39 protein-coding genes and 1 pseudogene are annotated in these 42,304 nt (G+C 66.0%); 14 read left to right on the forward strand and 26 right to left on the reverse strand.

Translation table 11 applies throughout. The annotated features are described in order from the left end of the window. The first annotated feature begins 92 nt into the window (after positions 1-92). The 3 genes from IRZ12_RS00665 (at position 93) to IRZ12_RS00675 (ending at position 5,067) form a co-directional block, all read left to right on the forward strand. Positions 93-956: a MoxR family ATPase gene (locus IRZ12_RS00665; protein WP_296463016.1), complete on the forward strand. Its 864-nt coding sequence runs from the start codon at positions 93-95 to the stop codon at positions 954-956. Between the two features lie 82 nt (positions 957-1,038). Further along, positions 1,039-2,211, forward strand: coding sequence for a hypothetical protein (locus tag IRZ12_RS00670; protein WP_296463020.1), 1,173 nt, complete (start codon positions 1,039-1,041; stop codon positions 2,209-2,211). 78 nt (positions 2,212-2,289) lie between these two features. Continuing rightward, a complete protein-coding gene (locus IRZ12_RS00675) occupies positions 2,290-5,067 on the forward strand; it encodes a pitrilysin family protein (protein WP_296463022.1) in 2,778 nt (925 codons plus the stop codon). 45 nt (positions 5,068-5,112) lie between these two features. Here the strand turns inward: IRZ12_RS00675 and IRZ12_RS00680 are convergent, their stop codons facing one another. Then, entirely contained in the window at positions 5,113-6,033 is a 921-nt protein-coding gene (locus IRZ12_RS00680; protein WP_296463024.1) for a LysR family transcriptional regulator, read from the reverse strand. Between the two features lie 149 nt (positions 6,034-6,182). Between IRZ12_RS00680 and IRZ12_RS00685 the strand changes: the two genes are divergently transcribed. Continuing rightward, positions 6,183-6,977: a class II aldolase/adducin family protein gene (locus IRZ12_RS00685; RefSeq protein ID WP_296463027.1), complete on the forward strand. Its 795-nt coding sequence runs from the start codon at positions 6,183-6,185 to the stop codon at positions 6,975-6,977. Positions 6,978-7,040: 63 nt separating this feature from the next. Then, positions 7,041-8,012, forward strand: a complete 972-nt coding sequence (locus tag IRZ12_RS00690) for a tripartite tricarboxylate transporter substrate binding protein (RefSeq protein ID WP_296463029.1) — start codon at positions 7,041-7,043, stop codon at positions 8,010-8,012. 28 nt (positions 8,013-8,040) lie between these two features. On the opposite strand, the gene dnaJ is transcribed toward IRZ12_RS00690, so the two are convergent. The 6 genes from dnaJ to hrcA form a co-directional block, all read right to left on the reverse strand. Continuing rightward, positions 8,041-9,159, reverse strand: coding sequence for a molecular chaperone DnaJ (gene dnaJ, locus IRZ12_RS00695; RefSeq protein ID WP_296463031.1), 1,119 nt, complete (start codon positions 9,157-9,159; stop codon positions 8,041-8,043). Positions 9,160-9,389: 230 nt separating this feature from the next. Then, positions 9,390-11,324, reverse strand: a complete 1,935-nt coding sequence (dnaK, locus tag IRZ12_RS00700; RefSeq protein WP_296463033.1) for a molecular chaperone DnaK — start codon at positions 11,322-11,324, stop codon at positions 9,390-9,392. A gap of 112 nt (positions 11,325-11,436) precedes the next feature. Further along, the gene (gene grpE / locus IRZ12_RS00705) at positions 11,437-12,015 is read right to left on the reverse strand and encodes a nucleotide exchange factor GrpE (RefSeq protein ID WP_296463038.1); all 579 of its coding nucleotides are present in this window, start codon (positions 12,013-12,015) and stop codon (positions 11,437-11,439) included. 164 nt (positions 12,016-12,179) lie between these two features. Then, a complete protein-coding gene (locus IRZ12_RS00710) occupies positions 12,180-12,566 on the reverse strand; it encodes an RNA-binding S4 domain-containing protein (RefSeq protein ID WP_367181567.1) in 387 nt (128 codons plus the stop codon). Next, a complete protein-coding gene (gene hemH / locus IRZ12_RS00715) occupies positions 12,544-13,635 on the reverse strand; it encodes a ferrochelatase (protein ID WP_296463046.1) in 1,092 nt (363 codons plus the stop codon). Before hemH ends, IRZ12_RS00710 begins: the two co-directional genes overlap by 23 nt. Before the next feature lie 33 nt (positions 13,636-13,668). Beyond that, a complete protein-coding gene (hrcA, locus tag IRZ12_RS00720) occupies positions 13,669-14,673 on the reverse strand; it encodes a heat-inducible transcriptional repressor HrcA (RefSeq protein ID WP_296463049.1) in 1,005 nt (334 codons plus the stop codon). 102 nt (positions 14,674-14,775) lie between these two features. Here hrcA and IRZ12_RS00725 point away from each other — a divergent pair, with 102 nt between their 5' ends. Both IRZ12_RS00725 and recN read left to right on the forward strand, forming a co-directional pair. Then, a complete protein-coding gene (locus IRZ12_RS00725) occupies positions 14,776-15,672 on the forward strand; it encodes an NAD kinase (protein ID WP_296463053.1) in 897 nt (298 codons plus the stop codon). A 32-nt stretch (positions 15,673-15,704) separates the two neighbouring features. Continuing rightward, the gene (gene recN, locus IRZ12_RS00730) at positions 15,705-17,348 is read left to right on the forward strand and encodes a DNA repair protein RecN (protein WP_296463056.1); all 1,644 of its coding nucleotides are present in this window, start codon (positions 15,705-15,707) and stop codon (positions 17,346-17,348) included. 32 nt (positions 17,349-17,380) lie between these two features. On the opposite strand, the gene fur is transcribed toward recN, so the two are convergent. Beyond that, positions 17,381-17,800: a ferric iron uptake transcriptional regulator gene (gene fur / locus IRZ12_RS00735; RefSeq protein ID WP_296463063.1), complete on the reverse strand. Its 420-nt coding sequence runs from the start codon at positions 17,798-17,800 to the stop codon at positions 17,381-17,383. A 332-nt stretch (positions 17,801-18,132) separates the two neighbouring features. Here fur and IRZ12_RS00740 point away from each other — a divergent pair, with 332 nt between their 5' ends. Both IRZ12_RS00740 and dapB read left to right on the forward strand, forming a co-directional pair. Further along, positions 18,133-18,699 carry an outer membrane protein assembly factor BamE gene (locus IRZ12_RS00740; protein ID WP_296463109.1) on the forward strand — a complete coding sequence of 189 codons (567 nt, stop codon included), beginning with the start codon at positions 18,133-18,135 and terminating at the stop codon, positions 18,697-18,699. Between the two features lie 12 nt (positions 18,700-18,711). Continuing rightward, positions 18,712-19,512, forward strand: coding sequence for a 4-hydroxy-tetrahydrodipicolinate reductase (dapB, locus tag IRZ12_RS00745; protein WP_296463066.1), 801 nt, complete (start codon positions 18,712-18,714; stop codon positions 19,510-19,512). A gap of 63 nt (positions 19,513-19,575) precedes the next feature. On the opposite strand, the pseudogene IRZ12_RS00750 reads toward dapB, so the two are convergent. Continuing rightward, positions 19,576-20,169 (reverse strand): annotated as a pseudogene (locus IRZ12_RS00750) (CheB methylesterase domain-containing protein); the annotation flags it as partial. Between the two features lie 85 nt (positions 20,170-20,254). Further along, positions 20,255-21,085, reverse strand: a complete 831-nt coding sequence (locus IRZ12_RS00755) for a protein-glutamate O-methyltransferase CheR (RefSeq protein ID WP_296463068.1) — start codon at positions 21,083-21,085, stop codon at positions 20,255-20,257. Between the two features lie 218 nt (positions 21,086-21,303). Between IRZ12_RS00755 and IRZ12_RS00760 the strand changes: the two genes are divergently transcribed. After that, positions 21,304-22,863, forward strand: a complete 1,560-nt coding sequence (locus IRZ12_RS00760; RefSeq protein WP_296463070.1) for a response regulator — start codon at positions 21,304-21,306, stop codon at positions 22,861-22,863. Further along, positions 22,860-23,492 (forward strand): response regulator transcription factor, encoded by a 633-nt coding sequence (locus IRZ12_RS00765; RefSeq protein ID WP_296463072.1) that lies wholly within the window; start codon positions 22,860-22,862, stop codon positions 23,490-23,492. Before IRZ12_RS00760 ends, IRZ12_RS00765 begins: the two co-directional genes overlap by 4 nt. Positions 23,493-23,616: 124 nt before the next feature. On the opposite strand, the gene IRZ12_RS00770 is transcribed toward IRZ12_RS00765, so the two are convergent. The 12 genes from IRZ12_RS00770 to flgB form a co-directional block, all read right to left on the reverse strand. Further along, positions 23,617-24,519 carry a response regulator gene (locus tag IRZ12_RS00770; RefSeq protein WP_296463074.1) on the reverse strand — a complete coding sequence of 301 codons (903 nt, stop codon included), beginning with the start codon at positions 24,517-24,519 and terminating at the stop codon, positions 23,617-23,619. A gap of 74 nt (positions 24,520-24,593) precedes the next feature. Beyond that, positions 24,594-25,805 carry a flagellar hook-associated protein FlgL gene (gene flgL, locus IRZ12_RS00775; RefSeq protein ID WP_296463076.1) on the reverse strand — a complete coding sequence of 404 codons (1,212 nt, stop codon included), beginning with the start codon at positions 25,803-25,805 and terminating at the stop codon, positions 24,594-24,596. 57 nt (positions 25,806-25,862) lie between these two features. After that, positions 25,863-27,764: a flagellar hook-associated protein FlgK gene (gene flgK / locus IRZ12_RS00780; protein WP_296463078.1), complete on the reverse strand. Its 1,902-nt coding sequence runs from the start codon at positions 27,762-27,764 to the stop codon at positions 25,863-25,865. Positions 27,765-27,890: 126 nt separating this feature from the next. Then, the gene (flgJ, locus tag IRZ12_RS00785) at positions 27,891-28,955 is read right to left on the reverse strand and encodes a flagellar assembly peptidoglycan hydrolase FlgJ (protein ID WP_296463080.1); all 1,065 of its coding nucleotides are present in this window, start codon (positions 28,953-28,955) and stop codon (positions 27,891-27,893) included. Then, positions 28,955-30,085: a flagellar basal body P-ring protein FlgI gene (locus IRZ12_RS00790; RefSeq protein WP_296463111.1), complete on the reverse strand. Its 1,131-nt coding sequence runs from the start codon at positions 30,083-30,085 to the stop codon at positions 28,955-28,957. The genes flgJ and IRZ12_RS00790 overlap by 1 nt, the downstream gene beginning before the upstream one ends. An 11-nt stretch (positions 30,086-30,096) precedes the next feature. Then, positions 30,097-30,804, reverse strand: a complete 708-nt coding sequence (locus tag IRZ12_RS00795; protein ID WP_296463082.1) for a flagellar basal body L-ring protein FlgH — start codon at positions 30,802-30,804, stop codon at positions 30,097-30,099. Positions 30,805-30,815: 11 nt separating this feature from the next. Then, positions 30,816-31,598 (reverse strand): flagellar basal-body rod protein FlgG, encoded by a 783-nt coding sequence (gene flgG / locus IRZ12_RS00800; RefSeq protein WP_296463084.1) that lies wholly within the window; start codon positions 31,596-31,598, stop codon positions 30,816-30,818. Positions 31,599-31,679: 81 nt separating this feature from the next. Then, the gene (flgF, locus tag IRZ12_RS00805; protein WP_296463086.1) at positions 31,680-32,423 is read right to left on the reverse strand and encodes a flagellar basal-body rod protein FlgF; all 744 of its coding nucleotides are present in this window, start codon (positions 32,421-32,423) and stop codon (positions 31,680-31,682) included. Positions 32,424-32,439: 16 nt separating this feature from the next. Next, positions 32,440-33,699, reverse strand: a complete 1,260-nt coding sequence (gene flgE, locus IRZ12_RS00810) for a flagellar hook protein FlgE (RefSeq protein ID WP_296463087.1) — start codon at positions 33,697-33,699, stop codon at positions 32,440-32,442. 59 nt (positions 33,700-33,758) lie between these two features. Next, entirely contained in the window at positions 33,759-34,415 is a 657-nt protein-coding gene (locus IRZ12_RS00815) for a flagellar hook assembly protein FlgD (protein ID WP_296463089.1), read from the reverse strand. Positions 34,416-34,424: 9 nt separating this feature from the next. Next, on the reverse strand, positions 34,425-34,835 hold the full coding sequence (gene flgC, locus IRZ12_RS00820; protein WP_296463091.1) for a flagellar basal body rod protein FlgC: 411 nt from the start codon (positions 34,833-34,835) through the stop codon (positions 34,425-34,427). A 22-nt stretch (positions 34,836-34,857) separates the two neighbouring features. Further along, positions 34,858-35,277, reverse strand: a complete 420-nt coding sequence (gene flgB / locus IRZ12_RS00825; RefSeq protein ID WP_296463093.1) for a flagellar basal body rod protein FlgB — start codon at positions 35,275-35,277, stop codon at positions 34,858-34,860. 185 nt (positions 35,278-35,462) lie between these two features. Here flgB and flgA point away from each other — a divergent pair, with 185 nt between their 5' ends. The 3 genes from flgA to IRZ12_RS00840 all read left to right on the forward strand — a co-directional run bounded on the left by flgA (position 35,463) and on the right by IRZ12_RS00840 (position 36,957). Beyond that, the gene (gene flgA, locus IRZ12_RS00830) at positions 35,463-36,170 is read left to right on the forward strand and encodes a flagellar basal body P-ring formation chaperone FlgA (RefSeq protein WP_296463095.1); all 708 of its coding nucleotides are present in this window, start codon (positions 35,463-35,465) and stop codon (positions 36,168-36,170) included. A 143-nt stretch (positions 36,171-36,313) separates the two neighbouring features. After that, positions 36,314-36,604 (forward strand): flagellar biosynthesis anti-sigma factor FlgM, encoded by a 291-nt coding sequence (gene flgM / locus IRZ12_RS00835; RefSeq protein WP_296463098.1) that lies wholly within the window; start codon positions 36,314-36,316, stop codon positions 36,602-36,604. Further along, positions 36,601-36,957, forward strand: coding sequence for a hypothetical protein (locus IRZ12_RS00840; protein WP_296463099.1), 357 nt, complete (start codon positions 36,601-36,603; stop codon positions 36,955-36,957). Before flgM ends, IRZ12_RS00840 begins: the two co-directional genes overlap by 4 nt. A 12-nt stretch (positions 36,958-36,969) precedes the next feature. Here the strand turns inward: IRZ12_RS00840 and IRZ12_RS00845 are convergent, their stop codons facing one another. The 4 genes from IRZ12_RS00845 to flhB form a co-directional block, all read right to left on the reverse strand. Then, positions 36,970-37,692, reverse strand: coding sequence for an RNA polymerase sigma factor FliA (locus IRZ12_RS00845; RefSeq protein WP_296463101.1), 723 nt, complete (start codon positions 37,690-37,692; stop codon positions 36,970-36,972). A 49-nt stretch (positions 37,693-37,741) separates the two neighbouring features. After that, positions 37,742-39,340 carry a flagellar biosynthesis protein FlhF gene (gene flhF, locus IRZ12_RS00850; protein ID WP_296463103.1) on the reverse strand — a complete coding sequence of 533 codons (1,599 nt, stop codon included), beginning with the start codon at positions 39,338-39,340 and terminating at the stop codon, positions 37,742-37,744. A 37-nt stretch (positions 39,341-39,377) separates the two neighbouring features. Further along, positions 39,378-41,465, reverse strand: a complete 2,088-nt coding sequence (flhA, locus tag IRZ12_RS00855; RefSeq protein WP_296463105.1) for a flagellar biosynthesis protein FlhA — start codon at positions 41,463-41,465, stop codon at positions 39,378-39,380. Continuing rightward, positions 41,462-42,304: flagellar type III secretion system protein FlhB (gene flhB / locus IRZ12_RS00860; RefSeq protein WP_296463107.1), on the reverse strand; the 843-nt coding region annotated here is incomplete at its 5' end. The genes flhA and flhB, both read right to left, overlap by 4 nt.

Genomic DNA, 42,304 nt, shown 5'->3' on the forward strand with positions numbered 1-42,304 from the left:
CTGTAGCTCCGTGTCGTGGGCTCGGAGTTGTGTATAAGTGACAGTCCCTATACTGGGTGCTTCGCCCCCGTGGCCCCCATGCCAGTTCGACCATGTCCCAGACCGCTCAGCCTTCTCCCGCCCGCTTCGCGGGCACGGACACCTACGTCGCCACCGACGACCTGACGCTTGCCGTCAACGCCGCCCTGACGCTGGAACGACCTCTCCTGATCAAGGGAGAGCCCGGTACCGGCAAGACCATGCTGGCCGAGGAAGTGGCCAAGGCGCTGGACAGGCCACTGCTGCAATGGCACATCAAGTCCACCACCAAGGCGCACCAGGGGCTTTATGAATACGACGCGGTCTCGCGCCTGCGCGATTCGCAGCTGGGCGACGAAAAAGTGCGCGACATCCGCAACTACATCGTGCGCGGCGTGCTGTGGCAGGCATTTGCTTCGCCCGAACCCGTCGTGCTGCTGATCGACGAAATCGACAAGGCCGACATCGAGTTCCCGAACGACCTGCTGCGCGAACTCGACCGCATGGAATTCCACGTCTACGAGACGCGGGAAACGGTGCGCGCCATACACCGGCCGCTGGTCATCATCACCTCCAACAATGAGAAGGACCTGCCCGACGCGTTTCTGCGGCGCTGCTTCTTCCATTACATCCGGTTCCCGGACAAGGCGACCATGGAGCGGATCGTCAAGGTCCACTACCCGGACCTGAAGAAGGAATTGCTCTCCGCGGCGCTCGACAGCTTTTTCCAACTGCGGGAAACGCCGGGGCTGAAGAAGAAGCCCTCCACTTCCGAACTGCTGGATTGGCTCAAGGTGCTGCTGGCCGAGGATATTCCGCCTGAAGCGCTGCGCAGCGGCGACCGTAATGCCGCCATCCCGCCGCTGCATGGCGCACTGCTGAAGAACGAGCAGGACGTGCACCTGTTTGAACGGCTCGTGCTGATGGCGCGACGGTAACCGCTCCCGCCGGGCGGCGCACCGCCCGGGAGAAGCCCCCGCGCCTCGGACGGCAAGTCTCTCGCCTGGCACACGGACCATCATGCTGATCGACTTCTTCTACCATCTGCGCAAATTCCAGCTGCCGGTGTCCATCAAGGAATACCTGACGCTGCTCGAAGCGCTGTCGCGCCGAGTGATCTCGCCCTCGGTGGATGAGTTCTACCTGCTGGCCCGGATGACGCTCATCAAGGACGAGAGCCTGTTCGACCGCTATGACCGGGCATTCGCCAGCTATTACAAGGACGTCGAAGCGGCCTTTCCGCCGGGCAAGGAGATTCCGGCGGAATGGCTGGTCCAGCGCCTCATGCGGGAGCTCTCGCCGGAAGAAAAGGCCGCCATCGAAAAGCTGGGGTGGGACAAGCTGATGGAATTGTTCCGCCAACGGCTGGAAGAGCAACAAGACCGGCACGAAGGCGGCAACAAGTGGATAGGAACCGGCGGTACTTCCCCCTTCGGCAGTGGCGGGTATCACCCGGAGGGCCTGCGCATCGGCAACGAAAGCGCCGGCAACCGCAGCGCCGTCAAGGCTTGGGAAATGCGCGACTTCCGCGATTACGACGACCAGGTGGAACTGGGCACGCGCAACATCAAGGTGGCGCTGCGCCGACTGCGGCGCTTTGCCCGCGAGGGCGCCGATTACGAGCTGGACCTGGACGACACGATACGCAGCACCGCCCGCAATGCGGGGCACCTGGACCTGCGCATGGTCCCGGAACGCCACAATACCGTGAAGGTACTGATGATGCTGGACGTGGGCGGCACCATGGACGTCCACGTCCAGCGCATCGAAGAACTGTTTTCGGCTGCCCGCAGCGAATTCAAGAACCTGGAAGTCTATTACTTCCACAACTGCCTGTACGACTGGGTGTGGAAAAGCAACCGCCGGCGCCATGCCGAACGCACCCATACGTGGGATCTCCTGCGCAAGTACAACCCTGACTGGCGGCTGATCTTCGTCGGCGACGCCACCATGAGCCCCTATGAAATCCTGCAGCCGGGAGGCTCGGTCGAGTATCACAACGACGAGGCCGGTGCGGTCTGGCTGCAGCGCATGGTCGCCGCCTTCCCTCGCTTTGCCTGGTTGAACCCTGAGCCCGAGGGGCTATGGCCCTACCGGCAGTCCGTGGATATCATCCGCAGGCTGATGCAGGGACGCATGTATCCGGTCACGCTGAGCGGCCTGGAGCAGGCCATGCGCCTGCTCTCCAAGTAATCCCGGTTCCGGGGCGCGCGGCGGGAACATCGTCGCGGTTCGTCACTCCAACCATTTCCTGAACGGTCGACTCAACCTATGCCATCATCGCTTACCGCTTTCCGATCCGGCGGCCTGGGCCGGTCCCTCGCCTGCGTCGCGCTGTCCTTGAGCGCGTTGCTGCCGCCGGCAGTCACCGCCGCCCACGCCGACGCAGACTCCCTGCCGGCCGGCGTCCAAAAGGTCACCTCGGTCGAAGGTATCAGCGAGTTCCGCCTCTCCAACGGGTTGCGGGTCCTGCTCGCCCCCGACCAGTCCAAGCCGACCACCACGGTCAACATGACGTATCTAGTCGGGTCGCGCCACGAAAACTACGGCGAAACGGGCATGGCCCACCTACTCGAACACATGCTGTTCAAGGGCACGCCCTCCATGCGCAACGCGCTGGCCGAGTTTTCGCGGCGCGGACTGCAGGCCAACGGCAGCACCTGGACCGACCGCACGAACTATTTCGCCAGCTTCGCCGCCAATGAGGACAACCTCGAGTGGTACCTGAAATGGCAGGCGGACGCCATGGTCAACTCCCTCATCGCGCGCGAGGACCTCGACTCCGAGATGACGGTCGTGCGCAACGAGATGGAAAGCGGCGAGAACAATCCTTTCCGCGTCCTGATGAGCAAGATGCTGGCATCGGCCTATCAGTGGCACAACTATGGCAAGACGACGATAGGCGCACGTTCGGACGTGGAAAACGTCGACATCGGCCGGTTGCAGGCCTTCTACCGCACCTACTACCAGCCTGACAACGCGGTGTTGATCGTCTCGGGCCGGTTCGACGTCGCCAAGACCCTGGCCGTCATCGCCGACACGTTTGGCAAGATTCCCAAGCCCGAGCGCACCCTACCCCGCCTCTACACTGAAGAGCCGGTGCAGGACGGCGAACGCAGCGTCACGCTGCGCCGGGCGGGCGGCTCGCCCATGGTCGCGGCCATGTACCACACGCCGCAAGGCGGCGCGCCCGATTACGCTGCCATGGACCTGCTGGCCGGCATCCTGGGCGACGCGCCCTCCGGCCGCCTGTACAAGGCGCTGGTCGAAACCAAGCTGGCGGCATCGACCTTTGGCTTCACCTTCGGCATGCACGACCCAGGCGTCATCATGCTGGGCGCGCAGCTGCCGCCGGGCGCCGACATCGACGCCGCCCGCTCGAAGATGCTCGAGACAATCGAGACCATCAAGTCGCAGCCCATCACGGAAGAAGAACTGGAGCGGGCCCGGACCCGCTGGCTCAAGGACTGGGACATGGCTTACAGCGACCCGCAGAAGGTGGGCGTGTCGCTGTCCGAGAGCATCGCCCAGGGCGACTGGCGGCTGTTCTTCCTGACCCGCGACCGGGTCCGCGCGGTCAAGCTGGCCGACGTGCAGCGCGTGGCCGAGAGTTACCTACTCCAGTCCAACCGCACGCTCGGCACCTACATCCCGACCGACAACCCGCAACGCGCGCCGGCGCCTAAGCCGCTGGACCTGCAGGCCGAGCTCAAGGACTACAAAGGCGACACCGATTTCGTCCAGGCCGAAGCCTTTGATGCGACGCCGGCCAACATCGACGCACGCACGCAGCTCAAGACCCTAGAGCTGCCCAACGGGCCGGTCAAGCTGGCGCTGCTGCCCAAATCCACGCGCGGCCGCCTCGTGCATGCACGGCTGGCGCTACGGTTTGGCGACGCGGAATCCCTGCGCGGCCAACGCGAAATCGCCCGCGCCGTGGGCGCCTTGCTCGACAACGGCACGGCCACGATGACTCGCCAGCAAATCCAGGACCGCTTCGACGCCCTGCGCGCGGACGTCGGGTTTGCCGCGGGCGGCACGGGCGTGGTGGTCGACATTTCCACCACGCGCGACAACCTGCCCGCCACGCTGGAGCTGGTGCTGGACATCCTGCGCAACGCCAACTTCCCGGAAGACCAGCTGGACGAATACCGGCGGCGCGGACTGGCGGCGGTGGAAAGCGCGCGCCAGGAACCCACGGCCGTCGCGCAACAGGCGCTCGCGCGCCACAACAATCCCTGGCCGGCAGATGACCTGCGCTACACGCCCAGCTTCGACGAACAGGAGGCCGCCTACAAAGCGCTGACCCGCGACGCGTTGGTCCGCTTCCACGAGCGCTTCTACGGAGCGGGGCACATTCGCCTGGCCGCGGTCGGGGATTTCGACCCCGAGGTCGTGGAACAGGCACTGACCCGGGGCTTGGCGGGCTGGAAACGGGCGCCCGCCTACACCCGCGTGCCGCATCCTTTCCATGCACCGCCGGCCGAGCGCTTCGACATTTCGCTGCCGGACAAGGCCAACGCCTTCTATATGTCCACGCTTCCGATCCCGCTCCAGGACACTGACCCGGACTACCCCGCCGTGATCCTGGCCAATTACCTGCTAGGCAGCTCGGAAACCTCCCGCCTGTGGATGCGCGTGCGGGAGCGGGAAGGCCTGTCCTACAACGTGCGCAGCCAAGTGTCGGCCTCGTCGTACGAGCCTTCCGGCAGTTGGACCATGTACGCCATCTACGCGCCGAGCAACCGGGCGCGCCTGGAGGCGGCCGTCAAGGAGGAAGTCGAACGCGTGCTGCGCGAGGGTTTCAGCGAGGAGGAAGTCCGGGATGGCATCGCGTCGCTGATGAACCTGCGGCATTTGGCGCGGGCTCAGGACCGGCGCCTGGTGGCGGCCTGGTCCGACTACCTGGAACTCGGCCGCACCTTCGCTTTCGCCGCCGAATCGGACCGCAAGCTGCAGGCGCTCACGGCGGCGGACGTCAACGCCGCGCTGCGCAAGTATTTCAAGCCTGAAGCCTTCAGCACGGCAGTGGCGGGCACGTTCAAATAGCAGGAAGCGCCGGGCCGGGGCCCGCATCCCGGCCCCGGCGCCGCGCTACAGGAGCTTCATGCCCGCGAACTCCTCGCGCACCGTGCCGAGGAAAGCCTCTGCCGCGGGTGACAAGCTGCGGTCGCGCTTGTACACGGCTGAGAAATCGATGGGTACGCGCGGGCCCACCAGCCGGCAACGGGTCAAATTCCCATAGGGCATGCGGGACGCCAGCGCGGACGCCCACATCGAAACCCCCAGGCCACTAGCGGTCATCCAGAATGCCGAGGAAAGAAAGTTGACCTCGTGCACCACGTTCAAGGTCACGCCGGCTTCGGCCGCCGCGGCCTCCATCTGGCGGCGAATGCCGTACGCCAGCCCGGGGCGTACCGCGATCACCGGCTGTGCCGAGAGCTCGCGCCACCGGACCTGGCGCCGGCGGGCGAACGGATGGTCCGTGGCGCACACCAGGCATAGGTGATCGCGCAGCAACAGCCTAGACGCCAGGAGAGGCTCCTCGCGCTCGAGGGTGCCGATTCCGAAATCCACGGCCTCGGATGACACCCGGGACAGAAACTGGTCCGGCGCGCAGTCGTCCAAGACCAATTGGACGCCGGGAAAGTCCTCCCGGAAGCGCCGCACCACGCCGGGCATCAAGACACTGCCCACGGTCGCGGTAACCGCCACATGAACGCGCCCGGTCCGGCACTCGCCCAAGTCCCGCGTCCTCGCCCCGAGCCAGGCCACGTCGCCCAGGATCCGCTCCGCCGTCGCAATGATTTCCTGCGCCGCCTGCGTCGGCACCAGCGAACGCGAGGTCCGGTCGAACAGGCGCAAGTTGAGCGTGGACTCCATTTGCCGAAGCATGGTGCTGACGGCTGACTCCGTGACCGAGAGCCGGTCAGCGGCCGTCGTGAGTTTGCCGAGCCGGTACACGGCAACGAAGGCACGCAGTTGCCGCAGGCTCAACTGGGTTTCGATGCTCATTCAATGTTTTCTCAAGGTTCAATCAAAATCTTTTGATTGGCTTCGGCCCGAGCCGGGTCTTCAATACAGGAAGAAGGGCGGCGCGGCGAGCATACTCTACCCCAGACTCCCTCGCTTGACCCCTCTTTATCCATCAAGCTCGGGAATCTATGTCGAACGACCACAGTAGTACCACCCGCAACCCCGCGTGGAGCGACGAGGAATGGCAAACCCGCATCGACCTGGCCGCGTGCTATCGCCTGCATGCGCACTACGGCTGGACCGACCTCATCTATACGCATATCTCCGCCCGCGTGCCGGGCGAGGAAGAACACTTCTTGCTCAACCCGTTCGGATTGATGTTTGACGAGGTCTGCGCCTCCAACCTCGTCAAGATCGACATCGACGGCAACGTCATCGAACCCACCCCGCACCGGATCCATCGCGCGGGCTTCGTCATCCACAGTGCCATCCATGCGGCGCGCCCCGACGCCCGCTGCGTGATCCACGCCCACACCCGGGCCGGCATGGCTGTCTCGACCATGAAATGCGGGCTGCTTCCGCTCACCCAGCACGCCATGCTGTTCCACGGGAAAGTGGCCTATCACGACAGCGAGGGCTTCGCGAACCAGCTCGCCGAACGCGAGCGGCTGGCCGCCGACCTGGGCGACAAGCCGGTCATGATCCTACGCAATCACGGCACGCTCATTGCCGGGGAAACCATCGGCCAGGCATTCGCGATGATGTGGCACCTGGAGATGGCCATGCAGGCCCAGGTCGATGCCCTCGCGAGCGGCCAGGAGCTGGTGCAGCCGGGCACGGCGTTGGCCGAAAAAATTTCAGCCGCCGGCTTTCGCCCGCCCGGGACGCTGCGCTCGGACGGGACGATGAGCCCCTTGGGGAACCTCGAATGGCCGGCCCTGCTGCGCATGCTGGACCGCAAAGACCCGTCGTATCGAACCTGATCGTTGCAATCCGTCCCCACCCATAACACATGGCGCGGCTTGAACCGCGCGAGGAGACACACGATGTTCCGCCGTTGCCCGAAACTCGTCGTCCGCCTGGTCGCAGCGCTCGCGTTCTTCACCGGGGCTGCCCATGCCTATCCCGATAAACCGATACGCATCATCATCCCCTACGCGCCGGGAGGAGGCGCGGACGGCGTTTCCCGGCTGCTGGCCCAGCGGCTGGAAAAAAGCTTCGGGCAACCGGTCCTGGTCGAATCGCGCGCCGGAGGCAATACGGTCATCGCGGCCCAGGCCGTGGCGCGGGCCGCTCCGGACGGCTATACCTTGCTGATGACGGGCGGCTCCACCATGTCGCTGATTCCGCTGACCAGCAAGAAAGTGCCCTACGACCCGCTGGCCGACTTCGCGCCCATCAGCATTCTGTCCAAGGGGCCGTATCTTCTGTGTGTCTCGGCGGAACTGGGCGTCAACACCCTCGACGAGGTCCTCGCGCTCGCGCGCGCCAAGCCCGGCGCCCTGTCCTATGCGTCGAATGCCATCGGCGGTTCTGCGCACCTGGGCATGGAACTGCTGGCACAGCGAGCCAAGGTCCAGCTCAACCACGTTCCATACAAGGGGTTCGCCCCGGCCATCGGGGATGTCGTGTCGGGCCGCACGCCCCTGGCGATGCTGGACCAGGCAACGCTGGGCGGTTTCGGCAAGTCGGGCCGGATCAAGGTCCTGGCTGCCACTTCGCTGACGCGATCCAGCATGTACCCGGACGTGCCGACGCTGGCCGAACTCGGCTTCCCCGGCTACGAGCTGGAAACCTGGTTCGCCCTCTACGCCCCGGCAGGTACCCCGGACTCGATCATCGAAAAACTGGGCGCCGAAGTGCGGGCCTGGCTATCCACCCCCGAAGCCCAGCAGGCCCTGAACGCGCTGGGGCAAGAAGCGGCCGCATCCACGCCTGAAGCGGTCCGCGACCGCATCAAGAGTGAGCAGCAATCCTACGGCCCGCTGATCGAGGCCGCGAAAATCAGTACCGACTGATTCAGGCTGGCGCCGGGACGGGCCAGGGTCAGCTGAAGAATTCCTTCACCCGGTCCGTCCAGGACTTGCTCTGGGGCGAGTGCTTGTCGCCGCCCTCGTTGAGCGAGGCCTCGAACTCGCGCAGTAGCTGCTTCTGCTTCTCGTTCAGGCGCACCGGGGTTTCCAGCACCACGTGGCAGTAGAGATCGCCAGGATAGCTGGAACGCACGCCCCGGATGCCCTTGCCCCGCAGGCGGAACACCTTGCCCGACTGCGTGCCTTCAGGAATGGTGATCTGGCCGCGCCCGCCAAGCGTGGGCACCTCCAGCTCCCCGCCGAGCGCGGCAGTGGTGAAGGGAATCGTCAGCTCGCAGTGCAGGTCGTCGCCATCGCGCTGGAAGATGGGGTGCGGCTTGATGTGGATCTCGACGTAGAGGTCGCCCGGAGGACCGCCGTTGACGCCCGGCTCGCCATTGCCGGCGGACCGGATGCGCATGCCGTCATCGATCCCGGCCGGAATCTTCACCTGCAGCGTCTTATTGCGCCGCACCTTGCCCACCCCGTCGCACGTCGTGCAGGGCTCGGGAATGACCTTGCCCGTGCCGTGGCACGTGGGGCAGGTCTGCTGCACGCTGAAGAACCCCTGCTGCATGCGCACCGCCCCGGTGCCGCCGCAGGTGTGGCAGCTCTTGGGATGCGTGCCCGGCTTGGCCCCGCTGCCATGGCAAGTGTCGCAGTTGTCCCAGCTGGGAACGCGGATTTCGGTCTCGAACCCCGCAGCCGCCTGTTCCAGCGTGATTTCCATGCTGTATTTGAGGTCCGCGCCGCGGTACATCTGGGGGCCGCGCTGGCGCCCGGCGCCGAAGATCTCGCCAAAGATATCGCCAAACGCGTCGGCGAAACTACCTGCCCCGCCGCCCATGCCTCCCGCCGCGGCGGCATCGACGCCGGCGTGGCCATAACGGTCGTAGGCATCGCGCTTGTCAGAGTCGGAAAGAATCTCGTAGGCGTATTTGACCTCTTTGAACTTCTCTTCCGCTTCCTTGGAGTCCGGATTGCGGTCCGGATGGTATTTCATGGCCAGCTTGCGGTAGGCCTTCTTGATCTCTTCCTCGGAAGCGGTGCGGGATACGCCGAGGACTTCGTACAAGTCGCGTTTGGTGGACATGATGGTCTTTCAAGTGGCCTGCGGGAGGCCGTGATCTCTTAGGCGAATAGCTGCGTTGCTATTGACTCTGGTTTGGGTAGGCCCCCTCTGCCCGTCGAAGCCTTCCAGGAGCGGCTCCGGCGAACGGAGGGGGCCTACCCAAAACCCCGCACTGCGCCTTGCGGCGCCGTGCGGGAGACGCTGGGCCCGAACGGGGCGGCCCTCATTGTAGGCTGCCCCGGGCCGGCGGATTATTTGTCGTCGCGCTTGACTTCCTTGAAGTCGGCATCGACCACGTTGTCGTCGGCCTTGGCGCCGCCGGCATTCTCGCCGGAGGCCGCGCCGGCCGCCTGTGCCTGGGCCTGCATGTCGGCATACATCTTCTCGCCCAGCTTCTGCGAGGCCTTGGACAGCGCTTCGACCTTGGCATCGATCGTGGCCTTGTCGCCGTCTTTCAAGACGCCTTCGAGGTCCTTGATCGCGGCCTCGATGGCTTCCTTCTCGGAAGCATCGAGCTTGTCGCCGTACTCGGACAGCGACTTGCGGGTGGCGTGGACCAGCGCGTCGGCCTGGTTGCGCGACTGCGCGAGCTCGGCGACCCGGCGGTCCTCGTCGGCGTTGGCCTCGGCGTCGCGGATCATGCGCTCGACTTCGGCTTCGGTCAGGCCGGAGTTGGCCTTGATCGTGATCTTGTTCTCCTTGCCCGTACCCTTGTCGCGGGCGGACACGTGCAAGATGCCGTTGGCGTCGATGTCGAACGTGACCTCGATCTGCGGCACGCCACGCGGCGCGGGCGGAATGCCTTCGAGGTTGAATTCGCCCAGCGCCTTGTTGGCCGAGGCGATCTCGCGCTCACCCTGGTACACCTTGATGGTCACCGCGGGCTGGTTGTCCTCGGCGGTGGAGAAGACCTGGGTGTACTTGGTCGGGATCGTGGTGTTCTTCTTGATCATCTTGGTCATGACGCCGCCCAGGGTCTCGATGCCCAGCGACAGAGGCGTCACGTCCAGCAACAGCACGTCCTTGCGATCGCCGGCGAGCACCGACCCCTGGATGGCGGCGCCAGCGGCGACGGCTTCATCCGGGTTCACATCCTTGCGCGGCTCGCGGCCGAAGAACTCCTTGACCTTCTCCTGCACCTTGGGCATGCGCGTCATGCCGCCGACCAGGATGACGTCATCGATATCCGAGACCTTGATGCCGGCGTCCTTGATGGCGATGCGGCAGGGCTCGATCGTACGTTCGATCAGGTCCTCGACCAGCGCTTCCAGCTTGGCGCGAGTGATCTTCATGTTCAGGTGCTTGGGACCGGAGGCGTCGGCCGTGATGTACGGCAGGTTGATCTCGGTCTGCGAGGACGAGGACAGCTCGATCTTGGCCTTTTCCGCGGCTTCCTTCAGGCGCTGCAGGGCCAGGACGTCCTTCGAGAGGTCCGTGCCTTGCTCTTTCTTGAACTCGGCGATGATGTAGTTGATCAGCACCTGGTCGAAGTCTTCGCCGCCCAGGAAAGTGTCGCCGTTGGTGGACAACACCTCGAACTGCTTTTCGCCGTCGACGTCCGCGATTTCAATGATCGAAATGTCGAACGTACCGCCGCCCAGGTCATACACGGCAATCTTGCGGTCGCCCTTGTCGGTCTTGTCCAGGCCGAATGCGAGCGCAGCCGCGGTCGGCTCGTTGATGATGCGCTTGACCTCCAAGCCCGCGATGCGGCCGGCATCCTTGGTCGCCTGGCGCTGGCTGTCGTTGAAGTAGGCCGGAACCGTGATCACGGCCTCGGTCACTTCCTCGCCCAGATAATCCTCGGCGGTCTTCTTCATCTTGCGCAGCACTTCGGCCGAGACCTGGGGCGGCGCCAGCTTCTTGTCGCGCACTTGCACCCAGGCGTCGCCGTTGTCGGCCTTGACGATGGAGTAAGGCATCAGGTGGATGTCCTTCTGCACCTCGTCTTCTTCGAACCGGCGACCGATCAAGCGCTTGACCGCGTACAGCGTGTTCTTGGGGTTGGTGACCGCCTGGCGCTTGGCCGGCGCGCCCACGAGGATCTCGCCATCTTCCATGTAGGCGACGATGGAGGGAGTGGTGCGGGCGCCTTCGGCGTTCTCGATGATCTTGACCTGCGTACCTTCCATGACTGCCACGCAGCTGTTGGTGGTACCCAGGTCGATGCCTATGATTTTGCCCATGATCCTATTCCTGAAAATCGGAGAATTTTCTTGACTGGTGAATAAATTGGGGGATTCTTCGTGATTTCAATGCCTGCGATGACATCGTTCAATCGCGGCGGACCCGCATACCTCACTTCGGCGCAGCGACCGTCACCAACGCCGGGCGCAGCACCCGATCCACGATCATGTAACCCTTTTGCAGCGTCTGGACGATGGTATTGGCCGGCTCATCCGACGGCACCGAGGCGATGGCCTGATGGTGATGGGGGTTGAATTTGTCCCCGGGGACGGGAGCGATCTCCATCAGCTTGTTGCGCTCGAACGCGCCGGTCAGCTGCTTGAGCGTCACTTCCACGCCTTCGCGCAGGGACTCCAGGGACTGGTTTTCCTGGGCCAGCGCGGCCTCCAGACTGTCCCTGACCGGCAGCAGGCTCTCGGCAAAGGACTCGATGCCGAACTTCTGCGCCTTGGCCACTTCCTCCTGGGCGCGACGCCGCACGTTGTCGGCCTCGGCCACCGCCCGCAGCATGGCATCGTAATGCTCCTTGGCCTGCGCCTGGGCAGCGGCCAATTGGGCTTGCAGCTCGGCGACCGGATCCTCCTGCGCGGGCTCCTGGACCGGGTCTTGGGTTTGCTGCGTCGCAGCATCCGTCACGGGCTGATCCGGTTCCGGAATGGGTTGGTCGCCAGGCTTTTGCTCAGCCGACATTGATGCCTCCATAAAAAACCAATTAAATCAGGGACTTGTTGAGATACTATGCGCAAGGTGGGGATGAACGCCCCTATTTCAAGAGGGGGAATATACCCTCAAGCGAAAATACCCCGCCCGCGCGGTAGCCCTCCTGCCCCGCGCGCAAACGTGGCGGCTCCCGCTCAGTGCGCCGAAAAGGATTTGAGTTTTTCGAGCTGGCGCCGGTCGTGCTTGGTGGGGCGGCCCTTGATGTGGGCGGACGGATCGACATTCTGCTTGCGCAGCTCCAGCGCTTCGAGCCGGCGCTTGAGCCCTTGCGGCGTCTCGTCGTAGAGCGTGCGGGCGAATACCGCCGGCCCCCGCTGCGCAGACAAGCCCCGCACCAGGACTTCCCAGTCCTGCTCGCCCGCGCGGATCTGCAGGATGTCCCCGGGCCGCACGGACCGGGACGGCTTGACCCGATCCCCGCCCACTTTGACCTGCCCCGCCTCGACGGCCGCCTGGGCGAGCGACCGGGTCTTATAAAACCGGGCCGCCCAAAGCCACTTATCGATTCGTAGTTCTTCCATTTCCATCCTGTGCATGCATTGCACGGTCAAGAGGCCGCCCGGGCCTTCGCCCCACCCAACCCTGCAGGTGCCGTTCCGCCAGGTCGGCCAGGGCAGCGACCCAGGGACCGAAGTCGTTCAGGGCGGGAATGTAGCGGAGCTGGCGTCCGCCGGCGGCGACGAAAGCCTCTTTGGCCTGCACCGCGATCTCTTCCAAGGTTTCGATGCAGTCGGCGACGAAGCCCGGGCAGAACACGTCCACGTCGGCCACGCCGGCCTGGGCCAACTCCTTGAGCCTGGGTTCGGTATACGGCTGCAGCCATTCGGCGGCGCCGAAGCGGCTCTGGAACGTCACCTCTGCCTCCCCGGCGGCCAGCCCCAGCTCCTCGGCCAGCAGGCGGCCGGTGCGCAGGCACTGGTCGTGGTAAGGGTCTCCGAGCTCCGCGCAGCGCTTGGGCACGCCATGGAAACTCAACACCAGCTTCTGCCCCCGCCCCTCCCGTTCCCAAAATTCGCGGATGCGGGAGGCCATGGCGCCGATGTAGCCGGGATCGTCATGGAAGTCCCGCACGTAGCGGATTTCGGGCACGTTGCGCAGGCAGGCAAGGCGCGCGCCCACCCCGTCGACGACCGCAGCCGTGGTGCTGGCCGCATATTGCGGATAAAGCGGCAGTACGAGGATGCGCTCGCACCCCGCGGCACGCAGGGCGCCGATGCCGTCGGCCAGCGACGGAATCCCGTAGCGCATGGCAAGCGCCACCTCCACGTCCAGGCCCCGGCCCGAGAGCTCGCCCCGCAGCCGCTCGCCCTGGCGCCGGCTCCACACCATTAGCGGAGAGCCTTCGGGCATCCATATCGAGGCATAGCGCCGTGCCGCCTCCCGGGGGCGCAAGGTCAGGACGATGCCGTACAGGATGGGCAGCCAGAGGAAGCGCGGGAGTTCGACCACGCGCGGATCCGAGAGGAATTCGGCCAGGTAGCGGCGCACCGCGGCCGGGGCGGGCGCGTCCGGCGAGCCCAGGTTGACCAGGAGCAAGCCGGTACGGGTAGGGTGGCCGGCTGGCGCCGAGGGCTCGGGAAGGAAGCGCATGAAAGGCTTTCCGGTGTGTCGCGCAGGCGAGGGTTAGCAATGGCTCAAGGCGTTCGACAACAGGCGGGCCGTAATGTCGACGATGGGAATGACGCGCTCATACGACATTCGCGTCGGGCCGATCACCCCTACCGTCCCGACGACCTTGCCGTCCACGCCGTAGGGGGCGGTAATGATGCTGACTTCTTCCATCGGCACCAGCTGGGAATCCCCGCCGATGTAGATCTGCACCCCCTGGGCGCGGCTGGACATGTCGAAAAGCTGCATGAGGTCCGTCTTTTTCTCGAAGAGCTCGAACATCTTGCGCAGCTTGTCCATGTCGGAGGCCAGGTCCGAGACGCCAAGCAGGTTCAGCTCGCCGGAAATCACCACGCCTTCGTTTTCGCTTGCCGCCTCGACGCTGGCATCCACCGCCTGCGCCATGAGCTTGGAGATGTCGACCCGCAGCCGGCTCAGCTCTTTCTGCAGCAATTGCCGGGCGTCGTCGAAGGACTTGCCGCTGAAATGCTGGTTGAAGAAATTAGCGGCCTCAGTGAGCTCCGACGACGAGTAATCGCGCTGCACCGACAGGATGCGGTTCTGCACGTCGCCTTCGGGCGTCACGATGATCAGCAGGACGCGCCGCTCCGAAAGCCGGATGAATTCGATCTGGCGGAAGACTTGGCTGCGCTTGGGTGCCATGACCACGCCGGCGAAATGCGTGAGGTTGGACAGCAGCGAGGCGGCCGCCGCGATGACGCGCTGCGGTTCCGCCGAAGGCAGCATGTTCTGGATATGGGACGCCTCCGACACCTCGTACGGCTGCACGGTAAGCAGCGAATCCACGAACATGCGGTAGCCGCGCGGCGTGGGCACCCGCCCGGCCGACGTGTGCGGGCTGTGGATCAAGCCATGCTCTTCGAGGTCGGCCATCACGTTGCGGATGGTGGCCGGAGAGAGGTCGAAGACCTTGGAAAGCGTACGCGAGCCGACAGGCTGTCCGTCACTAATGTAACGCTCGATGAGAGCTTTCAACAACGCACGTGCGCGATCGTCCATAAGCCTATTTTACCCCGTAGGGTGTGCGCCGTCCCCGTCGAAACGGCCGGAACGGGACGGATTTTGTTCAATGCCGCATTCTTCCGCCCATATAATGGACGCATGCATTTTCCCATCGTCGCCCTGGTTGGCAAATATCACGACACCGGCATTGCCGCCCCGCTGCGCGCCGTCGCGCAGATGCTGCGCGAGGCCGGCCGCGAGGTCTTGTTCGAAAAAGACACCGCTGCCAACATCGGCGTCGATGAATATCCTGCCGCAACCGTGGAAGAGATCGGGCAGCGCGCCTCGCTCGCCATTGTCATGGGCGGGGACGGCACCATGCTCGGCGTGGCGCGCCAGCTGGCGCCCTGGGACGTGCCCGTCGTAGGCATCAACCATGGCCGGCTCGGCTTCATCACCGACATCCCGCTCGAAGACGCCTGTACCGCCGTGGCAGGCATGCTGAACGGCGAATACGAATCCGAGACCCGCACCCTGCTCGCCTCCAGCGTGATCCGCGGCGATACCACGCTGGTCTCGGCATTGGCGCTGAACGACGTGGTCCTGAGCCGGGCCGGGCTGGGCGGCATGGTGGAAGTCACGGTGCAGGTCGACGGCCTATATATGTCGAAGCAGCGCGCCGACGGGCTCATCATCGCCACGCCCACCGGCTCGACGGCCTACGCGCTCTCGGCCAACGGCCCCATCCTGCACCCGGCCCTGCGCGGGCTGGTGCTGGTGCCGGTGGCCCCGCAGGCCCTCTCGAACCGGCCCATCGCCATCCCGGACGACTGCACCATCGAAATCACGCTGACGCGCTCCCCGGGCGGCCGGGACGAAAGCGCGAGCGTCCACTTCGACATGCAAAGCTGGTCCTCGCTCCAGGAAGGCGATCGCGTCCTGGTGAGACGCGCCGAACATACGATCCGCTTCCTGCATCCGGCCGGATACAGTTATTTTTCCACCTTGCGGCGCAAGCTGCACTGGAACCAGATCTCGGGCACTGCAATCGACTAACCCTGCCCCGTCCCTCTTCCGGCTTCATCCGTATGCTGCGCGCCCTGCACATCAGCGATTTCGTGATCGTCGACCACACCGAAGTCGAATTCGGCCCGGGCTTCACCGTTTTTTCTGGCGAGACTGGCGCGGGCAAATCCATCCTGATCGACGCCCTGGCCCTGGCCCTGGGCGAACGGGCCGACGCCTCGGTGCTGCGGGAAGGCGCGAGCCGCGCCGAAGTCAGCGCGGTATTCGACGTACCCGCATCGCTGCGCGACTGGCTGGCCGAGCGCGAGCTGGATACCGAAAGCCTGGTGCTACGCCGCGTGGTCGACGCCCAGGGCCGCAGCCGGGGCTACATCAACGGCGTGCCTGCCACCCTCACCCAGTTGCGCGAGTTGGGCGAGCGGCTGGTCGACATCCACGGCCAGCACGCCCACCAGAGCCTGCTCAAGCCGCATTTCCAGCGCGACATGCTCGACGACCACGGCGGGCACGGCGACATGCGCCGCGCGGTGGCCGAGGCCTGGAAAGCCTGGCGCGAACTGGAACGCAAGCTGGAGGAAGTCGAGCGGAACGCCGCCATGCTGGCCCAGGAGCGCGAGCGCCTGCAGTGGCAGGCGGACGAACTGGGCCGCCTGGCGCTCAAGCCCGGTGAATGGGACGAACTCCAGGCCGAACACAAGCGGCTGGCCCATGCCCAGGCCCTGATAGACGGCGCCAGCCAGGCCATCGCGGCGCTCGATGAAGACGACGATTCCGCCCATTCCCGCCTGGCCGCCGCGGCCCAGCGCATCGCCCAGCTCGCGACGCACGACGCCGCGCTCGCGCCGGTCGCCGAAGCCTTGGAATCGGCCCGCATCGCGCTGCAGGAGGCGGTCTCCGACCTGAACGGCTATCTCTCCCGGCTCGAACTCGATCCGCAGCGCCTGGCCGAGGTCGAGGCCCGCCTGCAGGCAGTGTTCGACACGGCCCGCAAGTTCCGGCTCCAGCCCGAGCAGCTGGCGGCGCAGCATGCCGCGCTGCTGGCGCAACTCGACACGCTGAAAGACGCCGAAGACGTCGAAGCCCTGCGCAAGAGAGCCGCCAACGCGAAGGCTGCCTACGAGGAGGCCGCCGCCAAACTGAGCCGGGCCCGCCGCAAGGCGGCCGCATCGCTCGGCAAGGCCGTGACACAGGCCATGCAGGCCCTGGCGATGGGCGGCGGCAAGTTCGAAGTCGCCGTGGAACCGTCGGACCCGGGTCCTGCGGGCAACGATGCCATCGAATTCCGGGTGGCGGGCCATGCCGGCACGACGCCGCGCCCCCTCTCCAAAGTGGCCTCGGGCGGAGAGCTGGCGCGGATCTCGCTTGCGCTGTCGGTCATCGCCAGCCGCGCTGCCCGGGTGCCGACCCTGATATTCGACGAGGTGGACACCGGCATAGGCGGGGCTGTCGCGGAGGTGGTCGGCCGCCTGCTGCGGGAGCTCGGCAGCCTGCACCAAGTGCTATGCGTGACGCACTTGCCGCAGGTGGCGGCCTGCGGCAACACGCACCTGCGGGTGGACAAACGCCAGGAAAATGGAACGGCGGTTTCGACGGTCACCGTACTCGACCGGAGCGGCCGGGTGGACGAAATCGCCCGCATGTTGGGCGGCATAGAAATCACCGCCACCACGCGCAAGCACGCGCGCGAGATGATAGGAAGCCATTGACGGGCGGGCATCCAGCCCGTCCCGTGCGGCGGCTATCGATTCTTGGTGCAGTTCTGGCAAATGCCGTAGAGCGACAGGGCATGCCCGGTCAGCACGAAATTGTGGTCTTTCGCGATTTTCTGCTGGCGCTTTTCGATTTCCGGGTCGAAGAATTCCTCGACCTTGCCGCAATTCGTGCACACTAGGTGGTCGTGGTGATCGCCCTCGTTCAGCTCGAACACCGCCTTGCCGCTGTCGAATTGGCTGCGGACCAGCAGGCCGGCCTGCTCGAACTGGGTCAGCACGCGATAGACCGTCGCCAGTCCGATTTCCACACTGTCGCCTATCAACGCGCGATAGACATCCTCGGCGCTCATGTGGCGCACTTCAGCCTTGCGGAAGACATCCAGGATCTTCAGCCGGGGAAATGTCGCTTTCAGGCCTATACTCTTGAGTTCGCTTTGATCAGTCATGATGGTCCCTTTGAAAGCGGTTCGGTGTATCGGTTCCTTCCGACGCGGAAGCCCCATTGCCGGCCTGCGAGCGACCGCCGAACCGCGACGCGGAATACTTTCCCTGCACGCGCGCTCGGCGGACGGGCGGCGGCAGCACGGCCCGGCATGGTCGTGCGCGCGCAGCGCTCCTTCCGTCCTGGCAGCCGCCCGAGAAGGTTGGGAACGCGCCGAAGAGCCCAGGCGCTTCCCGAGAGCTTTATGATAACGGTTTCCCCAATGAAGACGAGTGCGGATCTGTGCCAAACGCCCTGATTTCCCTTCTCTACGGCCGAGCAGGCGTCCTGCGCCGGCTGGCGCCGGTCGCGCTGCTGAGCTTGGCCGCATGCAGCACGATCAACGACTATGTGCCGGGCTTCATCAAGCCCTACCGGCCCGACATCCAGCAAGGCAATTGGCTGACCCGGGAACAGGTGGAACTGCTGCGTCCGGGCATGACCCGCGAGCAGGTCCGATTCGCATTGGGCAGCCCCACGCTGACGAGCATTTTCCACGCCGACCGCTGGGACTACCCCTATCTGTACACGCCCGGATACGGCAAGACGGAGAAGCGTCTCTTTACCGTCTATTTCGTCAATGACCGGCTGGACCGCTGGGAAGGCGACGAGCAGCCCAACCGCCAGCCCTTCCAACAAAAGGATGCGCGCGAGGCGCTAGACACGGCTGCCCCGCCGCAACAGGCCGAGCAGGCCGCCGGGCCCAGGCCGGACGGCGACGCCACGCCGCCTTCCGCACAGCAAGGTGCCATGACGCATACGCCCCTGACGACGGGCGGCATGGCTGTGCCGGGCGCGCTCGACCCCGCATCGAACCCGCCGGCGGCCGCCGCGCCCAATGAATCCGCCACGTCCCCCCGATAACACTAAGTGCCAATGACTCCTCTACGTATCGCCATTGCTGGGTCCACCGGCCGCATGGGCCGCATGTTGATCGAAACGGTGCTCGCCGCGCCTGACCTGCAGCTGACCGTCGCGCTGGATCGAGCCGGCAGCCCGGCCCTCGGCCGCGACGCGGCCGAATTCCTCGGCAAGGCCAGCAACGTCTCGATCACAGACAACCTGGACGCCCTGGCCGAGGCTGACTGCCTGATCGACTTCACGCGCCCCGAAGCCACGCTCGCCCACCTTGAAGCGTGCCAGCGCCACGGCGTCAAGATGGTGATCGGGACCACCGGCTTCGATGCGGCCGGCAAGGCTGCGATCGAAGCCGCATCGCAGAAGGTAGGCATCGTATTCGCCCCCAACATGAGCGTGGGCGTGAACGTCACGCTCAAGCTCCTGGACATTGCCGCCCGCATCCTGAAAGACAATTACGACGTGGAAGTCTTCGAGATCCACCACAAGCACAAGGTGGATGCGCCGTCCGGAACGGCCCTGAAAATGGGCGAAACCGTGGCCCAGGCCTGGGACAAGCCGCTTTCCGAGATCGCGGAATGGGCGCGGCACGGCGAAACGGGCGCCCGCAAGCCAGGCACCATCGGCTTTTCAGTCGCCCGCGGCGGCGACGTGGTCGGCGACCACTCCGTATTTTTCTGCGGCCCGGGCGAGCGGATAGAAATCACGCATCGGTCCGCCAGCCGCGTCACCTATGCCGAGGGCAGCCTGCGCGCCGCCCGTTACCTGGCCGACAAGCCCACCGGGCTGTACGACATGCAGGCCGTGTTGGGGCTCTAAGGCCGGCGTTGCGGCATCCGGTTCGGCCGGATGCCGCATTCCCACGGCCGCCGGCCGCGCCCATCACCACGGCGTCAACGCCAGCGCGCGGTGGCGCACGTCGACCGCCACCTGCAAGCGCTGCGCGACCTGGGACAGCGGCACGACCTCGTGGGCCGCGCCAAGTGCAATGGCCTCGCGGGGCATGCCGAACACCACGCTGGTGGCTTCGTCCTGGACCAGGTTATAGCCCCCCGCCTCGCGCAGGGCCAGCATGGCGCGCGCGCCGTCCTTACCCATGCCGGTCAGCATCACCGCCACCGCCCCTGGCCCGGCGGCCCGCGCCACCGATAGAAACAAGACCTCGACCGAGGGACGGTGGCGATTCACCGGTTCCCCTTCCGACAGATTCGCGTAATAACCGACGAGCGGCAGATAGCGTACGGCCAGATGCGCATGGCCTGGTGCGACGTACGCACAGCCGGGATACAAGCGCTCGTTGTGCTCGGCCTCCTTGACGTGCAGCCGCGAATGTTTGTCTAGCCGCTCGGCGAAGCTGCGCGTAAAGCCCGGCGGCATGTGCTGGGTGATCACCACCGGCGGCAAGCCGGGGGGCAAGCCGCCCAGCACTTCGCGCAGCGCTTCGGTGCCGCCCGTCGATGCGCCGATCGCGATCAGCAACCGGTGATCGTATGTCGGCGCAGGCCCTCCCGGCCCGCCTTCTCCGCACCCGTACGCGGAACAACCGCTCATGCCAGCTCCCTCAGTCCCGGACGCGTGCATACACCGTGCGCCCCTGTAGCTGGAATTTGTGCTGGCCCTGGGAGAAGCTTTCAGAGTGCCCGACGAAAAGCAGCGCGCCCGGAGGCATCAGGCTCGCCATGCGCTCGATCACGTTCAATTGCGTGGGGCGGTCGAAATAAATGAGGACGTTGCGGCAAAACACCGCGTCGAGCGGCCCGCGGACGCGCCATACCGGATCGAGCAGGTTCTGCTGGCGAAAGCTCACGAGGGCGCGCAGCTCCGGGCGCACGCCATAGAGGCCGTCGCCTTGGGGACGAAAATACCGGCGCACCTGCTCGTCGGGAACCCGAACCAGCTGGTCGCTGCGGTATGCCCCCTGCCGCGCGAGGGACAAGACCTGCGTATCGAGGTCGGTGGCGAGGATCCGCACGGGCGGGGCCAGGCTGCTGAAGGCTTCGGCCGCGGTGATGGCGAGCGTCCATGCTTCTTCACCACTGGAGGCCGCTGCGCACCAGACCTGCAGGGGCTGTCCGTTGTTCTCGGCGGCCCGCCGCTTCAGGTGCGCGGCAAGAATGGGAAAGTGATGGCTTTCCCTATAGAAATACGTGAGGTTGGTCGTTAATGCATTGACGAAGTATTCCCACTCCGGCGCGCCGGCGCGCAAACCTTCGAGATAAGCACTGAACGATGAACGCCCCGTGGCACGGAGCCGCCTGGCCAGGCGGCTGTACACCATGCTGCGCTTGGCGTCGGACAGCGAAATGCCGGTATGCTGGCGCAACAGCGTGCGTATGCGATCGAAATCCTGGTTGCTGAAGGCGAACTCGGTTCCGACCAGAATATCGGACATGCCCGGTGCGCCGTCGGCCATGGCCAGAGGAGAAGGTCTGGAGGTCACGGTTTGCCCTGAAAAACGCGCCTTAAGGGTGCCGCATGACGAAGCAGCGGCGGGCCCTCACGCTATCATTGAATGGATTAACGGCAACTCTCTGCAAATCATTAAGCATGTTCCATCGCGGCCCAGTCCTCGCGCAGAGCTCCTTTTCCATCGGAGTCCCGCCTCCTTTCATGACGGCTCCGGGCACTGCTTATCCCGGGGTGGGAACGGACGGACGCACCCCCCATCAACTGGCGATTCTCTTCGTCGAAGATTCGCTCGCCGACTTCACCCTGATGCGTGCAGTGCTGGTGGACGCGGGGCTGAACGTCACCGCCCGCTGCGTCGATACCGAGGCCACCATGCGCCAGGCGCTCGCCGAGCGCGAATGGGACGCCATCATCAGTGATCATTCCCTGCCCACGTTCAGCGGCCTGCGCGCCCTGAAAGTCGCCAAGGAAGTCGGTTTCCGCGGCCCCTTCCTGATCGTGTCGGGGGCCATCGGCGAAGAGAGCGCCGTCGAAGCGATGCGCGCCGGTGCCGACGATTACGTCATGAAGAACAACCTGCGCCGGCTGCCTCCCGCACTCGAGCGCGGACTGCGAGAAGTCCAGACCCGGGACCAACGCCAGCGCGCGGAAACCGCGCTGGCCTCGGCGCACGACCAGCTCAATGCCATCTTTTCGGCAACGCCGGTGGCCCTGTTCGCCATCTCGCGCGAGCGCATCGTCACCATGTGGAGCCCGGCCTTCGAGGACCTCACCGGCCTGAACGCAGCGCAGGCGCTGTCGCGCCCCTTCGCCCTGCCCTCGCAGGAAGACACCTGGAAATTACTCACGCTCATCGCGCCGGCACTCGATGGCACCGCCGTGCGCGGCCTGCCGTTCAGCATCGAGACCCGCGGCGAAAAACACGAACTGCTGGTCTCGGCCAGCCCGCTCAGCGGGTCTCCCCCGTCGGGCTGCGTCGTCGCCCTGTCGGACGTCACGCACCTGGCCCACGCACAGGCCGAACTGAGCCGCTCCGAGCGCCAATTGCGGGAGCTGTCGCGCCACACGGAGCGCCTGCGCGAGAAAGAGCGGGCCGAGATCGCGCGCGAAATCCACGACGACCTGGGCGCGCTGGTGACCCGCATCCGCGCCGACCTGGCGCTGGCGCGACGTCGCTCGCGGGAACAAGACACGGCCAAGTTGCTGGAGCAGGCCGAACAAATGGTCGCCTCGCTGGGAGAAGCGATTTCCCGCATCGCGCGGGCCATGCGCCCGCCCGTCCTTGACTTCGGCATCGTGGCGGCGATCGAATGGCAGGCCCGCGACTTTGCGCAGCGCACCGGCATCGCCGTCAACGTCCACACCAACCAGGACGACCTGGCCCTGGACCTAGAGCGATCGATCGCGATTTTCCGCATCTTCCAGGAAGCGCTGACCAACGTCTTCAAGCATGCGCAGGCCACCCAGGTCGACGTCGACTTGTTCGCCGACGACAACACCCTGAGCCTGGAAGTCCGGGACAACGGCATCGGCCTGTCGTCGGATGCGCTGCGCAAGCAAACGTCTTTCGGCCTACGCGGCATGATGGAGCGCGTCCACGACCTGGGCGGATGGATGGACATCAGCGGATCGCCCAATACGGGGACGCCTCCGTTTCGAGGCACTACACTTATGATCTCGATCCCGCTGAATCCTCAGGAAGCACCCATGAATTCGAACGGGAGCAAGCATCCCCATCACGAACCGGAGGACCTGGAATGATCCGCCTGGTTCTCGCCGACGACCATGCCATCGTGCGATCCGGCCTGCGCCAGATCGCACAAGCCGAGGAAGGCATCACGGTGGTAGGCGAAGCGGCCGACTGCGGCGAATTGCTGGACGTGCTGCGCAAGACCGAGGCGGACGTCGTGCTGATGGACATTTCCATGCCCGGCAAGAGCGGCCTCGAAGGGCTCAAGCAGGTGCGCGAGCGTTGGCCGAAGATCGCCGTGCTGATGCTCAGCATGTATCCGGCAGACCAATACGCGGTGCGCAGCGTCAAGGCGGGCGCCGCCGGCTACCTACACAAGAACTCGCCGCCCGAGATGGTCATCGAGGCGATCCGCACGGTTGCGCGCGGCAAGAAATACATCACGCCGGAATTGGCCGAGCAGCTGGCCACGCACCTCAGCCAGGGCGACGAGCGCCCGCCTCACGAGCTGTTGTCGGACCGCGAATACCAGACCATGGTGATGATCGCCTCGGGCCGCACGCTGACGCAGATCGCGGAGGAAATGTCGCTCTCGCCAAAGACAGTATCGGTATACCGCGCGCGGCTGCTGGAGAAGATGAAGCTCAAGAACAACGCGGAGCTGACGCACTACGCGCTCAAGCACAAGCTCGTCGAATAAAGCAGGCAGATCTTGGCATCAGGGCCTGCGGCAACCGGGCCCGGGGCCTGGCCAAGGTCGGCAGCGTCGAGTTGCCGGGGCGCCGGACCCGCTTGCGGCAGGCCCTGTGATGCCTCGCACGGATCTATCCGTTCAAGGGAATCGTCCCCACCGCCTCGCGCCCACCGTCTTCGTAGGTCAGGTCCTTGAACGTCAACGCCTTGGCCATCGCAATGCCGCGCCCGTGCATCTCGAACGCCCGGTCGGGTGACATCTCCAGGTACTCGCGCCAATCAAAGCCGTTGCCCTGGTCCCGCACCCGAAAGCGTATCCATTGCGGCCCGCGCTCGAAGCTCACCGTCGCCACGCGATCCCGGTAAGGCGGCAGCGACAGCCGCCGCTCGATCTCCGCGGTCCAGCGGCCCTCCATGCTCAAACGCCCTTTTTCCTGGAAACCAATCTCCAGATTGCCGTGTTCGACGGCATTGACCATCAACTCGGCCAGCCCGATCACCGCCACCTCGGGGGCAGGACACAGCTTGGCCAGGAAAAAAGCGAGCTGGCGGGCCTCCACCAACGAGACGAACTCGAACAACGCCTGCCGCATGTGTGCGAACACGTCATGCACGTCGGAAAGCCGGCGCCGCAATCCTTTCTGCTTGGCGCGAAACTCGATGGCGGCCCCTACCACCGCCATGAGCATGTCGTGCTCGTACGGCTTGGTGAGGTAATAGTAGGCGCCCCGGTGTATGCCTTCCAGCACGTCGGAGGGATGCGATACCGCCGTCTGCATGATGACCGGGATATCGGCGAAACGGCGATCCGACCGGATGCGCGCAAGCAGCTCGATGCCGTCTATGCCCGGCATCATGCGGTCAAGGACGATCAGGTCGAAATCGACGCCGGAGCCCTGCAGCACCTCCCAGGCCTGGATGCCGTCCTGCACGCATCGCAGGCGATAACGGGGGTCCGACAAGAGCTCAGAGATGATCTCGAGATTCAGCGGCTCGTCGTCGACGACGAGGATGTTGAATGGTTCCTGTGGCATGGGGTCACCGAGCTGAACGGAAAACAGCGCTGGCGGCGCATTCGCGTCCCGACGCCACAGCGTCCTCTAGGCGTCTACAAGTAGTTGAATATCGACAGCCGGGCAATCTGCGTATACGTCTGTTGCGCAGCCTGCACCGTGTACGTGCGCTTGGCCAGCTCGCCCGTCAGTTCCGTCATCGTTTCGATATCCGATCCTACCACGCGCGATATTTCCTCCGTGACCTGGTCGCCGCGCGCCTCGCCTGCGGTGGTGGCCGCCTCGATTTCGTTCAGCCGGCTGCCGATGGAAGAACGGGCCTCGAGCAGGCGGTTCAAGGCGGCATTCAAGTTCAGGTTCACTTCGTACAAGGCGTTCGTGCGCGCCGTGGATTCGTGGCCGGTATCGGGCAAGCCCAGCGCGGCGATCGCCTGGTCCAGGGTATCGAAAACGCTCTGCGACGACGCCGGCCCGAAGGTGATCCGGTCTCCTTGCGCGGGCCTGCCGTTGAAGCTGACCTGGATGCCCGCCATCTCCACGACCTGCCCATCCCCCAGCAAGCCTGTGCCGACTTCGGCGCCGTCCCTGTCGGTGATCGTGTACGCGCCGTCGACGCCGAACTCGATGGTATAAGGCCCGAAGGGCGCGGCCGCGTTCCAGGCTTGCCTGTCCTTGATCACGCCGGCAGACAGCGTCGCGCTACCGGTGTTGGCTCCATCGGCCTTGACCTCCAAGCCGTTCTGCCCCGTGGGGATGTCGCCGAACAGGTAATGACCCGAGAAGCTGATGTCGATCACGCGGTTCGGCCCGATCTGGCTTTGGCGCACGCCGGAATCGCCCTGGTAGACGACGCCGGCAGCCGTCCGCACGAAGGGCTGGTTGTCGCGCTTGTAGCCGGCGAAGATGTAGTTGCCGTTTTCGTCCTGCGTGTTCGCCACGCTCAGCAGTTGGTCGCGCAGCGCCCGCAGGTCGGCCAGGATGGATTGCCGGTCTTGCTCGTTCAGCGTACCGCCACCCGCCTGCACGATGCGCGCCAGGGCTGCCTGGAGCGTGTTGCCGGCCTCGACCAAGTAGTTTTCGGTCGCTTCGAGCATACCCTTGGCGTCGGCCTGGTTACGCAGCATTTGCTCGTTGGCCTGCCGCGTTGCCTCCAGGGCTACCTCGCGGCTGGCCGCCACCGGGTCGTCGGAAGGAGTCAGCAGCTTGCGTTGGGCGGATAGCTGCTGCGAAACCTGCATCAATGCACTCTGCTGGCTGTTGATGGCGCGTATGCTGCTGTCGTAGAACTGATTGGTGCTGACTCTCATGGGTGCTATGTCCGGTTTCGGTGTCGGGAAGCGCGCCTAGTCGTGCCCCGCGCGATGTCAATGAAGGGCGGCCAACAACTGGTCGAACAGCTCGGAAGCCAGGCCGAGCACCTTGCCGGCGGCCGCGTAGGCCTGCTGATAACGCAAGAGGTTGGCGCCTTCTTCATCGAGGTTGACCCCCGCCAGCGATTGCTCGGCGGCGACGGCTTGGTCGTACGCGCCCTGCTGGGCCGCCTTGCTGACGTTGATCGAGGCCGCGCGCGTGCCGACCTGGGAGATCAACGCGGCATAGGAATCGGTCAACGTACTGCCACCGGCGATCTTGGTGGTGGCCAGCCCGGCCAGGGCCAGCGCGTTGCGGTTGTCGCCAGAAGGATCTCCCGGATCGGCGACGACCGTGATCACGTCGCCCGCAGCCGGCGTGCCGGACACGTCGAAGGCCCAGCCGTTGTACGCGATGGTCTGCTGCGGCGGCTGCAAGGTGCCGGACGACAGCACGGAGCCGTCTTCGCCCACCAGTTCATACCCAGAGGCGGATGTAAAACGCACCGTGATCGAGGTGCCGTAATCGATATTGGACGACTCCACCGAACGCAGCCGCGAGGCCACGACCGTCCCTGCGTTGCCGGCCGCGACATCCAGGCGCATGGGCGCGGCGGCGGCCAGCTTGCCGGGGTCGGTAAGCAGCACCTCCAGGCCCACGGCCGCCTGGCTGGCCACTTCGATGGTGAAGGTGTCGCCATCGGCCAAGTCGCCGGCGATGAGCCCGATGCGCAGGCCGTCGACGTCCTGCGGCAGCGACGAGAACGGACCAAACTCGGCACCGTCGTCGAGCCGCGTCACCACATATTCGTCACCCACCCGCGCCAGCTGGTAGTCGCTGCCCGTGAGCGACCGGGCATCCGCGATGCTCACCGCCACCCGCGCATCGCCGGCATTGCCGCGCGCACCGAAGGCGACCGGATTACCCAGCTTGAACAAGGCCTGCCCCGGCTGACCGGACAGGTCGATGCCGAACTGTTGCTGCTGGTTGTAGGCCGAGACCATCGCAATGGCAAGCCGCCCCAGCTCCGACTGGGCCTGGGCGAGCTCGGTCTCGCGGAACTGCAGGAGCGCGCCGAGCTGGCCGCCCGCGACATCGCTTCGGTTCAGGGGGGTGGCATAGCCCCCGACCTTGAGCGAGAGCCGGATCCCGGAGGAAGCATGCGGATCCTGGGTGTCGATCTGCATTTCCGACGCGAGGTGATCCAGGACCAGGGGCTGCCCATTGCTCAGGTACACATTCACGCTGGAACCTTGCACGCTGGTCGTGATGCCGACCAGCTTGCCCAGCTCGCGCAGCAGCACGTCGCGCTGGTCCAGCAAGTCGTTCGGGGCCTGGCCGTTGCCGGCGGCGTAGCCCTCGTTGATCTTCGCGTTGTAGGTGGCGATGCTCTGCGCGAGCTGGTTGATCTGGCCAACGGTGGCCGCGGCCTGGTTGCCGATGCCCTGCCCGAGCGTGGCGAGGTCTTCGCTCACAGTGCGGAAACGCGTCGCCGCCGCTTGCGCCGCGGCCAGCGCGCCTTGGCGCGAGGCGTTCTCGTTCGGGTTCTGGCTGAAGCGGCTGATGGCGGTGTACAAATCGTTCAGGCTCTGGTTGATGCCGGTGTCTGGCGTACCGAGCCGGTTGATGAGCCCGCTCATCTGGTCGGAATAGGTGCTGAGGTAACTCAGCGCCGATGCCGACTGGCTCGCCTGGGCGGTGAGGAATTCGTTGTAGGCGCGCTGCACGGTGACCACGTCCACGCCCTGGCCGAGATACGCTCCGCCGCTGAAGCTGGACCGGGCCGACTGCAGGACGACCTGCTGCCGGGAATAGCCTGGCGTGCCCTGGTTGGAGATGTTATTGGCGGTGACCGCCAGGCCCGCCTGCGAGGCGCGCAATCCTGATAGTGCGATGTTGGCGATGGTCGTGGTCATGTTCGTATGCGGACTGCCTGACGCGCGCAGTCGAGGCGCGCAGCGATATATCACTTAACGGACGTACCGGGCAAAGCTTGAGGATACGCGGCGCCTGCCCTCATCGAACCGCGTACGGGTGCGCCGCTAGATGACGATTTGCATGGCACGCCGGATGGTGCTGCCCAGCTTTTCGGCATAGCGCGGGTCGGTCGCGTAGCCGGCGCGCTGCAGCCCTTGCGCGAACTGCTCGGCACTGCCCGCCGAACGCAGCACCTTGGCGTAGCGCGGATTGGAAGCCAGAAGGCGGGCGTAGTCTTCGAAAGCTTGCTCGTAGGAATCGTAGGCTCGGAATTCGGCCATCACCCGTTCGGCCGCTCCGTCGCGATACTCCGTGGTACGCGCACGCACCGTGCGCCCGCCCCAGCCCGTGGCCTTGATGCCGAACAGATTGCGACTGGGCTCCCCGTTCGGACCGCGGATCTCGTGCCTTCCCCAGCCCGACTCGAGCGCCGCCTGCCCCAGGATGTAGGCGGCGGGAATGCCGGTGGCCGCCTCTGCACGCTTGGCCGCGGGCAGGAACCTGCCCAGGAACTCGGCCCGGACGTCTTCCGTGGAAGCCTGCGCGGCCAAGGCGGGAGCGGGCCTAGCCGGCGCTGCGGCCGCATAGGCAGCCTGCGCCCCGAACCTGCCGTTCTGGATGCGGCGCATCGGTGCGGCGGCCCCGGTCAACGCCGAAGCGTCGACGCCGCCTATCATGCCGCTCGTCGCCGTCGTTGGCGTACCGACCGCGCGGCCGCGCGCCAGCTCCAGTGTCGACATGGACAAAGGCAGGCCGGTCCGGCGCAGGGACTCCGGGGAGACCGTCCGTCGGGTCAGTTGCTTCTCCAGCATGTCCGCCAGCCCCAGGCCGCTGCGCTCCGGCATGGTGCCCTGCTTGCCGGTCCCGGCCAGCGCCTGCGCCAGTTGCTGGTCGAGCATGCCGCGCCAGGTTTGCGAGGCGGGGCTGTTGAGCGCCTGCGCCAGTGCCCCATTGCCGGCCATGGACGTCTGGCGCATTTGATTCAACAGCATCTGCGCAAACTGCGCCTCGAACTGGCGCGCCGCCTGGCGTACCGCACCGGATTGGTCGCGGCGCGCCTGCTGCTTGAGGCTTTCCAGCGAGCGTGCATCGACGGCCAGGCTTGCCGCGGCCCCTTCGAGCTTGCGCATCAGATGATCTCCAATTCGGCGGTCAACGCGCCGGCGGTCTTGAGGGCCTGGAGGATCGAAATCAGGTCTTGCGGCGTCGCCCCCAGCATGTTGAGCGCCTTGACCACGTCGGCCAGCTGTGCCCCGCCATCCAGGTGAACGATTTGCCCGCCCGCCTGCTTGACCTCGATGTCGGCTCGCTGCGTCACCACGGTCTGTCCGCCCGAGAATGGCGCAGGCTGGCTGATGACGGGCGTGGCGCTGACCGAGACGCTCAGGTTGCCGTGCGCCACCGCCACGGGCGCAAGGCGCACGCTCTGGTTCATCACGACCGACCCCGTCCGCGCATTGATCACCACGCGCGCCGGCGCCCGGCTGCCTGCCACCTCGAGATTCTCGACCTGCGCCATGAATGCGACCCGCTCATCCGGCAGGGACGGCGCGCGCAGTTCGATGACGCGGCCGTCGAGCGCCGTGGCCGTGCCCGCGCCGAAGTTGCGGTTGATCGCATCCGCCATGGCACGCGCCGTGGAAAAATCGGCCGTCGTCAGCTCCAGGCGCAAGACGCCGTCGTCGGAAAACGGCGTCGGCACTTCGCGCTCGACCGTTGCACCGGACGGAATGCGACCGGCGCTCAAATGATTGACCTGCGTCCGGCTGCCCGCCGCCGATGCGCCTGCGCCGCCTACCGAGACGCTGCCTTGGGCGATGGCATAGACCTGCCCGTCCAACCCTTTCAGGGGCGTCATCAGCAAGGTGCCGCCGCGCAGCGATTTCGCGTTGCCCATGGAGCTCACGGTGACGTCGAGCTGCTGGCCGGGCTGCGCAAACGGCGGCAGGGTCGCCGTGACCATGACCGCCGCCACGTTCTTGAGCTGCAGGCGCGTGCCCGGCGGAACATTGATGCCCAGGTTGGACAGCATGGACATCAGCGACTGCGTGGTGAAAGGCGTCTGCGTCGTCTGGTCGCCCGTGCCGTCCAAGCCCACGACCAGCCCGTAGCCCACGAGCTGGTTGTTGCGCACGCCCTGTACGGTGGCGAGGTCTTTGACGCGTGCTGCTTGCGCCACGGGCGTGAACGGCAGCCATGCGCACGAGGCGAGCACCAGGAACCGGATGATGCAGAAACGGAAACGAAAACGGCAATCCATCATCGCCCCATTCAGAACGGCAGGAACGAGAAGAAGAAGCGCGACAGCCAACCCACGGTCTGGGCTTCACTGATGGCGCCCTGGCCGCGATACTCGATGCGCGCATCGGCAACCTGGGTGGAGCTGACGGAGTTCCCTCCGACGATGTGGGCCGGGTTGACCACGCCGGAGAAGCGCACGCGCTCGGTTTCGCGGTTGGTGCCGATCTGCTTTTCTCCCGCCACGCGCAGGTTGCCGTTGGGCAACACCTCGACCACCGTGACCGCGATCGTCCCGGACAAAATGTTAGAAGCGCCGGTCTCGCCGCGCGCATTGAACTTGTTGTCGCTTCCGCCTTCGAGGCCCAGCCCGCGCAGCGCACCGGCGCCGGGCAGGCGGTTGATGGTTGGCAATCCGACAGAGGTCGATGCCGTGCGCTGCGCAGAGGTGTTGTTGCGCTGGGTCGAATTGATGTGCTCTTCCAGGCGCACGACCAGGGTGTCGCCGACGTTGCGCGCCCGCACGTCTTCGAACAGCGGGCGGTACGTCGGCGCGGTGCTGAAGATGCCGCCCGTGGGGCGGCGATTGGCGTTGAAAACCACGGGGTCCACCGGCCGTGCCGTCGTCTGCTCGTCGATGTCCACCTTGGGCGTGGAACAGGCGGCGAGCATGCATGCCGCAGCCAGGGCGGCGGCCCGCGCCGCCACGCGCGCGATCTTCACGCTGAATGCCTCGATCATGCGCCTGCGCCTCAGAGCTGCGAAATGCGCTGCAACATCTGGTCGGAGGTGGAGATCGCGCGCGAATTGATCTCGTAGGCGCGCTGGGTCTGGATCATGCCCACCAGCTCCTCGACCACGTTGACGTTGGAAGCCTCGACGTACCCCTGGTTGATCAGGCCCGCGCCGTTGGTGCCCGGCACGTTCACGACCGGAACACCCGAGGCCGCGGTTTCCGTGAACAGGTTCTGGCCCATGGGCTGCAGGCCGGCCGGATTGATGAAGGTGGCCAACTGCAATTGGCCGAGCTGCACGGGCTGGGTCTGGCCAGGCAGGGTCGCGGTCACGACGCCGTCCTGGCCGATGGCGACCTCCTTCACGCCCTCTGGCACGACGATGCCCGGATCAATCACCAGGCCGTTGTTGGTGACAAGCTGGCCCTGGCTGTCGATCTGGAAACTGCCGTCGCGCGTATAGGCCAGCGTGCCGTCTGGCAGTTGGACCTGGAAGAAGCCGGCGCCGTTGATGGCCAAGTCGAAGCTGCTGTCGGTCTGCTGCAGCGCACCCTGCGAATAATTGCGCACCGTCGCGACCGGCCGTGAACCCGTGCCCAGCGTCAGGCCCGCGGGTACCTGGTTCTGCTGCGTCGTCTGCGTGCCCGCCGGCCGCATGGTCTGGTAGAGGAGGTCCTCGAACACCGCGCGCGAGCGCTTGTAGCCGTTGGTGCTCACGTTGGCCAGGTTGTTCGAGATCACGTCTAGCTGAGTCTGCTGCGCATCCAGGCCGGTCTTGGCGATCCAGAGCGAACGCATCATGATGCTTGTCCTTTATCGCGGCGCTTGCCGCACTGCTACCTACTTCCGAATGTCTAGAAAAACGTTGCCCGCCCAGAGCCGCTAGCTCATGGAGAGGATTTGCGTGGCCGCGCGCTGATTCTGCTCGCTGTTCTGCATGAGCTGCACCTGCATGTCGTAGTGCCGCGCGGCGGCGATCATCTCGACCAGCGTGCCCACGGCGTTCACGTTGCTGCCCTCGAGCATGCCACCGGCTACCCTCACCTCCTCGGCATGCGGCGCGACGCCGCCGTCCCTCAGCCGGAACAAGCCGTCGGGGCTACGCTCGAGCGCGGCGGCAGGCGGGTTGACCAGCTTGAGATTGCCGACCTGCGCCGCCATCACGCGGTCCACCTCGGGCACGGTGGAGATCGAGCCGTCGGTATTGACCTGCACCTTCGCGTCGGGCGGGATCATGATGAACTCGCCATTGGGATCCAGCACCGGGCGCCCCGCGGCATCCACCAGCATGCCGTCGGGCGTGGTCTGGAAGCTGCCGGCCCGGGTGTACGCCTCGCCGCCGTCTGCCGTGCGGACCGCGAACCAGCCGTCGCCCTGCACCGCCACGTCGAGTTCGCGCCCGGTTGCCATCATCGCGCCGGGCGACATGTCGGCGCCCGGCGTGGACTCCACGGCGTAGGCGCGCGTGCGCAGGCCGGGCCCGCCCACCACGGGCGCAGTGCGCTGCGCCGCGATCTCCGCACGGAAACCGGGAGTCAGCGCGTTCGAGAGGTTGTTGGTCTGAACGTCCTGCCGCCGCATCAGTTCGCGCGCGCCGGTCGCCGCGATGTAGAGGGCTCTGTCCATGATCGCTCGCTATCCGTCAGCGCATGTTGACCAGGGTCTGCATCACCGAGTCCTGGGTCTTGATGGACTGGGCGTTTGCCTGGTAGACGCGTTGGGCGGTGATCATGTTGACCAGTTCGGCCGTCAGGTCGACGTTGGCGTCTTCGAGCGCGCCCGACACGACCGTGCCGAAGTTGCTCGACCCCGGCACGCCCAGGCGCGGCGTGCCCGAGAGCATGGTCTCGAGGAAGTTGTTGCCGCCGGCGGGCACCAGCCCCTGGGGGTTGACGAAAGACACCAGCACGATCTGCCCTTGCGCGCGCGACTGCTGGTTCGAGTAATTGGCCTTGAGCACGCCATTCTCGTCGATCGTGAAGCTGGTCAGGCGCCCCGAGGTATAGCCGTTCTGGCGCTGCAGCTCGTTGCTGAATGCCTGGCCAGTCTGGGAGGTGGCCACCAGGTTGTATTCGAACTCTAGGTCAGTGGCGCCGGTGCCGAGGGTCGCCCCGTCCACGCGGACGTTGAACACGCCGCGGCCATCGGTCTTGTCCAGGTCGATCTTGCCAGCCGCGTCGAAGAACAAGGTATGGACGCCGGGCAGGGAGGGGTCATCCGGATCGGGCGTGGTCGTGCCATTGAGCGCCGTGTAGACGTCCCATTCGCCCGGCCCGCGCTTCACGTAGAACGTAGACAGCGTATGGGTGTTGCCCAGGGAATCGTAGATCGCAATGGAAGTGGCGTGGGTGTAGGTAGTCGAATCGTTCGGGTCGAACGGCGTGGTGGCCCGGTCGATGACCGGTGAACGCGAATCGAGGACCGCCCCCTGTACGACCTCGGTCGTGCCCCGCGCCTCGATGGAGCTGACCGTCAGCCGCAGCGGCTGGGGCGCCGCGGCGTTGATGTTGCCGTTTTCGTCAGCCGCGTAGCCGGTCAGGCGCAGCCCGTTGGCATTGACGAGATAACCGTTCGCATCCAAGTGGAACTGGCCATTGCGCGAATAGACGATGCTCCCGTTGTTGTCCATCCGGAAAAAGCCTTCGCCGGAGATCGCGACGTCGAACGGATTGGAGGTGACCGAGATCGCGCCCTGCGTGAAGATCTGCGAGACGGCGTTGAGCTTGGTGCCTATGCCTATGTTGTTGGAGAAAGTCCCCATCACCGTGGACGCGTACACGTCGGCGAACTCCGCGCGCGACGCCTTGAAACCCACGGTATTGGCGTTGGCGACGTTGTTGCCGATCACGTCGAGATTTTTGCTGGCGGCATTCAGGCCGCTCAGTGCCTGCTGGAAACTCATGACGGGTTCCTTGCTGTGTGATGCTGTATCCGGAAAATGAAGCGTGGGCGGTCGCGCCGCTACCAGACCTGGTAGACGTCCGACAGGTTGACGACGTTGCCCTTGGCGTCGACGACGGTGGTGGCGCCCGCCGAGGGGCGCACCGAGGTGATCTCGGACACAGTGAGCGGCGGCGCCGCGCCGACCTGCGCGCCTTCGCCCACCTGGACCTCGAACTTGTATTCCCCGTCGGGCAGCGTATTGCCCTTGCCGTCCTTGCCGTCCCAGGTGAACCGGTGCACGCCTGCGTCGACTTTGTCCAGGCTGCGACGCGCGACCTCGACGCCATCGGCGTTCTTGATGACGAGCTCGGCTTTCTCCACCGGAATGCTGAGCACGTAGCCACCCTCGGCCTTGCCGTCCGCGAGGGTGAGGTCATCGCCCGAGAGCATGACCTTGCGCCCAATGAGCGTAGCGGCCTGCGTGGCCTGGAGGCTGCCCAGGCTGTAGCCCAGCCACTGCATGGTGGTATTGAGCTGGCTGATGCCGGAGACGGTGCTGATCTGCGCGAGCTGCGAGGTCAGTTCGGCGTTGTCCAGCGGATTGAGCGGGTCCTGATTGCGCATCTGCGCAGTCAGCATGGTGAGGAAGCGGTTCGACAGCTCTTCGGCGGACGTTGCGCTGAGCGAATTGCCGGATGTGGCGAGGTTGCTGCCGGTAATGCTGGATACGGCCATGGCGATTCCTTAACTGCCGAGGGTCAGGGTTTTCTGCATCAAGGTCTTCGCCGTGTTCATGACCTCGACGTTGGTTTGATAGGCGCGCGAGGCGGCGATCATGTCCACCATCTCGTCCACGACCTCCACGTTGGGCATGCTGACGTAGCCTTCTGCATCAGCCATGGGGTGCCGGGGGTCATAGATGCGCTTGGGAGGCGACGGGTCGGTCACGACCTCGCGCACGCGCACGCCCCTGGCGCCGTCCGTGCCACCCGGGACGAGGTAAGACTCGAATACGACCTTGCGGGCGCGGTACACCTCGCCATCGGGGCCGCTCACGCTTTCGGCATTGGCCAGGTTGCTCGCCACGGCGTTCAGGCGCTGGCTGTTGGCGACGAGCGCCGTGCCGGCGATCTCGAAAACTTTGTTCATGGACATGTTGCGACAGCCTCGCTCGATCTCAATTGTTCTGGATGGCGCGCTGGAGGGTCTGGATCTGCCCGTTCAGCATGCGCAGCGCCGCGTCATAGCGCAGCGCGTTGTCGGCGAAACGCGTACGCTCCAGGTCGGGATCGACGGTGTTGCCGTCGATGGATGCCTGGGCGGGCGTGCGGTATTGGAGCGCCACGGGCAAGCCGGCGCTGGCCTCGCCCCGAAGGTGGCGGGCGTTGGTCGTGGCCATGCGCAAGGGCGCGAGCGAAGCGTCCGGCTCGGGCGTGCCGGTCGCCGCGCGCAGCGCAGCGCCGAAATCGAAATCCCGCGCCTTGTAATTGGGCGTCTCGGCATTGGCCAGGTTGGACGCCAAAACCTCCTGGCGCTGGGCGCGCAGCGTCAGGGCTTGCGCGTTGAACATCAGTTCTTCGCCGATGCGGCTGATCACATGACCTCCTGTACACGCGTGAGGCGGTAAAGCCTTTCGCAGGTCTGGCCATTATTCGCGTTCCCCGTCACGGGGAAAGCGGGAGTAAGCCACCTTTTCCGTTCTTGTTTTTCCCTTCCTTCCCGTCCACGCGCGCTAGAGTTTTCCTCCACCGCCCCTTTGCTTAGGAAAAAGGCTGCCATTCCATGAAACGCTCCGGCTGCGCCGCGGCCCTCGCCCTCGTCCTGACCTCGATCGGCGCCTCGCCGGCGTGGGCTGAACCGGGCACTGCGCCCGAGCTCATCGAACGGGGACGCAAGCTGCTCGAAGCGCGTGCCGCCTCCGCCGCCGGCGCCCTGGGCGGGCGCATCGACATCCAGATATCCGGACAGGCGGCCGAACGGCTTGCCCAAGCGCCGTGCTCACCCCAGGTCTTCCTCCCGCCCGGCGGCCGGCCCCTGGGCAAGACCGCCATTGGCATGCGCTGCGCGCAACAACCCTGGCAAGTGCGCATTCCCGCCGAAGTCTCGGTATACGTACCGGTACCGGTTCCCAACCGGCCGCTGCCCGCGGGCACCGTCTTGCGCGAAAACGACTGGTCACTCGCGGAAGTGAACATCGCCGCCTGGCCGCGCGGCGTGATGACCGACCCGCTTCAACTGGAAGGCGCGACGACGACCCGCCCCCTCAAGGCAGGCGAGCCCATTCCGCCCGCGGCCCTGCAGTCGCGCTCGCAGCTCGGGCCTGGCGACCCGGTGCAGGTCGTGCTGAGCGGGGTCGGGTTCACCATCAAGGCTTCCGGCAAAATGCTCCATGCCGCCCGGCCCGGCCAGCCTGCCCGGGTCCAGCTCGACACCGGGCGCACGGTAGCAGGCATCCTGCGGGAAGACCGCGAGATCGAGGTCAATCTCTAACCCCATCCCGCTTACATTCTGTTGCGTCCGCCTTCGGTGCCGCACGGCCCCGGTGCTAAAGTTTTCCCCCGAATGCGCCGATAAGGGCTTATCGCCCAAGACAGGTGCGCCTGTCTGCAACGGCAACCGGATGGAACATCATCGTGAAGATCACCCCTAAGGGTCCCGAATCGGTCAAGGTTTCGCGCCCTGCTGCGGCCGCGGAAGCCCGTCACGCCGTGCCCGCCCAGCCCGCGGCCTCCGGCCCGGCGGAATCCCTGGTCCAGCTCTCGCAGCTGGCCACCGGCCAGCCCGGCGCGGGTGAAGTCCCTTTCAATGCGGAGCAGGTCGAACGCATCAAGCAGGCCATACGCAACGGCGAATTCACCGTCAACGCCGAAGCCGTGGCCGACCGCCTCTTGGAAATCGAACGCGCCCTCGCACACAAGGCATGAGGCTCGAGGAATTCTCCGCCGTCGTGGACCGCTGCGCCTTTGCCGCCCAGGCGCTGAGCGAGGCCGTCACGGGCCGCGACACGAACCGCATCGACCAAGCCACCCAGGCCTTGAGCCTACGAATACTGGAGGTGCAGCGCGCCCTCCCCCATGCCCTTCCCTCCCTGCAGGCTGCGGAGCCCCACGTGCGCGAGGGCTGGCAGGCGCGGCTCGCGGCCATCCTTGAACCGATCAAGATCGCAGCGGAGCTCTCCACCCTCAACACCGCCGCCGCCTCGGCGCGGCTGGCCGCCCTGGCCCAGCTCAGCGGTGCCGAGCTTTCCTATTCGAGCAGCGGCCAGCTCTCCCGCTAGGCTTGGGCACGGCTAGCGACTCCAATCCTTCAACCGCGTGCGCAGGCGCGAAACGGCCTGCGAATGGAGCTGGCATATGCGCGACTCAGTCACGCCCAGCACCGCCGCGATTTCCTTGAAGTTCATCTCCTGCTCGTAATACATGCCCATGACGAGCTTTTCGCGCTCGGGCAGGCGCTCGATGCCCTGTACGACGGCTTCGCGGAAGCGCTGGTCGGACAGGCGAAGGTGCGGATCGCTGCTGTCGTCGACCGGTACATGCCGCTCGAGATAGCCGTCCGCGTCGTCGTCGCCGTCGAAGTCTTCGTAGTAGTACAGCTGCACGCCGCGTGCCTCGGCCAGCATCTGCTGGTATTCGGCCAGGCTCACTTCCATGGCCGCAGCCATCTCGGCATCCGTCGGCGCGCGGCCCAGCTGGTGTTCGCAGCGATGCATCGCGGCTTCGATCTTGCGCTGGACCTGGCGCACGCCGCGCGGCAGCCAGTCGCCCCGGCGCAGTTCATCCAGCATGGCGCCGCGTATGCGCTGCGTTGCGTACGTTTCGAACTGCGCCCCCAGCCCTTCCTCGAAGCGTCCGAGGGCATCGAGCAGCCCCAGCATCCCGGCCTGCATCAGGTCTTCGATCTGCACGCTCGCGGGCAGGCGCGCCACCATGTGATGCGCCATGCGCCTGACCAGCGGCACGTACTGCTCGATGTTCATCTCGCGCGCCAGGGTTCCTTCACGCGTATACATTCGTTTCTCGCCGCAAAAATTCGTCGGTGGGGATGCGATGCGTCATGAATTAGGCCGCTGCGGTCTGCGATGGCGCAGAGGGCTGCCATGCTGGCGCGGGCGCCGCCATCGCCCATTCGAGCTCTTCCGCTTCCAGCGCGAACACCCGGGCGTTGCGCGCCCGCAGGGCACGATGCACGAGCAGGCGCGCATTGGCCGCGTGGATGTCTTCGGGCACGCGCTGCCCGTTGGTCATGTAGTGCAGCGGCACCCGGTGGCGGATCGCCGCGTCCAGCACACCGCCCAGGCGCACCGCTTCGTCCAGCTTGGAGACGATCATGCCCGCCAGCCCACCGGCCGAATAGGCCCGCACGATGTCCTCGGCCTGTTCGGCATGGGAGCCGCCCGGAACCACCAGCAGGCGTTGCACGCCTTCGGCGTCTAGCACGCGCAGGTGCTCGCCGATCTGCGCGTCGCGCTGGCTCACGCCCGCGGTATCGATGAGAACGAGCCGGCGGTCGGCCATACTGCCCAAGAGTACTTCCAGCTCGCTGCCGCCGCGCGCAACGTAAACCTCCACGCCGAGCATGCGGCCAAAGGTACGGAGCTGGTCCACCGCCCCGATGCGCTGCTGGTCGGTCGAGATCAGGCCCAGCGACCCGGCGCCGTACTTGACGACGCAATGGGCGGCGATCTTAGCCGCGGTGGTGGTCTTGCCCACGCCGGTTGGCCCGACGATGGCATAGCGCCCACCCTGCTCCACGATGTTGGCCTGCGCATCGACGCATGCAAGATTGCGCACCAGGACCTCGGCCAGCCAACGCTCGCCCTCTTCCGGCGCATGGGAGGCCGGCAAATGGGTGGCCACGGAGCGGGCGAGCTCCGGGGTGAATCCGCAATCGACCATGCGGCGCCATATTTCGCGCCGCAGCGGTTGGCGCTGCGCACTGTCGCGCCACGCCATGGCATCCATTTGGTGAGCCAGCCAGTCGCGCATCGAGCGCATTTCGCTGACGATGGGTTCGGCCACGCGGCTGGCCAGCTCTTCGCGGTCCTGTTCATCGAGCCGCGACGGTGCGGCGGCGCGATGCGCCACCTGCACGCCCGAAGGCTTTGGCCCGCTCCGGTGCGGCGCGCGCTTCTCCGCCTCCCCGCGTGGCGCCCCGAGACGCAGCACCGGCTTGGCGGTCTCGCGCTCGGCCGCCGCCACTGCCATGGCATGCGCCTGGTCGGCAAACTCGCCGCTGCCGCGCACCAGGTGCGGAATCTCGGCCGCATCGACGCGCGGCCAACTGGCCAAGGGCACCGCTTCCGCCGTCGGGGATGGCGGCACCGCAGGGCGGGACGCGTGCTCTTTTTCCTCATGCTGGGCCAGCACGCGGGCCGCCGGCGACAGGCGCACGGACTCTTCTTCCATATCGTCCCACAAGGCCGGCGCGGTGGCTGCGGCCGGGGCCGGCTGCTCCTGCGCGGGCGCGGATGCCGCGGGCGTGCCGGCATCAACGGCGGGATCCTCGGCGAGCGGCATGTCCTGGGCGCGTATGCCGACCACTTCCACGCCGGCGCTCGTACGGCGGGTGGAGACGATCAAGGCATCCGCCCCCAGCGCTTCGCGCATCATGCGCAGGCAATCCCGCGTGGTGGCAGCGATGAATTTGCGGAACTTCATGGGGTCAATCCCTGCAGGCGAATGAAAGGGGACATGCTCAACGTCCTCCCAGCGTCATCGCGACGCGGATGAGACGAGATTCGGGAATTTCGGAATGTGCCAGGACCTTCAGGCGCGGCACGGAACGCCGGAAGAACCGCGCCAGGGCAAGCCGCAACTGATCCGGCACCAGCAGCGCGGCGGGCTTGCCCACCGCATCCATCTTCTCGACCGCCGCCGCTGCCTCGTGCAGGAGGCGTTCGGCGAGCCCGGGCTCGATCGCGCCGATCTCGCCCGCCTTCGGGCTGATGGTGCGCAAGATGCGCTCGAGTTCGGGATCCAGCGCCAACACGTCGATCTCGCCATGGGCGCCGAAGATGTTCTGCGTGATGGCGCGTCCCAGTGCCACGCGCACGGCACCGACCAGCTCCACAGGATCCTGGGTGTGGACGGCGTGCTCGGACAAGGTTTCGACGATGGTGCCCATGTCGCGTATGTGGACGCCTTCGTCGAGCAGAGATTGCAGCACGCGCTGCAGCGTCGCCATGGAGATCAGCTTGGGCACCAGGTCTTCGAGCAGCTTGGGCGCGCTGCGAGAGAAGTGATCGCACAGCGCCTGCAGTTCCGCGCGGCCCAAGAGATCGGCCGCATGGCTGTGCAACAGGTGCGACAGGTGCGTGGCGATGACGGTGCCGACGTCGACCACCGTATAGCCCGCTGCCTGCGCCGCTTCGCGGGTCGCGGCGTCGATCCACATCGCCGGCAGGCCGAAGGCCGGGTCGCGGGTGGGCGTGCCCGGCACCTCGCGCGTGACGCGGCCGGGGTTGATGGCGAGGAATCCGCCGGTCTGCACTTCGCCCTCGCCGATGGCCACGCCCTTGAGCGTGATGCGGTAACCGCCGGGCCGCAGCTCGAGGTTGTCGCGGATGTGCACCGCCGCCGGCAGGAAACCCACGTCTTGCGCGAACTTCTTGCGCAGCGCCTTGATGCGCTTGAGCAGGTCGCCGTCGCCGGTCTTGTCCACCAGCGGAATCAGCCGGTAGCCCACCTCCAGCCCCACCGTATCGACGGGCGTGACGTCTTCCCAGCTGGCCTCTTGTGGCTCGACCGGCCCGGCCGGGGCCGCGGGCGCGGCTTCGCGCTGCGCCTGCTGCTTGCGGCGACGCGCCAGATACCAAGACAACGCGCCGAGCCCGGTGGCCAGGACGAGGAACGAGAAATTGGGCATACCCGGCACCAACCCCAGCATGCCGACGATCCCCGCCGACAGCCCCACGGCCTGCGGCGTGCCGAGCAGCTGTTTGCCGACTTCGGTGCCGATGTCCTCGCCCTCGCCGACCCGGGACACGATCAGGCCGGCGGCGATGGACACCAGGAGCGCTGGAACCTGGGCCACCAGGCCGTCCCCGATGGAGAGCAGGACATACGCGCGCCCTGCTTCGGAGAAACTGAGCCCGTGCTGCCCCACGCCGATCAACAGGCCGCCGATGATATTGACGAAAAGAATCAGGATGCCGGCGATGGCATCGCCGCGCACGAACTTGGAGGCGCCGTCCATCGCGCCGTAGAAATCGGCTTCCTGCGCCACGTCGGCGCGGCGCTTGCGCGCGGTGGCTTCGTCGATCAGGCCCGCGTTCAGGTCGGCGTCGATGGCCATCTGCTTGCCGGGCATGGCATCGAGCGTGAAGCGCGCCGACACTTCCGCGATGCGGCCCGCGCCCTTGGTGATGACGACGAAGTTGATGATGACCAGCACCAGGAACACCACCACGCCCACGGCGAAATTTCCGCCCACGAGGAACTGGCCGAAGGCCTCGATGACCTTGCCCGCGGCATCCGGCCCGGCGTGGCCGTTGAGCAGCACGACGCGCGTCGAGGCGACGTTGAGCGAAAGCCGCAGCAGCGTCGTCACCAGGATCACGCTGGGAAACACCGCGAAATCCAGCGGCCGCCTGGTATAGACGGACACCATCAGCACCAGCAGCGACACCGCGATGTTGAAGGTGAACAGCAGGTCCAGCACCAGCGGCGGCAGGGGCAGCAGCATCATGCCCAGCACCAGCAGGATGAAGGCGGGCATGCCGAGCTCGCGCAGCTGCGATGCGTTGAACTCCAGCCCGCCGACCTTCAGGCTGCGACCGATCATGCACGGCCTCCCTTGCGGAGCGGGGCCTCATCGAGCGGGTCCCAGCCGGCCGGTACCTCCACCGGCTTGAGCTCGGGCAGCGGCCCGGAGACATAGTCGCGCAGCTGATAGACGTAGGCCAGCACCTGGGCCACGGCGCGGTACAGGGCCACTGGCACTTCCTGGTCCACTTCGGCATGACGATACAAGGCGCGGGCCAGCTTCGGGCTCTCCACCACGGCCACCCGGTGCTCGCGCGCGATCTCGCGGATGCGGGCCGCGACGGCGTCCGTGCCCTTGGCCACCACGCGAGGCGCACTCATCCGCCCTTCCTCGTACTTCAGGGCGACCGCGTAGTGCGAAGGGTTGGTCACGACCACGTCGGCAGTCGGCACCGCCTGCATCATCCGCGCGCGTGCCCGGTCGCGCTGCAGTTGCCGTATCCGCCCTTTGACGTGCGGATCGCCTTCGGTTTCCTTGTTTTCCTGCTTGGCTTCCTGCAGCGTCATGCGCAGGTTCTTGTGGTGCTGCCACCATTGCAGGGGCACGTCGGCGGCCGCGATGACGAACAGCGCGCCGGCCAGGGCCAGCGCGTGGTTGGACAGCATCCCGGCGAGCTGGGACAGGGCGCGCGGCACCGAGGGCAGCGCCAGGGACAGCCAGCCGTGCACGCCGTGCCACACGAGCAGGCCCGCCACGCCTCCCAGCACCGCCACCTTCAGCAGCGCCTTGCCGAGCTCGGCCAGGCCGGTGACCGAAAACATGCGCCCGAATCCCTTCAATGGAGAAAGCCTGCCGAAGTCCGGCGTGACCGCCTTGCCCGAAAGGACCAGGCCGCCGAGCCCCACCGACCCCAGCAC

Origin of the sequence: Pigmentiphaga sp. (assembly GCF_019689535.1) — a bacterium.
In the GTDB taxonomy this organism is placed as follows: Bacteria; Pseudomonadota; Gammaproteobacteria; order Burkholderiales; family Burkholderiaceae_B; genus Pigmentiphaga.

What these genes read in the sequence shown, in the direction of transcription:
- flgF (WP_296463086.1), bottom strand. Translation starts at nt 32,423, where the DNA reads ATGGACAGAGCCCTCTACATCGCGGCGACCGGCGCGCGCGAACTGATG.
- flgL (WP_296463076.1), bottom strand. Translation starts at nt 25,805, where the DNA reads ATGAGAGTCAGCACCAATCAGTTCTACGACAGCAGCATACGCGCCATC.
- IRZ12_RS00765 (WP_296463072.1), top strand. Translation starts at nt 22,860, where the DNA reads ATGATCCGCCTGGTTCTCGCCGACGACCATGCCATCGTGCGATCCGGC.
- flhF (WP_296463103.1), bottom strand. Translation starts at nt 39,340, where the DNA reads ATGAAGTTCCGCAAATTCATCGCTGCCACCACGCGGGATTGCCTGCGC.
- IRZ12_RS00770 (WP_296463074.1), bottom strand. Translation starts at nt 24,519, where the DNA reads ATGCCACAGGAACCATTCAACATCCTCGTCGTCGACGACGAGCCGCTG.
- hemH (WP_296463046.1), bottom strand. Translation starts at nt 13,635, where the DNA reads ATGCGCTTCCTTCCCGAGCCCTCGGCGCCAGCCGGCCACCCTACCCGT.
- IRZ12_RS00760 (WP_296463070.1), top strand. Translation starts at nt 21,304, where the DNA reads ATGACGGCTCCGGGCACTGCTTATCCCGGGGTGGGAACGGACGGACGC.
- IRZ12_RS00845 (WP_296463101.1), bottom strand. Translation starts at nt 37,692, where the DNA reads ATGTATACGCGTGAAGGAACCCTGGCGCGCGAGATGAACATCGAGCAG.
- hrcA (WP_296463049.1), bottom strand. Translation starts at nt 14,673, where the DNA reads ATGGACGATCGCGCACGTGCGTTGTTGAAAGCTCTCATCGAGCGTTAC.
- IRZ12_RS00795 (WP_296463082.1), bottom strand. Translation starts at nt 30,804, where the DNA reads ATGATCGAGGCATTCAGCGTGAAGATCGCGCGCGTGGCGGCGCGGGCC.
- IRZ12_RS00815 (WP_296463089.1), bottom strand. Translation starts at nt 34,415, where the DNA reads ATGGCCGTATCCAGCATTACCGGCAGCAACCTCGCCACATCCGGCAAT.
- IRZ12_RS00755 (WP_296463068.1), bottom strand. Translation starts at nt 21,085, where the DNA reads ATGTCCGATATTCTGGTCGGAACCGAGTTCGCCTTCAGCAACCAGGAT.
- flhA (WP_296463105.1), bottom strand. Translation starts at nt 41,465, where the DNA reads ATGATCGGTCGCAGCCTGAAGGTCGGCGGGCTGGAGTTCAACGCATCG.
- IRZ12_RS00710 (WP_367181567.1), bottom strand. Translation starts at nt 12,566, where the DNA reads ATGGAAGAACTACGAATCGATAAGTGGCTTTGGGCGGCCCGGTTTTAT.
- grpE (WP_296463038.1), bottom strand. Translation starts at nt 12,015, where the DNA reads ATGTCGGCTGAGCAAAAGCCTGGCGACCAACCCATTCCGGAACCGGAT.
- fur (WP_296463063.1), bottom strand. Translation starts at nt 17,800, where the DNA reads ATGACTGATCAAAGCGAACTCAAGAGTATAGGCCTGAAAGCGACATTT.
- IRZ12_RS00790 (WP_296463111.1), bottom strand. Translation starts at nt 30,085, where the DNA reads ATGGATTGCCGTTTTCGTTTCCGTTTCTGCATCATCCGGTTCCTGGTG.
- flgC (WP_296463091.1), bottom strand. Translation starts at nt 34,835, where the DNA reads ATGTCCATGAACAAAGTTTTCGAGATCGCCGGCACGGCGCTCGTCGCC.
- flgA (WP_296463095.1), top strand. Translation starts at nt 35,463, where the DNA reads ATGAAACGCTCCGGCTGCGCCGCGGCCCTCGCCCTCGTCCTGACCTCG.
- dapB (WP_296463066.1), top strand. Translation starts at nt 18,712, where the DNA reads ATGACTCCTCTACGTATCGCCATTGCTGGGTCCACCGGCCGCATGGGC.
- IRZ12_RS00840 (WP_296463099.1), top strand. Translation starts at nt 36,601, where the DNA reads ATGAGGCTCGAGGAATTCTCCGCCGTCGTGGACCGCTGCGCCTTTGCC.
- dnaK (WP_296463033.1), bottom strand. Translation starts at nt 11,324, where the DNA reads ATGGGCAAAATCATAGGCATCGACCTGGGTACCACCAACAGCTGCGTG.
- dnaJ (WP_296463031.1), bottom strand. Translation starts at nt 9,159, where the DNA reads ATGTCCACCAAACGCGACTTGTACGAAGTCCTCGGCGTATCCCGCACC.
- flgG (WP_296463084.1), bottom strand. Translation starts at nt 31,598, where the DNA reads ATGATGCGTTCGCTCTGGATCGCCAAGACCGGCCTGGATGCGCAGCAG.
- IRZ12_RS00690 (WP_296463029.1), top strand. Translation starts at nt 7,041, where the DNA reads ATGTTCCGCCGTTGCCCGAAACTCGTCGTCCGCCTGGTCGCAGCGCTC.
- IRZ12_RS00680 (WP_296463024.1), bottom strand. Translation starts at nt 6,033, where the DNA reads ATGAGCATCGAAACCCAGTTGAGCCTGCGGCAACTGCGTGCCTTCGTT.
- IRZ12_RS00725 (WP_296463053.1), top strand. Translation starts at nt 14,776, where the DNA reads ATGCATTTTCCCATCGTCGCCCTGGTTGGCAAATATCACGACACCGGC.
- IRZ12_RS00665 (WP_296463016.1), top strand. Translation starts at nt 93, where the DNA reads ATGTCCCAGACCGCTCAGCCTTCTCCCGCCCGCTTCGCGGGCACGGAC.
- flgK (WP_296463078.1), bottom strand. Translation starts at nt 27,764, where the DNA reads ATGACCACGACCATCGCCAACATCGCACTATCAGGATTGCGCGCCTCG.
- IRZ12_RS00670 (WP_296463020.1), top strand. Translation starts at nt 1,039, where the DNA reads ATGCTGATCGACTTCTTCTACCATCTGCGCAAATTCCAGCTGCCGGTG.
- recN (WP_296463056.1), top strand. Translation starts at nt 15,705, where the DNA reads ATGCTGCGCGCCCTGCACATCAGCGATTTCGTGATCGTCGACCACACC.
- flgJ (WP_296463080.1), bottom strand. Translation starts at nt 28,955, where the DNA reads ATGCGCAAGCTCGAAGGGGCCGCGGCAAGCCTGGCCGTCGATGCACGC.
- flgE (WP_296463087.1), bottom strand. Translation starts at nt 33,699, where the DNA reads ATGAGTTTCCAGCAGGCACTGAGCGGCCTGAATGCCGCCAGCAAAAAT.
- IRZ12_RS00685 (WP_296463027.1), top strand. Translation starts at nt 6,183, where the DNA reads ATGTCGAACGACCACAGTAGTACCACCCGCAACCCCGCGTGGAGCGAC.
- IRZ12_RS00675 (WP_296463022.1), top strand. Translation starts at nt 2,290, where the DNA reads ATGCCATCATCGCTTACCGCTTTCCGATCCGGCGGCCTGGGCCGGTCC.